Source organism: Colwellia maritima (assembly GCF_022669015.1).
In the GTDB taxonomy this organism is placed as follows: domain Bacteria; phylum Pseudomonadota; class Gammaproteobacteria; order Enterobacterales; family Alteromonadaceae; genus Colwellia; species Colwellia maritima.
The window spans coordinates 230,687-288,357 of record NZ_JAKKSL010000006.1 but is presented as its reverse complement, the minus strand read 5'-3'; the positions used below and the strand labels follow the sequence as shown (position 1 = coordinate 288,357).

The 57,671-nt window shown below is 38.1% G+C and carries 58 protein-coding genes and 7 pseudogenes (2 of these 65 running past the window's edge); 57 read left to right on the top strand and 8 right to left on the bottom strand.

All coding sequences use genetic code 11. From position 1 onward, the window contains the following. The 29 genes and pseudogenes from L3081_RS24000 to L3081_RS23860 form a co-directional block, all read left to right on the top strand. Window positions 1–166: part of a thiolase C-terminal domain-containing protein coding region (locus L3081_RS24000; RefSeq protein ID WP_420839784.1), annotated on the top strand (this coding region is incomplete at its 5' end). The annotated region extends 239 nt beyond the left edge of the window; the window shows 166 of its 405 annotated nt. 39 nt (window positions 167–205) lie between these two features. Next, window positions 206–469: an acyl-CoA dehydrogenase family protein gene (locus L3081_RS23995; RefSeq protein ID WP_242288862.1), complete on the top strand. Its 264-nt coding sequence runs from the start codon at window positions 206–208 to the stop codon at window positions 467–469. A 148-nt stretch (window positions 470–617) separates the two neighbouring features. Then, entirely contained in the window at window positions 618–692 is a 75-nt protein-coding gene (locus L3081_RS28770; protein ID WP_242288893.1) for a hypothetical protein, read from the top strand. Then, a pseudogene (locus L3081_RS28765) lies at window positions 661–1,340 on the top strand (acyl-CoA dehydrogenase family protein). The gene L3081_RS28770 and the pseudogene L3081_RS28765 overlap by 32 nt, the downstream one beginning before the upstream one ends. 70 nt (window positions 1,341–1,410) lie before the next feature. Beyond that, the gene (locus tag L3081_RS23980) at window positions 1,411–1,644 is read left to right on the top strand and encodes an SDR family NAD(P)-dependent oxidoreductase (RefSeq protein WP_242288860.1); all 234 of its coding nucleotides are present in this window, start codon (window positions 1,411–1,413) and stop codon (window positions 1,642–1,644) included. After that, entirely contained in the window at window positions 1,571–2,188 is a 618-nt protein-coding gene (locus L3081_RS23975; RefSeq protein ID WP_242288858.1) for an SDR family NAD(P)-dependent oxidoreductase, read from the top strand. The genes L3081_RS23980 and L3081_RS23975 overlap by 74 nt, the downstream gene beginning before the upstream one ends. Before the next feature lie 103 nt (window positions 2,189–2,291). Continuing rightward, complete coding sequence (locus L3081_RS23970; RefSeq protein WP_242288856.1) at window positions 2,292–2,978, top strand: enoyl-CoA hydratase/isomerase family protein; 687 nt, start codon at window positions 2,292–2,294, stop codon at window positions 2,976–2,978. Between the two features lie 69 nt (window positions 2,979–3,047). Beyond that, window positions 3,048–4,193, top strand: coding sequence for a CaiB/BaiF CoA transferase family protein (locus L3081_RS23965; protein ID WP_242288854.1), 1,146 nt, complete (start codon window positions 3,048–3,050; stop codon window positions 4,191–4,193). Between the two features lie 159 nt (window positions 4,194–4,352). Then, window positions 4,353–5,095, top strand: a pseudogene (locus tag L3081_RS29285) (aldehyde dehydrogenase family protein). Next, window positions 5,037–5,246, top strand: a complete 210-nt coding sequence (locus L3081_RS23955) for an aldehyde dehydrogenase family protein (protein WP_242288851.1) — start codon at window positions 5,037–5,039, stop codon at window positions 5,244–5,246. Before L3081_RS29285 ends, L3081_RS23955 begins: the two are co-directional and overlap by 59 nt. A 19-nt stretch (window positions 5,247–5,265) precedes the next feature. Then, window positions 5,266–5,762, top strand: a pseudogene (locus L3081_RS23945) (aldehyde dehydrogenase family protein). A gap of 23 nt (window positions 5,763–5,785) precedes the next feature. Then, window positions 5,786–6,979 (top strand): iron-containing alcohol dehydrogenase, encoded by a 1,194-nt coding sequence (locus L3081_RS23940; protein WP_242288845.1) that lies wholly within the window; start codon window positions 5,786–5,788, stop codon window positions 6,977–6,979. 24 nt (window positions 6,980–7,003) lie between these two features. Beyond that, the gene (locus tag L3081_RS23935) at window positions 7,004–8,230 is read left to right on the top strand and encodes an AMP-binding protein (protein ID WP_242288843.1); all 1,227 of its coding nucleotides are present in this window, start codon (window positions 7,004–7,006) and stop codon (window positions 8,228–8,230) included. Between the two features lie 5 nt (window positions 8,231–8,235). Then, on the top strand, window positions 8,236–8,556 hold the full coding sequence (locus tag L3081_RS23930; RefSeq protein WP_242288841.1) for an AMP-binding enzyme: 321 nt from the start codon (window positions 8,236–8,238) through the stop codon (window positions 8,554–8,556). An 87-nt stretch (window positions 8,557–8,643) separates the two neighbouring features. Beyond that, complete coding sequence (locus L3081_RS23925; RefSeq protein WP_242288839.1) at window positions 8,644–10,206, top strand: arylsulfatase; 1,563 nt, start codon at window positions 8,644–8,646, stop codon at window positions 10,204–10,206. A 139-nt stretch (window positions 10,207–10,345) separates the two neighbouring features. Then, window positions 10,346–11,383, top strand: coding sequence for an MBL fold metallo-hydrolase (locus L3081_RS23920; protein WP_242282662.1), 1,038 nt, complete (start codon window positions 10,346–10,348; stop codon window positions 11,381–11,383). A 171-nt stretch (window positions 11,384–11,554) separates the two neighbouring features. Then, window positions 11,555–11,671, top strand: a pseudogene (locus tag L3081_RS29280) (hypothetical protein); the annotation flags it as partial. Between the two features lie 200 nt (window positions 11,672–11,871). Further along, complete coding sequence (locus tag L3081_RS23915; RefSeq protein ID WP_242288837.1) at window positions 11,872–13,785, top strand: tetratricopeptide repeat protein; 1,914 nt, start codon at window positions 11,872–11,874, stop codon at window positions 13,783–13,785. Between the two features lie 15 nt (window positions 13,786–13,800). Beyond that, window positions 13,801–14,768, top strand: a pseudogene (locus L3081_RS23910) (AAA family ATPase). Window positions 14,769–14,780: 12 nt separating this feature from the next. Further along, window positions 14,781–15,710 (top strand): DUF58 domain-containing protein, encoded by a 930-nt coding sequence (locus L3081_RS23905; protein ID WP_242288835.1) that lies wholly within the window; start codon window positions 14,781–14,783, stop codon window positions 15,708–15,710. Beyond that, entirely contained in the window at window positions 15,707–16,213 is a 507-nt protein-coding gene (locus L3081_RS23900; RefSeq protein WP_242288833.1) for a DUF4381 domain-containing protein, read from the top strand. Before L3081_RS23905 ends, L3081_RS23900 begins: the two co-directional genes overlap by 4 nt. Further along, window positions 16,206–17,201, top strand: a complete 996-nt coding sequence (locus tag L3081_RS23895; RefSeq protein ID WP_242288832.1) for a VWA domain-containing protein — start codon at window positions 16,206–16,208, stop codon at window positions 17,199–17,201. The genes L3081_RS23900 and L3081_RS23895 overlap by 8 nt, the downstream gene beginning before the upstream one ends. Next, window positions 17,194–17,904 carry a VWA domain-containing protein gene (locus tag L3081_RS23890; protein ID WP_242288829.1) on the top strand — a complete coding sequence of 237 codons (711 nt, stop codon included), beginning with the start codon at window positions 17,194–17,196 and terminating at the stop codon, window positions 17,902–17,904. The genes L3081_RS23895 and L3081_RS23890 overlap by 8 nt, the downstream gene beginning before the upstream one ends. Beyond that, window positions 17,874–18,164: a hypothetical protein gene (locus L3081_RS23885; protein WP_242288828.1), complete on the top strand. Its 291-nt coding sequence runs from the start codon at window positions 17,874–17,876 to the stop codon at window positions 18,162–18,164. The genes L3081_RS23890 and L3081_RS23885 overlap by 31 nt, the downstream gene beginning before the upstream one ends. Next, a complete protein-coding gene (locus L3081_RS23880; RefSeq protein ID WP_242288826.1) occupies window positions 18,158–18,880 on the top strand; it encodes a hypothetical protein in 723 nt (240 codons plus the stop codon). Before L3081_RS23885 ends, L3081_RS23880 begins: the two co-directional genes overlap by 7 nt. Next, the gene (locus L3081_RS23875) at window positions 18,873–19,163 is read left to right on the top strand and encodes a hypothetical protein (protein WP_242288824.1); all 291 of its coding nucleotides are present in this window, start codon (window positions 18,873–18,875) and stop codon (window positions 19,161–19,163) included. Before L3081_RS23880 ends, L3081_RS23875 begins: the two co-directional genes overlap by 8 nt. Window positions 19,164–19,168: 5 nt before the next feature. Next, window positions 19,169–19,351: a hypothetical protein gene (locus tag L3081_RS23870; RefSeq protein WP_242288822.1), complete on the top strand. Its 183-nt coding sequence runs from the start codon at window positions 19,169–19,171 to the stop codon at window positions 19,349–19,351. A 125-nt stretch (window positions 19,352–19,476) separates the two neighbouring features. Next, the gene (locus L3081_RS23865) at window positions 19,477–20,187 is read left to right on the top strand and encodes a hypothetical protein (RefSeq protein WP_242288821.1); all 711 of its coding nucleotides are present in this window, start codon (window positions 19,477–19,479) and stop codon (window positions 20,185–20,187) included. Window positions 20,188–20,485: 298 nt separating this feature from the next. Then, window positions 20,486–20,722 (top strand): Clp protease/crotonase-like domain-containing protein, encoded by a 237-nt coding sequence (locus L3081_RS23860; protein WP_242288820.1) that lies wholly within the window; start codon window positions 20,486–20,488, stop codon window positions 20,720–20,722. 173 nt (window positions 20,723–20,895) lie between these two features. On the opposite strand, the gene L3081_RS23855 is transcribed toward L3081_RS23860, so the two are convergent. Beyond that, window positions 20,896–21,720 (bottom strand): TIGR04219 family outer membrane beta-barrel protein, encoded by an 825-nt coding sequence (locus L3081_RS23855; RefSeq protein WP_182253899.1) that lies wholly within the window; start codon window positions 21,718–21,720, stop codon window positions 20,896–20,898. Between the two features lie 534 nt (window positions 21,721–22,254). On the opposite strand from L3081_RS23855, the gene L3081_RS23850 reads away from it, so the two are divergent. Further along, a complete protein-coding gene (locus tag L3081_RS23850; protein ID WP_242288819.1) occupies window positions 22,255–22,887 on the top strand; it encodes a hypothetical protein in 633 nt (210 codons plus the stop codon). 252 nt (window positions 22,888–23,139) lie between these two features. Here the strand turns inward: L3081_RS23850 and L3081_RS23845 are convergent, their stop codons facing one another. The 3 genes from L3081_RS23845 to L3081_RS23835 all read right to left on the bottom strand — a co-directional run bounded on the left by L3081_RS23845 (window position 23,140) and on the right by L3081_RS23835 (window position 24,248). Then, window positions 23,140–23,469 carry a hypothetical protein gene (locus L3081_RS23845; protein WP_182253895.1) on the bottom strand — a complete coding sequence of 110 codons (330 nt, stop codon included), beginning with the start codon at window positions 23,467–23,469 and terminating at the stop codon, window positions 23,140–23,142. An 81-nt stretch (window positions 23,470–23,550) separates the two neighbouring features. Further along, window positions 23,551–23,907 (bottom strand): HVO_A0114 family putative DNA-binding protein, encoded by a 357-nt coding sequence (locus tag L3081_RS23840; protein WP_182253893.1) that lies wholly within the window; start codon window positions 23,905–23,907, stop codon window positions 23,551–23,553. Beyond that, window positions 23,904–24,248, bottom strand: a complete 345-nt coding sequence (locus tag L3081_RS23835; RefSeq protein ID WP_242282666.1) for a toxin-antitoxin system TumE family protein — start codon at window positions 24,246–24,248, stop codon at window positions 23,904–23,906. The genes L3081_RS23840 and L3081_RS23835 overlap by 4 nt, the downstream gene beginning before the upstream one ends. A gap of 285 nt (window positions 24,249–24,533) precedes the next feature. On the opposite strand from L3081_RS23835, the gene L3081_RS23830 reads away from it, so the two are divergent. From L3081_RS23830 to L3081_RS23805, 6 genes are read left to right on the top strand one after another with little or no spacing between them, the layout of a single operon-like run. Beyond that, a complete protein-coding gene (locus L3081_RS23830) occupies window positions 24,534–25,097 on the top strand; it encodes a recombinase family protein (protein WP_338027485.1) in 564 nt (187 codons plus the stop codon). 13 nt (window positions 25,098–25,110) lie between these two features. Beyond that, window positions 25,111–25,899 carry a DUF4158 domain-containing protein gene (locus L3081_RS23825; RefSeq protein WP_242288818.1) on the top strand — a complete coding sequence of 263 codons (789 nt, stop codon included), beginning with the start codon at window positions 25,111–25,113 and terminating at the stop codon, window positions 25,897–25,899. A 37-nt stretch (window positions 25,900–25,936) separates the two neighbouring features. Next, entirely contained in the window at window positions 25,937–27,757 is a 1,821-nt protein-coding gene (locus tag L3081_RS28760; RefSeq protein WP_242288817.1) for a Tn3 family transposase, read from the top strand. Then, on the top strand, window positions 27,693–28,196 hold the full coding sequence (locus L3081_RS23815) for a Tn3 family transposase (RefSeq protein WP_338027490.1): 504 nt from the start codon (window positions 27,693–27,695) through the stop codon (window positions 28,194–28,196). The genes L3081_RS28760 and L3081_RS23815 overlap by 65 nt, the downstream gene beginning before the upstream one ends. A gap of 34 nt (window positions 28,197–28,230) precedes the next feature. Beyond that, entirely contained in the window at window positions 28,231–31,836 is a 3,606-nt protein-coding gene (locus L3081_RS23810; protein ID WP_242288815.1) for an OmpA family protein, read from the top strand. Further along, window positions 31,836–32,048 (top strand): hypothetical protein, encoded by a 213-nt coding sequence (locus tag L3081_RS23805; protein WP_242288813.1) that lies wholly within the window; start codon window positions 31,836–31,838, stop codon window positions 32,046–32,048. The genes L3081_RS23810 and L3081_RS23805 overlap by 1 nt, the downstream gene beginning before the upstream one ends. A gap of 244 nt (window positions 32,049–32,292) precedes the next feature. Here the strand turns inward: L3081_RS23805 and L3081_RS23800 are convergent, their stop codons facing one another. Both L3081_RS23800 and L3081_RS23795 read right to left on the bottom strand, forming a co-directional pair. Then, window positions 32,293–33,849, bottom strand: coding sequence for a methyl-accepting chemotaxis protein (locus tag L3081_RS23800; protein ID WP_242288811.1), 1,557 nt, complete (start codon window positions 33,847–33,849; stop codon window positions 32,293–32,295). A 205-nt stretch (window positions 33,850–34,054) separates the two neighbouring features. Continuing rightward, a complete protein-coding gene (locus L3081_RS23795) occupies window positions 34,055–35,068 on the bottom strand; it encodes a cache domain-containing protein (protein WP_242288810.1) in 1,014 nt (337 codons plus the stop codon). A 426-nt stretch (window positions 35,069–35,494) separates the two neighbouring features. On the opposite strand from L3081_RS23795, the gene L3081_RS23790 reads away from it, so the two are divergent. Next, window positions 35,495–36,202: a response regulator transcription factor gene (locus L3081_RS23790; protein ID WP_242288808.1), complete on the top strand. Its 708-nt coding sequence runs from the start codon at window positions 35,495–35,497 to the stop codon at window positions 36,200–36,202. A 135-nt stretch (window positions 36,203–36,337) separates the two neighbouring features. On the opposite strand, the gene L3081_RS23785 is transcribed toward L3081_RS23790, so the two are convergent. Beyond that, on the bottom strand, window positions 36,338–36,925 hold the full coding sequence (locus tag L3081_RS23785; RefSeq protein ID WP_242288806.1) for a response regulator: 588 nt from the start codon (window positions 36,923–36,925) through the stop codon (window positions 36,338–36,340). Window position 36,926: 1 nt separating this feature from the next. Then, window positions 36,927–38,111, bottom strand: coding sequence for an ATP-binding protein (locus L3081_RS23780; protein ID WP_242288804.1), 1,185 nt, complete (start codon window positions 38,109–38,111; stop codon window positions 36,927–36,929). Window positions 38,112–38,273: 162 nt separating this feature from the next. Between L3081_RS23780 and L3081_RS23775 the strand changes: the two genes are divergently transcribed. The 20 genes and pseudogenes from L3081_RS23775 to L3081_RS23670 all read left to right on the top strand — a co-directional run. Next, window positions 38,274–38,435, top strand: a complete 162-nt coding sequence (locus L3081_RS23775; protein ID WP_242288803.1) for a hypothetical protein — start codon at window positions 38,274–38,276, stop codon at window positions 38,433–38,435. A gap of 214 nt (window positions 38,436–38,649) precedes the next feature. Then, window positions 38,650–41,220 carry a hypothetical protein gene (locus tag L3081_RS23770; protein WP_242288801.1) on the top strand — a complete coding sequence of 857 codons (2,571 nt, stop codon included), beginning with the start codon at window positions 38,650–38,652 and terminating at the stop codon, window positions 41,218–41,220. After that, window positions 41,181–42,038, top strand: coding sequence for a hypothetical protein (locus tag L3081_RS23765; RefSeq protein ID WP_242288799.1), 858 nt, complete (start codon window positions 41,181–41,183; stop codon window positions 42,036–42,038). The genes L3081_RS23770 and L3081_RS23765 overlap by 40 nt, the downstream gene beginning before the upstream one ends. A 104-nt stretch (window positions 42,039–42,142) precedes the next feature. Further along, window positions 42,143–42,988 carry a cadherin repeat domain-containing protein gene (locus L3081_RS23760; protein ID WP_242288798.1) on the top strand — a complete coding sequence of 282 codons (846 nt, stop codon included), beginning with the start codon at window positions 42,143–42,145 and terminating at the stop codon, window positions 42,986–42,988. Beyond that, entirely contained in the window at window positions 42,966–44,822 is a 1,857-nt protein-coding gene (locus L3081_RS23755) for an Ig-like domain-containing protein (RefSeq protein ID WP_242288797.1), read from the top strand. The genes L3081_RS23760 and L3081_RS23755 overlap by 23 nt, the downstream gene beginning before the upstream one ends. Window positions 44,823–44,874: 52 nt before the next feature. Beyond that, window positions 44,875–46,314: an Ig-like domain-containing protein gene (locus tag L3081_RS23750; RefSeq protein ID WP_242288795.1), complete on the top strand. Its 1,440-nt coding sequence runs from the start codon at window positions 44,875–44,877 to the stop codon at window positions 46,312–46,314. 361 nt (window positions 46,315–46,675) lie between these two features. Next, window positions 46,676–47,625, top strand: a pseudogene (locus tag L3081_RS23745) (GGDEF domain-containing protein). Window positions 47,626–48,069: 444 nt separating this feature from the next. Further along, window positions 48,070–48,468: a DUF2878 domain-containing protein gene (locus tag L3081_RS23735; protein ID WP_242288789.1), complete on the top strand. Its 399-nt coding sequence runs from the start codon at window positions 48,070–48,072 to the stop codon at window positions 48,466–48,468. 90 nt (window positions 48,469–48,558) lie between these two features. After that, on the top strand, window positions 48,559–49,119 hold the full coding sequence (locus L3081_RS23730) for a chalcone isomerase family protein (protein WP_242288787.1): 561 nt from the start codon (window positions 48,559–48,561) through the stop codon (window positions 49,117–49,119). Next, window positions 49,116–49,685 carry a DUF3833 domain-containing protein gene (locus tag L3081_RS23725; RefSeq protein ID WP_242288785.1) on the top strand — a complete coding sequence of 190 codons (570 nt, stop codon included), beginning with the start codon at window positions 49,116–49,118 and terminating at the stop codon, window positions 49,683–49,685. The genes L3081_RS23730 and L3081_RS23725 overlap by 4 nt, the downstream gene beginning before the upstream one ends. Before the next feature lie 2 nt (window positions 49,686–49,687). Beyond that, on the top strand, window positions 49,688–50,257 hold the full coding sequence (locus L3081_RS23720; protein WP_242288784.1) for an LON peptidase substrate-binding domain-containing protein: 570 nt from the start codon (window positions 49,688–49,690) through the stop codon (window positions 50,255–50,257). A 96-nt stretch (window positions 50,258–50,353) separates the two neighbouring features. Beyond that, the gene (locus tag L3081_RS23715) at window positions 50,354–50,908 is read left to right on the top strand and encodes a sigma-70 family RNA polymerase sigma factor (RefSeq protein WP_242288783.1); all 555 of its coding nucleotides are present in this window, start codon (window positions 50,354–50,356) and stop codon (window positions 50,906–50,908) included. 54 nt (window positions 50,909–50,962) lie between these two features. After that, window positions 50,963–51,634 (top strand): ChrR family anti-sigma-E factor, encoded by a 672-nt coding sequence (locus tag L3081_RS23710; RefSeq protein WP_242288782.1) that lies wholly within the window; start codon window positions 50,963–50,965, stop codon window positions 51,632–51,634. Between the two features lie 28 nt (window positions 51,635–51,662). Then, window positions 51,663–52,622 carry a YbgA family protein gene (locus L3081_RS23705; RefSeq protein ID WP_242288780.1) on the top strand — a complete coding sequence of 320 codons (960 nt, stop codon included), beginning with the start codon at window positions 51,663–51,665 and terminating at the stop codon, window positions 52,620–52,622. 46 nt (window positions 52,623–52,668) lie between these two features. Then, a pseudogene (locus L3081_RS29275) lies at window positions 52,669–54,043 on the top strand (cryptochrome/photolyase family protein). Between the two features lie 61 nt (window positions 54,044–54,104). After that, a complete protein-coding gene (locus L3081_RS23690) occupies window positions 54,105–54,566 on the top strand; it encodes a nuclear transport factor 2 family protein (RefSeq protein ID WP_242288774.1) in 462 nt (153 codons plus the stop codon). Continuing rightward, a complete protein-coding gene (locus L3081_RS23685) occupies window positions 54,566–55,312 on the top strand; it encodes an SDR family NAD(P)-dependent oxidoreductase (RefSeq protein WP_242288772.1) in 747 nt (248 codons plus the stop codon). The genes L3081_RS23690 and L3081_RS23685 overlap by 1 nt, the downstream gene beginning before the upstream one ends. Further along, complete coding sequence (locus tag L3081_RS23680) at window positions 55,309–56,574, top strand: NAD(P)/FAD-dependent oxidoreductase (RefSeq protein WP_242288770.1); 1,266 nt, start codon at window positions 55,309–55,311, stop codon at window positions 56,572–56,574. The genes L3081_RS23685 and L3081_RS23680 overlap by 4 nt, the downstream gene beginning before the upstream one ends. A gap of 37 nt (window positions 56,575–56,611) precedes the next feature. Further along, window positions 56,612–57,391, top strand: coding sequence for a DUF1365 domain-containing protein (locus L3081_RS23675; RefSeq protein WP_242288768.1), 780 nt, complete (start codon window positions 56,612–56,614; stop codon window positions 57,389–57,391). Between the two features lie 34 nt (window positions 57,392–57,425). Then, window positions 57,426–57,671 carry the beginning of an SAM-dependent methyltransferase gene (locus L3081_RS23670; RefSeq protein ID WP_242288766.1) on the top strand. It continues 981 nt past the right edge of the window, so the window shows 246 of its 1,227 coding nt (coding positions 1–246); the start codon lies at window positions 57,426–57,428; its stop codon lies beyond the right edge, outside the window.

Below are 57,671 nucleotides of genomic sequence, written 5' to 3'. Positions count from 1 at the left end.
TCCGTTAGGTGCTACCGGTTTAGGTCAACACGAGTTGGTCACTCAATTACGCGGTGAAGGCGGTGTCCGTCAAGTTGAAGGAGCAAGACACGCTGTTCATGAAAACAGTGGTGGTCTAGTTGGTATAGAAGAAGGTGCCGTAGCAGTCAATATACTCGCAAAATAAGTACGGAACTAAATAAAAAATAAAATTGAGGAGAAGACAGTGAGCTTTTTAATGACAGAAGAACAAAAAATGGCTACCGAAGGCCTGCGTAAATTTCTTAACAAAGAAATCAAGCCACAGCTTGAAGCACATGGTGAAGGTCATTTCAGCAAAGAACAGCTGCAAAAATTTGCACCAAAGTTTAGCCGAATTCGGTTTGGTTTGTGCGCCACACCTGAAGAGTTTGGCGGCCTAGGCATGGATTGGGTAACACATTTATTGTTATGGGAAGAAGTTGCTGTCGTTTCCTTAGGTGGCTATTGACCCTCATTAATGTAGTCGGTGCCGATTTGTTGATTAATAACGCTCCCGAACATATTCGTGATGAATATGTTCCTGGATTATTGAGTGGCGAAAAATTTATCGCCCGTTGATATATCTGAAACCAGATGTTGGCTCCGACGTTGCAACTGTGAAAACACGTGCGGTACGAGACGGCAATGATTGGGTACTTAATGGTGAGAAAACCTGGATTTCCAATGGGTGAACACATGGATCTATTCGTTTGTACCTGTAAAACAGGTGAAGGGGAATTGACCCATATAGCGATCCCTGCAGGAACACCGGGAATGGAGGTACGTGGCATTCCTAAAATGGCGCTCAACAGCCAGTCTACTTCGCAAATTTTTCTGGCAGATGTGCGTGTGCCTATCGCTAACACCGTGGGAAGTATTGGCGATGGTTTAAAAAACACACTGGTAACTTTTGAACGCGCTCGTTGTCATATGGCAGCGTGGGGTTACTCATTGGGTCGTCGAGCATTAGAAGAGTCAATTAAATATTCACAAGAGCGTACTCAACACGGTAAACAAATAGTGGACATCAATTAATTGCTGAAAAAATTGCCACTATGGCAACCCAAATCGATGCAGCAAGGCTATTAACATTGCGTGCCGGCGATATGATCGATAAAGGTATTCGTTGTGACGTAGAGTGTTCAATGGCCAAATGGTACGGCACGGAAATTGGTGTTAACACCACACGTCAAGCAGTGCAAATACATGGCGGTAACGGTGTTACTAAAGAGTTTGTTGTGGAACGTTTAGCTCGTGAAGCCATTATTGGCCCTATTCCTGATGGCACGACTAATTCAGAAGCTGATTGCACGTATGCTGACAGGGGTTCAAGCCTTTAGATAATTGATTAACATTAAAAAAGGCTAGAGTTTTACTCTTACTTTAACAAATATCGAAGAGAATATATAAATGAATTTACAAAATAAAGTTGTCGTGATCACAGGTGGTGCATCTGGTTTTGACCGTGCAACGGCAGAATATATGGTGACTGAAAAAGGTGCGAAAGTAGCTTTATTAGATTTAAACGCTGAAGCCGGTGCCGAAGTTATAACATTGCTCGGTGAAAATAATGCAATATTTTGTCAAACCGATGTCACCCGCCGAAAAAAGTATCGATGCAGCCGTTGCCGATATCGTGGCTAAATTTGATGCTATCCATGTAAACATTAACGCCGCAGGTGTGCCATTGCCATGTAAAATTTTGGATAAGGAAGGCAAAGCAAGCAGCCTTAAAAAATACGCCATGGTACTTAACGTAAACCTTAATGGCGTATTTAATGTCATGGCAAAATGTGCCGAGCAAATGGCGAAAAACGAACCCGATGAAAAAGGTGAGCGAGGTGTTGTTATCAACATTTCTTCTGGTGCTGCCTTTGAAGGTCAAATTGGCCAATCAGCTTATTCTAGTTCTAAAGCAGGAGTAAATGGCATGAATATACCCGCTGCTCGTGAATTAGGTAAGTATGGTATTCGCGTCAATTCTATCGCTCCAGGCCTATTTGGCACACCTATGATTAAATCACTAGACGAGAAAGTACAAGTCGCACTCACTGCTATGTGCCAAGCCCCACAACGTATGGGTGACATGGCAGAATTTGCCCACACATGTGCTTATCTTGCGGAAAATGCCTATGTAAATGGTCGTTGTTTACGTCTTGATGCTGCAACAGTCATGCAGGCACGCTAAGAGGAGAATAACATGTCAGAATTATTAGTAGAAACAAGAGGTCAATCAGGTTGGGTTAATACTTAATCGACCAAAGGCGTTTAACTCACTCACACGCACTATTTTGGACGATTTAGCAATCGCTTTAACCGATTTTGAACAAGACGATAACATTCGCGTTGTAGTACTCGCCGCCACCGACTGCCCTGCTTTTTGTGCAGGAGCTGATTTAAAGCAAGTACTTGAAAAAGCAGAGCCAGGTGAAAAAGATTTTTTAATGCAATGCCGTACTAGTTTTGGGGCCCTACGCAACTGCTCGAAACCCGTAATAGCCGCAATAAACGGCATGACCATGGTCGGCGGTTTAGAACTTACTATGTGTTGTGACATTGTCATTGCATCAAACAAGGCAACATTGGGTGACGCCCACTCAAATTTTGGTGTATTCCCCGGTCTTGGTGGCGCGGCAATATTGCCTAAATTAGTACCTGTCAACGTCGCTAAATATTTATTATTTACAGGCAAATCATTACCGGCAAGCGAAATGAAGCAATACGGACTGGTTAACGAAATTGTAGAGCATGAGCAACTGTACTCTCGTGTTCAAGAACTTTGTGACGACCTAGCAGAAAAAAGCCCATTAGTGCTGCAACGTATGAAAAAAATAGCGAATCAAGCGCAGGATCAAACTCGACAATCAGCGCTAGATTCTGAACTCCTCGAATTACGTGAACATTTCTTATCTGCTGACATTCAAGAAGGGTTAGCGGCATTTTCAGAAAAACGCAAACCTGTATTTATTGGTAATTAGTAGCAATGTTTAAGCTGAATTTAAAAAAAGTAAATTTCGGACTTTTAAAAAAATAATAGGTTAAAGATTATGAGTGCATTGCAAGGTATTAAAGTAATAGAAATAGCCGGCATAGGTCCAGGACCTATCGCTAGCATGATGCTAGCAGACTTGGGTGCTGAAGTGATTTTAATTGAACGTAAAACCGATAACCCAAATGCTGCCGGCCTTTTTAACTCAAACAAAACAGAGTTTTTTAAACGAGGAAAACAATCAATTGCTCTTGATTTAAAACAACCAGAAGCAATCCAACTAGTGTTATCACTCGTTGAACAAGCCGATATGTTTATTGAAGGTTTTCGTCCTGGCGTAATAGAGCGCTTAGGTTTGGGACCAGAAGTGTGTTTAGCACGTAATAAAAAAATGATCTATGGTCGAATGACTGGTTGGGGACAGCATGGCCCCTTAGCTCAAGCCGCAGGCCACGACATAAATTATGCCTCCATTTCTGGTGTATTAGCTTACAGCGGTTTTGCTAACGATAAACCATTCCCTCCTGCCACTATTATTGGTGATGTTGGCGGCGGTTCGTTGCATTTAGTCATGGGCATGCTAGCTGCCTATATTCATGTACTTAGCACCGGTGAAGGACAAGTGATAGACGCTGCAATTTGCGATGGCAATGTGTACATGCAGACTTTACTAACCAGTTTGTATGCCAATGGCTTAGTCGGAGAACAACGTGGCGGTGATTTTTTAACTGGTGCCTCTCCTTGGGCTAATACCTACCAATGTGCTGATGATAAATATATAACGGTTCAGGCTCTAGAGCCTAATTTTTACAAAGAATTTATTACGCTTGCCGGATTTGCTGACGATCTTAATTTTTCAATGCAATACGATAAATCATTATGGCCTTTAGCAATAACCAAATTAACGAAATACTTTAAATCTCAACCACAAGTGCATTGGAATAATATTTTTGAAGGTACTGATGCATGTTATGCCCCAGTAATGTCGCTCAAAGAAGCGGTTGAACATCCACATAATGTGGCTCGACATAATTTTGTCGTCGAGAATGATTTAATTCAACCTGCACCAAGACCGAAATTGAATAAGACGCCATCACAAGTAGGGAAAATACCAAAATTTGGTGAACATACAGAGCAGATTTTAGCTCAGTTGAACTTATCTGATGAACAATACGCTAAACTTAAGGCTATGGCGGTTGTTTAAATTACATACAAATATTAATTACTAAAACAGAGGTGGAAGCTATGTCTTTACAACAAGAACTCCATTATGGCCATTTTATCGATGGGCAAGATTATTTAGGGCATACGCCTGAATCAATTGACGTAATCAACCCAAAGAAATGGTGAAGTTTATGCAACCATGTCTATGGGGGACAAGGGTGATGTCGATGCTGCAGTAGCTGCAGCAAAGCGGGCATTTAATCAACCTTCATGGCGTGAAATGAGTAACAATGACCGTGGAGACTTGTTATTCAAATGTGGTCAGGTGATTGGGGCTCATGCTGAAGAGTTAATGTTTATCGAATCACGAGATTCTGGCGGTACCATCCGCCGTGCAGCCGGTATGGACATCCCTATTGTAATCGATTTAATCGGCTACTATGCTGATTTAATAAAAACGACTAATAATATAGTTGATTTACCCACTAAGCCTCTACCTGAAGCGGGTCACGCACAAGTTTGGCAAGAACCCATCGGTGTCTGTGCATTAATTACGCCTTGGAACTTTCCTATTTTTATTGCTGTAGCAAAAATAATACCACCCTTGCCGCAGGAAACACCGTTGTAATTAAACCTTCTGAATATACACCGGCAAGCACAACTCATTTGGTGCAACTACTGTCAGACGTTTTACCTAAAGGTGTTCTAAATGTAGTAAATGGTGACGGTGCTAGTGTAGGTGAAGCGCTTACTACTCACCCAGACGTTGGAAAAGTATCTTTTACTGGCTCTACCTGTGTTGGCAAACATATTCAAAAAATGGCTACTGAAAGTTGCAAACTTGTGGGTTTGGAGTTGGGTGGCAAAGGCCCAAAGAATAGTTATGAAAGATGCAGATCTCGACCTTGCAGCATATGGTATAACCTTTGGCGGCTTATTTAATTCAGGCCAAGCGTGTGAATCTGGTACACGCATTTTAGTTCACGAAGCCATTCATGATCAATTAATGGAAAAACTTGCAGCAGTATGTGACACCTTAGTGGTAGGTAACCCGTTAGATCCAAAGAACATCTTATGGCCCGATTGCCAATAAAAATCAATACGACCGCATCATGGGGTATATTGACGGAGCCAAGCAACAAGGTTTAACTTTTGTTTGTGGTGGTGAGCCGATTAAGCCCAAGGGATTTGAGGGGGGTATTATGTTCAACCAACCATAATCACAGATGTTAAAAATGATATGGACATTGCTCAGCAAGAAATATTTGGCCCAGTGCTTAGTGTAATTAAATTTAGTGATGAACAACAGGCGATTGAAATTGCCAATGAAACCTCATATGGCTTATCGGCAGGAGTATGGAGTGATGATTTAGTTCATGCTCAAAAAATTGCCAAGCAATTACAAGCAGGATCAATCTGGATAAACGACTGGCACATGCTGCGCTCAGATGCACCTTTTGGTGGTTACAAGAATAGTGGTATAGGTCGTGAATTTGGTATCGCCGGCTTACAAGCTTTTATGCAAACCAAGACGATTGGCGTATCACTTGAACGTGATCCACGTAATAAAATGATGTGGTCTTTACTACATACTTCACCGCAACAGTAATCATAAAATAAGAGAGACTCATCATGTCAACTTCAGGATATTTTACTTATAACATGCGTACCGTTGTTCATAGCGGTGCAGACAGTATCATCAAAGTGCCAAGTCTATTTCGCGGGTTAGGCGGAAAAAGAGTATTACTTGTTAGCGATGAAGGCTTGGAAAAAGGCGGATTAGTTAATCGAGTGAAAGACGTCTTTACTTTAAATAATGGGCCAGATATGCAATTAGTGGGAGTATATGCCAAAGTCACTCCCGACGCCGGCTCAGAATCAATCAACGACTTAGTTGCCTATGCTCGCTCTGTAGCCGCCGATAGTATTTTAGCATTAGGTGGGGGTAGTGTTTTAGATGCTGCTAAAGGGTTAAAATATTGCTTACACCATCACTTAACTGACATTTGTGATATTTTAAAATTAGGCCTAAAATTGGAAACTTGGCCAGAGGCAAAGCCGAGCATGATCCCGCACATTGCCATCCCAACCACTGCAGGTACAGGTGCTGAAGTAACAAACGGAGCGGTAATCCACAACCAAGTACTTAATATAAAGTCATTAGTACTAGCCCCCTATTTAGATGCTGACATGGCAGTACTAGATGCTAAGTTGACCCTTGGCTTACCTAAGTCAATTACCGTTGCCACTGCGTTTGATGCTTTAACTCATGCAATAGAAAGCATTGCATCACCAAAAGCGAACCTATTTTCAGATGCTCATGCCATAACAGCAGCAAAAGTCATAAATGAAAATATGCCCAAGGTGGCAAAAGAACCAACAAATGTCGATTGTCGGTCAAAGTTACTACAAGCAAGTACTATGGCTTGTAACGCAGTGGTTAACGCTTTCTCCGCATTTCCTGTACACAACTTTTCTCATGCCTTAGGTGCCACTTTTCATATACCACACGGTGATGCTAACGGAATAATGCTACCCGTTGTAATTGAAACGTCGGCGGATTTTTACCTACCTAATGCACAGCGAATGGCAGATGCTCTGTCACTTGATAGCAAAGGACTAAATGCAGAGCAAACACTCGCTAAAGTAGTAGCCCATATAAGAGGGATTCAACGAGCCTGTGACTTCGATGGCTCTTTAAAACGATTTGGTGTAACCGAAATTAATCTAAAGGAAGCTATTGCCAGTGTAAAACACGACGTACTCTATATTTTATATCCAGTACCTGAGCCTGTAATAGAAATGATCCTACGAAAAGCCCTATAAACTAGAAGTGGAGGAGTAATTACCATGAGATTTTCAGACTATTTTGATGCTGCAGCATCACGTTGTCCTAATAACCTTGTCTTAATTGATGACAACGACAGCTATACCTATAAAGAGGCTAAGCCTTATGTCCATAAAATTGCAAACACACTACGAACAAAATGTGGTTTACTAGTCGGGCAAAAAGTTGCAGTGTATAGCCCTAATAAAGCAAAAGCTTTTTTATCAGTATTAGGCACAAACAGGGCTGACTTAGTTTGGTTTCCAGTAAACGCCGGTAATGCCATAGAAACCAACATCGAACTATTTAATTTTTTTGAAATTGACTGCTTAATATTTGATAGCAGCTTAGATGAAAATGTGGCTAAAGTTCGTCAACAATGCCCGACAATCAAACACTTTATATGCCTTGATAGGAGCACTGAAGAATCAGCTTTTATGGACGACTTAGTTGTAGATGCTGCAGATGAGTACGTTTCAGAAAAAGTTGACCCTATGGCGATGGCTATTGTTATGGCTACAGGTGGAACTACCGGCCCTTCTAAAGGGGTTGTACATAACCATAAAAGCTTTGAATGTTTCATATCAAACATTATGCTGTCGTTACCCGTTGATGAAAATGACACAAACTTAGTTGTTGCTCCCATGACACACGCGGCAGGCATGTTTGGTTTGGGCTGTATTGCAGCCGGCGGTTGTTTACGCATGTTACCAGGCTTTATTCCAGACAGTGTAATAGAAGCGATTGATATTCATAAAATACAATCCATATTTTTACCGCCGCTGGCACTTTATGGGCTGTTAGCTCACCCTCGTATTAAAGACATTGATACTTCTTCTTTAAAGGCAATAGTCATAGGCGCATCCCCTGTCTCACCTGAGCGTTATTCAGAAGCAACAGCAGTGTTTGGGCCTGTAATGTACGAAGTATATGGCCAAACAGAAAATCTTTTCCCTGTTATTGTTAAAAGTCCAAAAGACTACATTAACGAAGACGGCAGTTTAAACATGGATGTATTGCGTTCAGCAGGCCGTGCAACTAAGCATGCCCATATAGAGATAATGGATCCACAAGGAAATATTTTACCTTCTGGTGAAAAAGGTGAAATTGTTGTTCGCTGTGGTTCAGTAATGAACTGCTATTACAATAACCCAGAAGCTACTGCAGAAGTTTCTAAATTTGGCGGCACCATACTACTGACGTTGGAATTAAAGACGAACGTGGTTTTATCACTATCGTTGATAGACTAAAAGACATGATTATATCAGGTGGTTTTAATGTTTATCCGGTCGAAATTGAAAATTTAATCAATGGTATTGACGAAGTGATGGTGTCAACGGTAATTGGTACTCCACATGAAAAATGGGGTGAGCAAATTACTGCAGTCATTGAATTAAAACCTGGCAAAACCATTGAACCGGAAAAAATAAAAGTGCTATGTAAAGAAACTTTAGGGAGCATAAAAGCACCTAAAGAAGTGATATTCTGGGATAAAATACCCTTATCTTCCGTTGGAAAAGTGCTTAAAAGAGAAGTGCGTGAAACATTTTGGAAGGATCAGGATCGTCAGGTTTAATCCAATTAAAATAAACGCATAATTTAATATGCCTGTAGCTCAGTACAATTAATTTGCTGAGCTTTTTACCCTAAATATGGAGACGCTATGGACATTTTACCTAAAAGCGTATTTAAATGCTGCTTATCAACAGCAATAATACTTACCTTCCTTATAACCTCATCTGTTTATGGCGCCGACAAACCAAATATATTGGTACTATGGGGTGATGATATCGGCATGTCTAATGTCAGTGCCTATAGTCACGGCATGATGGGTTATAAAACACCTAACATTGACCGAATAGCAAAAGAAGGCGGCATGTTCACCGACTATTATGGTGAAAATTCATGTACTGCCGGGCGCTCAGCTTTTATTACCGGTCAACATCCCGTGCGTACAGGCTTGACCAAAGTTGGCTTACCAGGTGTAGATAAAGGTCTTCGAAAAGAGGATCCTACCATTGCCGAGCTCCTTAAACCACTGGGCTATATGACGGGTCAATTTGGTAAAAATCATTTAGGCGATAAAGATGAGTTTTTGCCAACAGAGCATGGCTTCGACGAATTTTTCGGTAATCTTTATCATTTAAATGCAGAGGAAGAACCAGAACTTGCTGATTATCCCAAAAACCCACAAGTTAAGAAGTTATTTGGCCCCCGAGGTGTTATCCATTCATATGCCGATGGAAAAATTGAAGATACAGGCCCTCTAACTAAAAAACGTATGGAAACAGTTGACGACGAAATAACGGCAGCTGCGATTAAGTTTATGGACAAAGCCGTTAAACAAGACAAACCCTTTTTTGTCTGGTGGACGGCAACCCGTATGCATGTTTGGACTCACTTGAAAGAAGAAAGTCAGGGGTTATCAAAACGAGGTGGGCTATATGGCGATGGTTTGTTAGAGCACGATGGTCACGTTGGTCAATTACTTGACTTCTTAGATGAGAAAAAAATAGCCGGTAATACCATTGTTTTATACTCAACTGATAATGGCGCAGAAATGTTTACTTGGCCTGACGGTGGTATGATCCCCTTTCGTGGTGAGAAAAACACCACATGGGAAGGAGGCTTTCGAGTTCCTTCAATGGTTCGTTGGCCTAGTACGGTTAAGCCAGGCTCTATATTTAATGAATTAGCCGCTCACAACGATTGGCTTCCTACATTGCTTGCTGCTGCCGGCGAGCCTAACATTAAAAATAAGTTGCTAGATGGCCATCAGATTAACGGTACCAAATTTAATGTTCATTTAGATGGTTTTGACTTAACTGAATACCTGTCTGGAAAATCAGTTACCTCACCTAGAGAGAACTTTTTCTACTTTACTGATGACGGAGAATATTCAGCGATACGCATGGGTGATTGGAAAGTCATGTACTCAATACAAGAAGCCACTGGCGTCGACGTATGGCATAAACCATATACTCAACTCCGATTACCACTTATTTTTAATTTGCGTCAAGATCCTTTCGAACGTGCACAACTTGAAGCAGGTGCCTATAGTCGATGGATGTTTGAGCGTTTACCTTATCTGTATCAATCAATATTGGTCTCTCAGCAATTCTTAAAAACGTTTATTAAGTACCCTCCCCGACAAGATCCGGCCAGTTTTAATGTTGAGGCTATAACTGAAAAGGTAATGAAATTAAAACCTCGTCAATATGACTAAAATGTAAAATTACAAAATAAACCTACTATTGAGTATTCTAAATCAATAGTGGGCGCAGTCCAATGCGCCAACGCTAAACGCGACGGTATAGCATTTATATTGAAACGAATAACAAAGCCCTTTATGGCAGGATCATAAGATGACAGATATCACTTACCCTTTTTCTAAACAGCCTGAATTCAATGTGATACAGGAAATATCACCTCGTATTTATTGGCTGCGTCTGGCAATGCCCTTCAGTTTAGATCACATCAATTTATGGCTTATCGAAGAAGATAGCGATTGGACATTAATTGATACAGGACCAAACACTCCATCATCAAAAAACAGTTGGTTGGAAATAATTTCGAGCCAACTAAAGAACAAACCTATTGGTCGGGTTATTTGCACCCATGCTCACCCCGATCATATCGGTCTTGTCGGTCGGATATCTAAGCAGCAAAGCGCGCAATTACTGATGTCAAAAGGTGAATTTGAATTTTATCATCAATTATTTGCCAAAAAGGTACAAGCACCGTTTAGCCAAATAGAGCAATTTTATCAACTCGGCGGCGCAGGTGATAAAGAAGCTCAACGTTATTTAAAGCATATTAAAATTTTCAGCGACCTTATTTACCCAGTACCAAGTATTTATCAGCAATTGAAGCATGAAGACTGCGTTACATTGGGAAAATATTTGTGGCAAGTGCATGTAGGTACCGGTCATTCTCCAGAGCATATCTGTTTATTCTGTGAAAAATTAAACCTATTTATTTCCGGCGATCAATTACTTCCCACTATCTCATCAAATGTAAGCGTTTGGCCAACAAGGCCAGATGTCAATCCAATGGCTGATTTTTTATCTTCCTGTCATTATCTTAATAAAACAATTAATAACAAAACCTTAGTGCTGCCTTCTCATGGACTCCCTTTTAACGGTGGAAATGTTCGCTTGAATAAGTTGATTGAAGAGATGGAAAAAAACATCAATAACTTATATGATTTTTGTCAACAACCAAGAACCGTTACAGACGTTTTACCTATACTCTTTAAAGGTAAGTTAAATGACAGCAATTTGATGTTTGCTTATGGAGAAGCTTTGGCAAGTCTTAATTATTTATGTGCTCAAGGTAAAGTAGAAGTGATTCAGGGAACAAATAATATTCATTTTTACCAAAAAAATAATATTCAATGCTGATAATAAATTTATTTTATTCATTCCTAATTGAGCGAAAAATAGTTTTGTCGATTTGGGTTTATACTTTACTAAAGGGTTCACAATTAGAATCAAGGTACACATTTGATTGAATTACCATTTAATACAATAAAATACCGAACCTTGGGATTCTGGACTGTTCATATTATTTGCATGCTTGTATGTATCTCAGCAACGAATGCAACGTCAATGAGCAGTTTAAATAACTACCTTGGCTCTGAGCAATGTCAAAGCTGCCATGAAAAACAATTCCAAGCTTGGCAAGGCTCGCATCATGATATGGCGATGCGGCACGCAAAACCAGACGCAGTACTAGCTGATTTTAACAATGCTGAACTAGAATTCAACAGCAAACAAAATAGTTTCTTCAAAAAAGACGAACAATATTGGGTCAATATTGAAGGGCCGGACGGTCAGTTTCACGACTACCAAATAAAATATACTTTTGGCTACCGCCATTACAGCAATACATGGTTGAATTTGATGACGGACGTGTTCAGCTTATTCCTTTTGCTTGGGATTCTCGTGCTAAGGCTGATGGCGGCCAACGATGGTTTCACCTATATCCACAGTTCACCCAAAAGCATCAGGAATTTTTTTGGACCAATACTGGACAGAATTGGAATTATATGTGTGCCTATTGTCATTCTACTAATGTCAAAAAGAATTTTGATCTTAAATCGAATAGCTATAACACTACATTTAGTGAAGTAAATGTAGGTTGTGAGTCTTGTCACGGGCCCGCGAGCAACCATATCAATTGGCTTAAAAAACCGGATAACACAATAAAATTTTCCGGCTTTGAGCGAGACTTAACTAAGTCAGTCACTAACTGGGTAAGCAAGCCTGATCGAACCACCCTGACTCCGGAAAAAATCAAGCATAGTCAACAAACACTTACGTGTGCCCAGTGCCATAGCCGACATACACAAATCAGTGATGAAGATCCTGTTAAAAGCAATGAGTTTGGCGATCGTTATATGCTCAGTTTACTGACTCCACAACTTTATTACCCAGATGGCCAAATATACGATGAAAACTTTGTCTATGGCTCATTTTTACAAAGTGAAATGCATAAAAATGGCGTGGTATGCAGTAATTGTCATGATCCGCATTCGGCAAAATTAACCCTGCCAAAAGAGCAGGTTTGCTTGCAATGTCATCAAGCAGAAACATACCAGAATTCAGAGCATCATCACCATCAGGAAAACTCTCCCGGTGCACAATGTATCAATTGTCATATGCCCGAAACCATTTTTATGCAGATAGACGGGCGTCGGGATCATCGCCGGCATATTCCTCGCCCTGCCCAGTCTCAACAGTTAGGTAGTCCGGATGTTTGTTTGAGTTGCCATCAAGACAAAAACAGTCAGTGGAGTGAAAAAATAACCAAGCAGTGGCATCCACAAACTGAAGAGTCCAATGTCAAACCCTTTGCCCCAGTGTTTGCTGCTATCGAACAAGGCTATAGCCAAGCATCAACCGCTTTATCTCAAATAGCGCAAAGTAATGATTATGCGCCAATCGTTCGGGCATCAGCGCTGCTACGCATGAACACATTATTAGACACCAACAGCTTGATTGCCATTGCTCGGGCGGTAAAAAGTGCCAACACCAATATTCGATTGGGTGCTATAAATGGTGCAGAAAATATTGCAGGCGCCGAGCGATGGCGCATCATATCCCCTTTGTTAGTAGATAAAGCGCTTGTAGTCAGAACCGAAGCTACTCGCGTGTTAATGCCGTTATGGCAACGATTGTCGCTTAAGCAGAAACAAACATTACAGCCTGCCCTCGATGAATATTTGGAGGTGCAGGCCTTTAATGAAGATCGAGGCTTTTCACATAATAATAAAGCTTACGTATTCATGAGTCAGGGAAAATTAGATTACGCAGAAACTGCCTTTAAAGAAGGTATTCGCATAGAGCCTTTTTTTGCAAATACGTACCTGAACTTGTCCGAGTTATATCGCCGACAGCAAAAAGAAACGGCGGCTATTTCTGAATTAAAGCAAGGGCTAAAGGCAATACCAGATAACGGCCAACTGCACTATAACTTAGCATTAGCCTATATCAGGGCAAAACAAACCGATAAAGCCATTGAATTTTTCAAACGGGCCACAGAAGCCTCACCCGAAAATGCAAACTTTCATTATGTTTACGGCTTAAGTTTAGAAAAAATACAGCCCGAAAAAGCCCAACTTGCTATTGATAAAGCCTTTCAAATAAGCGATAGCCCGCAATACTTGTACACTTTATGTGAAATGCAAATTAAGCAGAAATCATTCAAAGCAAAACAATGTCTGCAAAAATTACGACAAATTGCACCAGAAAATATTATTAAACAGCCGGAGCAACAACTTAATAATAAGAATAAAAATTAAGCCAAAGGATAACTTATGAGTCCGAGTTATGAACAGATAATAATACTAAAAGAGCAGCTGCAAACATCCGTTATTGGTCAGGACCATGTTGTTGACTCTCTGATTTTAGCACTATTAACCAATGGTAATGTGTTGCTTGAAGGGCTACCTGGTACCGCCAAAACACGCTCGATAAAAGCGCCGCTCAAATGTTGTCTGTTAAACTAGGCCGAATACAATTTACCCCAGACTTATTACCTTCTGACGTTACCGGAACCGAAGTTTACCAAGAAGTAGACGGCAAGCCTGTATTAACATTTCAGCCTGGCCCGATATTTAACAATTTAGTATTGGCTGACGAGGTTAATCGCTCCCCTGCCAAGGTACAAGCTGCCTTGCTCGAAGCCATGGAAGAGAGGCAAATTACGGTTGCCGGCAAAACCCATCAATTACCAGAGCTTTTTATGGTCTTGGCAACACAAAACCCGATTGAACAAGAAGGTACCTATCCACTGCCTGAAGCACAGATTGATCGCTTTATCATGAAAATCAATCTAACCTATCCAGATGATGTCTCGGAAGCTGAAATTATTAAGCCGGCCAGAAGCGAAGAAATTTCTTCAAATCAGCCCGTTGTATCCATCGATCCTAAGCATATTTTTACTGCCAGAAATGAAGTAAATGCGCTTTATATGAGTGATGCCATCATTGACTATATTGTTGCTATTGTCATGGCCACTCGCCACCCGGAACGTTATCCAAACTCTCACTTATCTCTTTGGATTAATACAGGCTCAAGTCCCCGAGCCGGCATTGCCTTAGACAAATGCGCCCGTGCCCATGCCTGGTTAAACAATAAAGACTATGTCGACCCAGATGATGTTCGCAGTATTGTCCATGAGGTGTTACGCCATAGATTAATGCTAAGTTATGATGCTATGGCCGATGGCATCACCGCAGATCAAGTCATTGATGAAATACTTCATCAGGTAGCGGTGGCCTAAAAGAGGCAATTTATGACTGACAAAACCCATAACATTTACGCTGATATAGCAGCATTAACACGTTTACAATATCAGGCTAAAGAGTTTAGTTTTAAGCCTAAACAGCCTGTAAACAGTGTGCTGTCCGGCAAACAAATATCTAAACTGCGTGGACGAGGCCTTAACTTTGAAGAACTGCGACACTACCGCCCAGGTGATGATATTCGGAGTATGGACTGGAAAGTTACCCGTCGTACCGGTAAACCCCATGTAAAAGTATATACCGAAGAGCGCGAGCGCAATGTATATCTGGCCATAGATCAAAGAGCAAGTATGTTCTTTGGTAGTAGCAAAAAAATGAAATCCGTTGTAGGGGCAGAAGTAGCAGCGCTGATCGCTTGGCGAGTAATTGCAACGGGTGATCGTGTTGGCGCACTGGTTTTTAATGATCATAATCTAAAAGTCATAAACGCCAAGCGTAGCAAACAGCACGTTGTGAGTTTACTTAATGAAGTCATTAAACAAAATCACCGGCTAAAAAGTGGTCATGTTGAACAAAACCCGAGTACATCATTTAATAGCATGTTAGCTAAACTAGGCAATATTTGCCGGCATGATGCCTTAATCATCTATGTTGGTGATGGCAATGGTCGGAATGATAAATCAACGGATTTACTGAAGCATTTACGACAACATAATGAAATAATAGCGGTCAAAGTATTTGATCCGCTAGAGCGAAAACTCCCTGAAATGTCTCAAATGTTAGTGAGTGACGGGCGCTATCAAATTCAATTTTCTTCCGACAATAGCAAAACACAAACTGAGTATGAGTTAAATTTAGCAGCACAGCTCAGCGAATATACCAAAGCAGCTAATAAGCTTCGTATCCCCTTATTAGCAATTGATACAATTTCTCCCGCCGCGCAACAGTTACGTAAAGCTATGGGTCAGGCGAACCGATGATGGCTTTTCAATCCACTTGGGGGAATTATCTGCTCAAAGCGTTTGTTGAAACAACCGCACCACCTGCTATTAGTTGGTGGCCGCAAACCATTGGTTGGAAATTTTTACTCCTAGGTTTATTTTTGTTTACCATTAAAAAAATGTATGGGCTGTGGCAAGCTTATCAACGTAATGCCTACCGAAGAGAAGCATTAGTTTGGATAAACGCATTACCGACTTTTTACGACCTCGAACAGCAAGCTATTTACCGACAATTACCCGCATTATTACGTAAAACCGCACTGGTGGCATTTGACCGTAGCCAGATTTGTCAATTACAAAGTGACGAATGGGACGCTTGGCTAGATCAACATTGTCAAAGCACAGCATTCACCAAGCGGTGTGCCAGACAACTACATTTATTATCTTTTGCACCTGCATCTCAGATCAGCCCACAACAAATTCAAACTCTACTCAATGAAATCAGGTTATGGATAAAGTTCCACAGGAGGCCAAATGATTGAGTTTGTTCATCCCTGGTGCTTTATTTTGCTTTTTGCCCCTGTATTGGTCAGGTGGTCGGCTCCACCCTATAAGGAAAACAAGAGCGCCCTTCAGGTGCCTTATTTTACCCGTTTAGTGGCGGTTACTGGGGAAAAGCCTGAAAGCGGCGCTGTCATTATGAACAGAAAAGTCATTCAACGGGTTTTGCTGATATTTTCCTGGCTATGCTTAGTCACGGCAATGGCCAAGCCAGAAAAAATAGGTGAGCCGATTATCCAACAAAAATCTGCGAGAGATTTAATGATCGCAGTTGATTTATCTGGTTCGATGGCTGCTGAAGACTTCACCAATTTAAAAGGTGAAAAACTTGATCGTTTAACCTCCGTTAAACTAATATTAACTGATTTTGTTAAAGCACGTAAGCACGACCGCTTGGGCTTGATATTATTTGGCGATGCTCCCTATATACAGGCCCCTTTTACCGACGACCTGACAACTTGGTTAACACTTCTTAACGAGTCAAGCATAGGCATGGCCGGACAAAGTACCGCTATAGGTGATGCTATTGGGCTTGCCATTAGTGCATTTAACAAGGCTAAAACCAAGAACAAAGTACTTATTTTATTGACCGACGGCAATGATACCGGCTCTAAAGTTCCACCCATTGAAGCCGCTATTATTGCTGCAGCATCAAAGATAAAAATCTACACCATTGCCATTGGCGATCCTCAAACATTGGGTGAAGAAAAGGTTAATGAAGAAGCACTTAAGAAAATTTCAAAAATAACAGCAGGCGCTTATTTTCAGGCCATGAACCGTAAAGAATTGCATAAAATTTACCAACAAATAAATGCTCTAGAGCCACAACAATTCGACATTCAGTCTTTTCGCCCCAGAACAAGTATCCATCATTTCTCGGTGATCCTACTTACTGTGCTCTATGTGAGTATTTTATTGGTGGTTGTTTTTCGTTTCAGATTCAAATCAAGAGCGAAATACCATGTCTGATTTAATGATGTTACAGAGTTTTCACTTTCTGCGCCCCTATTGGCTATTGCTCATTTTTCCACTGTTGGTGATCATAAAATCTTTTTATCAAAGAAATAACAACTTAAGGGTTTGGCGAAAAGTAATGTCAGCCGAAATATTGCAGCACCTTACGGTCAATGCAGGTAAAAACAATAAACTCACACCAAAAAATGTCACGGTGATTTTTGTATTGTTAGCCTGCATAGTTGCAGCCGGACCTAGCCGGAAACAACAGCCATCGCCTTTTTCCGAAGATAAATCACCACTGATTATCGCCCTTGATGTCTCAGAATCTATGAATCAGAGCGATATTCAGCCTTCGCGCCTGTTAAGGGCAAAGCAAAAAATCATTGAGTTACTTGCACTTAGGGGGGATGCAAACACAGCACTTATTGCCTATGCAGGATCGGCTCATACGGTAATACCAATAACAAGTGACAGTGACATGATCCGCCACTTCCTAAATCCGTTAAATAACAAGTTGATGCCAAAATCAGGTAAATTACCCCAAGCCACTCTCCCGTTAGCACAAGCGTTATTACAAACAACACAAGTGCCGGGTACTTTGCTTATTCTGGGAGATGGAGCAACACCTGAAACAGCAAGGCAATTTAATCGTTTTTTTAAAAACCACCCGCACCAACTGATTGTTTGGGCGATAGGAAAGCCACCTCTGCAATAGTCAATATCGATGAGACATCGTTAATTATCCCGCTACAATTATCACAATTAGAAACTCTGGCAGACAGTAGTAATGGCCAACTGGTATTAATGAGTCATGACAAACAAGATGTCGTACAAGTAAGTAAATATTTAGACAATAAATTGGGCATTGTTGATGATGAAAGCCTGCCACGGTATGACTCAGGTTATCCATTAGTTTTTATAATGGCCGCATGCTTTCTGTTGTGGTTTCGCCGTGGTCGGACCTTGCAATGGTAATTAGAGCCATGAAGAAATCAATCAATATATTTTGGCAATTTTACCGCGCCAGAAAACTTCAGCTCAATGTTATTTTACTTGTGCTAGTCATGCTCTTTAGCTATGTAAAACCGCAGGTCATGGCGGATTTGTGGCTAACACGAAACCAACAAGGGCAAATGTTATTCAACTTTGATTATTATCGTCAGGCTGCGAGTACTTTTAACGAACCTTTTTGGCAGGCTTATAGTTATTATGCCGCAGAAGATTTTGATCAGGCGGCCAGTATTTATAATCAGTTTGATCGCCTTAAAATCAAATTTTTTCGCGCAAATGCAATGGCTCACGCTCGCCATTATGTTAACGCAAGAGAAGTTTATCAAGCCATATTAATAGAAAATGAAAATCACCATGGAGCACAAAAAAACCTGAAAATTGTTCAGGCAATTATTAACGAAATAAACTTAACTTCGCAAAATCAGGCAGAAGAGTTAGGAGAATCGAGTGAAGCTTTGGGGGATGAACCACAAACTGCTGATGGTGCAGAAAGAAAAGACATCATTCCTCAAAAAAGGCCCCAGTTAACAGCTGAACAAATCTTACAAGACTCTAAATTAAATGAACTGTGGTTACGTCAGGTACAGAAAAACCCGTCTCGCTTTCTTTCTTATAAATTTCAAAAGCAACTTGAACAACAAGCATCGGCTATAAAACAAGATGATAACAACAATGAATAAGCCGTTTAGTTCTATTTCATTATATTGTTTTATCATTGCATGTTTTGTGGTGTTCCCCTTAAAGGCGACTTCAATTACAGAGCTATTAGCCAATGAGCAGTTCAATATATCGATACGCTTACAAACACCTAATAACATTCTTGTTAAACAAGCCGTGGTTTTGGAAATAGAAACATCAACTCAGCACTGGTTTGCCAAAGGCACTCAGTTGGACAACCCACAAATAGCGAACACGGTCATACTCCCCGGAATCAATTCGCGATTAACAGCACTAAAAGAGTAAAAGGCATGACTTGGGCTAGTCAAATAAGAGAGCTGACCCTATACCCGCTTAAAGAGGGAAAATATCAAATACCGTCCATCGGTGTATTTGTTTCAATAAAAATTGGCGCATCAAATGTTGTTGAAGGTAAAGTTTATACTCCACCGTTAAGCTTCACCGCCAAATTGCCGCTGAACTTACACAAATAGACAGCTATACGGTCAGCTCCGATTTTAAAATAAGCATCAAAGATGGGATTATCGAAGATCGAACATACAATATTGGTGACGCCGTCACTCAGGTTATCACCTTCAGCGGGGATGATGTTCCGGCAATGATGTTACCCGCCTACACCAAGCCGGAGCTCAATGGTGTGAGTACTTATCATAACCCCTTACAGCTGCAAGACAGAATATCCAGAGGGTCACTTAAGGGGGAACGTACAGAATCCTTCACTTATTTTTTTGAGCAGGCCGGTGAATATTATATTCCCGAGCAAAGCTTTTACTGGTGGAACCTAACCACTAACACACTTTCAAGTACACGAGTACCAAGTCAACATTGGATAGTAACAGAAATAAAAGAACAAGGTAGTCATCTGGCTGATGAAAATCAGTGGAGCAAAACAAAGCTTCTTTCAATTATTGCTCTAAGTGCTTTATTTTTACTCTGCTTGTTTTTCCTTTTATACATAAAAAATTCAGTCAAGTTTAAAGCCATTAAAAACTCACATACAAACAAGAATTATAAAACCTATTACCAAGCTTACATTAAGGCAATAAAACAAAAGCAATACCGACTAGCCTGCACGTATTTGTATAAAATTTATGATATTAACGCCAACCAATATCAAACATTACGCCATTGCTTTAACCAACAGGTGAAAAAACAAAATCTATTGGAAAAATTGCTGCAACTTGCTTACCAAAACAGCCAAAACGATAGTGTTTTCACACTCGATGACGCTAAATCTTTGCTGCCAAGTAAAGGCAGTAAAACAATTCATTTAAAAAAAGATATTAAAAAAATAAGGCTTAATACTTAATATAACGTAGCAGGGCATCACTCTTGTCGGTCTGCTTTAATTAAACAGGACAATTTAATAATGGAATATACCCAATTAGTGAGGTGCAAAAAGACATAATACTTGGTGCTTTGTTGACTATTGAAGAGCACCAAATAATACGACTTACGAGCTTACATGAGTTAATGAAAACCACGTCGGCGTTGACGGGTAGTTAACAGTTTTTAGTGAGTGCAACATTACTTGCTTGGAACAGGTTAATATCAAATAAACGTTGGCATCCCATAAATTAATAAAATTACAACGAGAACTTTTACTAATGACAACAATGAACCTAACCTTCGATGAAGGTATTCATATATTAAACTTAACGAATGGTGATAATGATAACACGTTAACTTTAGATGTTTTGCAGGAGTACAATACTGTACTTGACCAAGTTGAGGCGTTTGAGGGTAATACAGCATTTTTGATTACCAGTGATCATGTTAAAACGTTTAGTGCAGGGGTTAACCTTGAATGGTTTAATGAACAAGATCAAGCAACTAGGGGTTAATTCCACATAGCACTGGTTTGTATTCAAGAAACCCTACACCCCCTAAGTTACAATGCCTACAGCGCTTTCGTGCTCATAATTTCTTTAACTAAAACCCACTTAACTCATTGAACAATAATAATATTAATTACATACCTAAATTCAAAACTTCCTAGTAGATTATTTGATCAGCTTTAAAAGTGTGCAATCACGCCAACAAAAGCACCTTTAAATTCAAGATCTGTATATAAATTGTCTAAATTTTCAAATTCCATTTTCACGGCACGATATCCTAAGGTCAGATTAAAATGTCCCACCCTACTCTTAACGAGGTCGTAACTTAAACCAACATGATAGTCAAAAAGTGTATGGTCATTTATTAATGAAAAATCACCTTGAGCAAATACACTTAAGTTAGTTAACGGCAAGATAATGTTGGTAGCAACATACAACATAGGCTCAATTTCGTCGGTTTTTATTTTACCTGTAGGAGTAACAGAACTTGATGTTGGTGTTGATGTACAAGGATTACCTTGCGATGTTTGAGGACAATCATCATCATCATCAATAATTTTTGGCCCTGTAACAGTAACGGCACCACTAAAGTCTCTAGCGGTTAAACCCAAATCAAATGAAAATAAACCATTATCAAATAATTCATAATATAAGGTGTAGTCGATATAACTGACGTTAAAACTGACATTAACATCGTCATCAATAGGAAAGGTTTCACTGCCGAAGCTAAATGCTTGCGTTAAGGTAGCTTTACCTGTGGTATCAAGCGTTGTACTTGAAATGCGTACATTAGGGAGCAAAGGAAAAGGATGTTCAACGGCAACAAAGTAGTTAATTTGTTGCTCTTTTTTTAAATTAAAATCAATTAGTCTGTTTTCTTCACCAAAAATACCACTTGCTTCACTCTGCCAAATTTGGCTGCCAAGGTATAGACCAACTGTATCTGCTTGTACGTTAGCTGTAAAAAGTGCAACAAGCGTTGCTGAAAAAGCTGTTTTTTTCATCTAATTAATATCCTTATTTACGAATGACCATGTTCCATTTTTAAATACTCACTATCACCTTTATAACCACAAGAGGCCGTAAAAAGCGCTATTAACACAATAATCAATCGTAACTCATACATCGATTCAAGTTAAGATAAATCTAACAATTAAGCATTTACCTCGTACGGCTAGCGCATTTTAACAGGGTTAAGTGGTAATCATCGTCTAGCTCTGCCACTTACTTTTTCCTCGCCATAAGCCGACTTGGTTATATCCTGTTTAAATAGTGCCATTACTACCTTTCGCATCATATTGTTCTATAAGTTCAATTTATAATGAATATATCGTAAGTATTCAATAAAAAAAGAATTATTTATTGTTGACAATAAATTTATCCTATGTTTTTTATTTGTTTTGCAGGGATCATTCAGTTATTACATTGAGCGTAATTAATCATTATCTAGTCATTGTTGTAATTAACTTATTCTAAATAACCCTATTTAGAATTTTTGTATCCTTGTTATTTTTAATATTAACAAAGGATTATTAATAATGAAAAAGATATATACATTGATTCCATTAATCTTCACGGCGTTTGTTTCTACGTCTACTTTAGCCGCAACAGGTATTTGCACTTTAAACCTTGTGAAGGAGGATGGAAATTTTGCGCCTAGTGATTATGGACCTGGTGGCATGGTTACATACGATGTAGTAATGCCATTTACAGATGGATATTACCCTAATTGGACCACTAGCCGGCCTAAGCCTAGACTACCCTTTAGTAATTGTATTACTTATCAGGGTGCTCCGTATACAGCGAAAATAACTTCAGTAACTTACAATTATACATTTCAAGAAGCCGTATTAGTTGCTGACTATGAAGTAATGATGGGTTTCTTTGGTGCACAACCGCAGAACCAATTTATTTACCCTAAAAAGCGAGACGGTGGCTATCCTAGAGGATCTGGCATTCCGGTGAATGGAGGTGGCGTTTATAATGGAGTAAATAATCAATTCTTAAATACAATAGATTTGGAGTTACGATCACGAGTGAATAACCCCGCAGTTAATGCTGATTGCCCTTCATACTATGATAGAGATGAGTGTAGAACTAAAAACTCTCGATTAACACTATTTACTGTAGATATTGGTGGACAAGCAATTAACAAAGACACCTACTGTTAATTGATAAGTCAGAGCCTCTCAACTAAGGTTAAACAACCTATATAATTGAGAGGTTTTTTATTATACCGATTCTAATAAACAGACAAATAAGTGTGCAAGATACTTCGTATTATCATAACGTGTGTGAATTTTTTATGTGATGAAGATAACCATACAGCTGTCTTTCCGCACCCACTAAAAGTTATTTATTTTTTATACTATGTCAGTTCGAAAAATACACAGTGAGCATTTTATAGGCAACGCTATTTAAAATTAGTCACCCTCGAATTCTTCAGCATAGAGTTTATTGCTCAATACTTCTTCTACTTTTGATAATACGCTCTCGATTTTTTCAAGTGCTTCTATTGCGCCAGTAACACCACCGACCATCTCTTCAACTTCTTCGAGAAATTTTTCCAATGATCCATGCGTTTCTTTATTATAACTATAATCGAGTGCTCGCTTTGAAAGAGCATGTAGACCGTCAAGCTCTGCGAGTAAATTTGAATTACTGGCTGCACCGGCTAAATCACCTAAGTTAAAAAATTCATGCGAATCCAATTCGTCTGTAATCTCACCGTATTGTTCTTCAGTAATTGCCATTATTCTCACCACTTAAAAAAGTATTGGTTTTCATTATCATAAAAAAATTTTGGTATTAAAACAAAACTTCAATTAAATGCATTACCCTATAGCATATTGGATATCGAATTCTGTCGCTTTAGTAATTACTTGCACTTTTTGGGCGTGCTTTTTCAACTCAACAATACCGTACTTTTCCATGGTTTTAAGTGTACGGCTCAAGTTACTGGTGTGTCGCCCACTTAAGCGAGCAAGTTCACCAAGAGTTTCTGGGTGATGCTCGTTGATTAGTTTTAATAATCGGATATTGTTATCACTTAATACTTCTCCAAGTGATTTCATAGAGCTAAACCATATTTTTGGATCCTCACGCTTGGGTGTGATTTTTCCTGCCGCAATATCAAGAATCCTGCGTTGAAATTCATCTCTGGGCATAATGCCAATTTTTAACTTACTCATTGTGCAACCTCGCTTAAAATTCGGTTAACCTCGGTGAAAAAATCATTTAACAATTGTTGTGCACTGGAAAATATATAAGGCGTACCTTTGTCGACCGCTGATTTATGTAGGTGATCGTATGCGATAATCCGCCCCTTAAATCTACCTTTCTTTCTTGATTTTACAGCATGCGCGTTATCGAACCCCATAATCCGCTTATTATGATTATTGTGTAGCGTCAGGTTATAGCGGATCCCGTGAGGAATTTCCTTACTAGGCTCAACCTCCCACGCTTCTATTTTGTACCAATAGCTATTATCTTCGGTATATTCTGTGCCATGAAGCTCCAACAATACATCCAAAATTGAGGATCTTTTTCCATATGTTATTTTTTCTCTGCTTTCTATTATCACCTGATGATAATAAGCTTATCAGGCTAATAGCAATTTGTCATCTCTATTACAGTAATTAAAACGGTCGTTTTCTTGGTTCATTATATTTTGACGATAATATGCCGAAAAACAACCAATAAACCCATTGTTTTAAACTATGCAAGATTGTAGTATGAATTTTATCTTTATTGGCTCAAGTTTGTCTTATGTTTATCGGTTATGCTCGCGTTTCAAAATCAGACGGCTCTCAAGTCTTTGGATTTACAGATAGATGCACTTATTCAAGCAGGAGTAGATAATAATAGGATTTATCACGATCATGCATCCAGTCGCAAGGATTCACGCCCTGGATTAGAAGCTTGTCTTAAAGCACTGCAACCAGGCAACACTCTTATTGTCTGGAAGTCGGATCGATTAGGGAGAGATATGAAAGATCTTGTCTCTTTAGTTGATGACTTGGAAAGCAAAAAAATAAATTTTAAAGTGCTTACGGGAACTGGTGCAGAAATTGACACTACAACGGCCAATGGACGACTAATTTTTGGTATTTTCGCTGCATTAGCAGAATATGAACGCGAATTAATACGTGAACGTACAAATGCAGGTTTAGCTGCGGCTCGTGCGAGAGGTCGTAAGGGAGGACGTCCGCCAAAAATGGATAAATCTACATTAAAGATGGCAATGACTGCAATGTCAGATAAAAATGCAGTCTCATTGGATATTGCCAAACGCCTAGGCATGACCACAACTACCTTATATAAATATGTTAACGGTGACGGAACATTAAAAGCTGAAGGTGAGCATTTAATGAATAAATAAAGGAGTATGTACTTTGGCCATCAACAACAGCCTTAACATTTTAACGAGTGAAGAAATTGATGAACTTTACGAAATTCCCAAAATAGATGCGGAAGATAGAGAGCTGCTCTTTGAGATCACAGTAGAAGATGAAGTTTATCTTGAGCAACAGAAGAGTATTTATAATAAAATTAACTATATTCTCCAATCAGGATATTTTCGAGCATCCCGACAATTTTATAACTTTGCATTTTCAGATGTTCGAGATGATACCTGGTTTATCATTAATCGTTATTTCCCACACACTCACTTTCCAAAAAAGCTAACATCCAAAGGTAAGCATTACGCAGCCCAAAAAGCGATTTTAAGTATCTACAGTTATAAGCGTTACGAGGCATCATTTGGCATAGAGGTGAGCCGACAAGCTAAACGCTTATCAAAAAGAGATATATCCCCACGCTTTATATTTGATGAATTATTAAATTTTTTCGAAAAGCATCAAATTGTACGACCTAAATATTCGACTTTACAAGACCTGGTATCATTGGCTATACAGCGTGAAGAAAAACGTTTAGCGAAAAAACTTGGCACTTTACTAGATAAAACATCTCGGGATACATTAGATGGACTGTTGGCAGATGAACAAACAATCACTGGTTTGACGCTCTTAAAACAAGATCCTAAGAGTTTTGCCACAAATGAAATGCGTAAAGAACTCAAAAAGCAGCAAAAAATAGTTGAGATTTTTCAACAGTCAAAATCTATTATTTCCAAGTCGGGCAATATCCCGACAAAATATCCAGTATTATGCCGACATATGTGATTTTTATGATGTCTATCAACTCAAACGATTCGAACTCATGAAGTTCCGATTATGTATGATGTGTTTTGTTTGGCAGCGATTCATCAAATTGAATGATCATTTAACAACGTATTTGGTACATAAAATTCAAGGCTACGAAAAGCATGCCGAAGTTGATGCAGGAGAAAAAATACTTGAGGCAAAATTGGGTGTAGGTGAAGATCGAAAATTAGCAAGTCAAATGCTCAAAGTTGTTAATAATCAAAATATACACCAAGATCAAATTCGGCCAAAATGTTATGCGATCATCAAAAAAGACAACTTTGATGAATTCACTAATAAATTGGCTGAGCCTGAAGTTAATAACAAAAAATATGAGTGGGAATATTACAGCAAAGAGCATAATGCAATAAAAACCAATTTGCGTAGTACCTTTATGGCGATTGATTTTAGCTGTGGTAATAATCATCACCTTAACAATGCCATTAATTTTATTAAGAAATTAATGTTATCCAAAGATAAAATGGATGATAGGTTAGCTTCAGAAGTACCTACCGACTTCATTTCTACCGCGCAACTAAAGTATATTACCTATAAAGGCTCAGTAAAATTCACGCAGGGATCTAAAGATGATGACCACGATGTAAAGTTTGTTAATATCAAGCGATATGAAGTCATGTTATACCGCTCTCTTGCACAAACAATTAAATCAGGAAGCACTTTTATTTCAGACAGTGTCAATTATCGTCATTTGGAGGATGATTTGATTTCCCTTGAAAGATGGAATAAGGATAAAGCTAAAATATTAAATGAGCTTTCTGACTGCCTTAATCTCAAATCAATTGTGGAATTACTCCAGGAGAAAGAGATTGAATTAGAATCTCTATATAAGATGGTTAATGCACGTATAAAGTCAAAAGAAAATAAAGAAATAAAAATCAATGAAAACAACCTATCCTGGACACTGCCGTACAAAAGGGCAGAAGATAAAGCTAACAATCCTTTTTACCAGGATATTGAAACGAAAAGTATCTCAAAAGTTATCGATTACACAGCTAAACATACAGGTTTTTTTGATAGTTTCACCCACATACTCAATAAAGGATCTAAATCAAAAGCCCAACCTGATTACCTGAAAGCATATTTTGTTGCACAAGGCACATCAATAGGGAACAAGCGTATCGCTGAATCATCAGATGTAAGCTTGGAAAACTTAAAAAATATTGCGGGTAAATTTATCCGAATTGATTCTATGATTGATGCCAGTGATCAAATCATTAATAAAACAGCCCAACTTCCGATATTCAATAATTATAATTTGTCTGATTATGGCATTCATGCCAGTTTAGATGGACAAAAGCTCGAAACAAGATATCAAACAGTACAGTCAAGATACTCAACAAAATATTTTGGCTATGGTAAAGGTGTTGTATCTTATAGTTTAATTGCTAATCATTTGCCTGTTAATACCAAGATAATTGGTGCTAATGAACACGAGAGTCACTATGTATTAGATATCGTATATAATAATACTAGCGATCTTAATATCACGTCAGTTTCTGGAGACATGCATTCGATCAATCGCGTTAATTTTGCTTTGATGAATTTATTTGGCTATGACTTCATGCCAAGATTTACTCAATTAAATATGAAAGCTGAGAAAAATTTAGTTGCATTCAATAAACCAAGTGAATACTCAGAATTGTTGATTAAACCATCGAGCCAGGTTAATAAACAACTTATTATTGATGAATGGGACAACATATTACGAATCCTTGCCTCATTAGCGCTAAAAGAAACCAAACCAAAGTACCATCATCAGAAAATTATCATCATATTCAAAGAAAAACCCTACGTTAAAGGCACTTATCGAGTTTGATAAAATGACTATGAGCATATATATGCTTAACTACATTAATGATATCGATTTGAGAAGACGAGTAAGTAGAGCATTAAACAGAGGTGAGGCATTTCATCAATTACGAGCTGGAATTCTTCAAATTAGCGGCAAAAAACTATTAGGTAAAACTGACAAGGCGTATGAGATAAGCAATCAATGCAACAAAATATTAGCTTGCTGTATTATTTACTACAACACATCGATACTTTCCGAGTTATTAGCAAAGGCTGAAGCTGCTAATGATGAAGTGTTATGTAGTCAAATTAAGCGTTTTTCACCTGTAGCTTGGCAGCACATTAACTTACTCGGAAATTTTGAATTTAGGCATACAGATAATGTTATTGATATTCAAGATGTTACTAAATTTGCAGTTGAAAACAGTATAAACACAAAAACGACTGAAAGCCCTTTAAATTAAGGGCTGTAGACTTTCATGAATACAAACCAGTGCTATGTGGAATTACCCCCATAAGGTTATTGCACAATTAACGGGTAAGAAAAATGTGCGTTTACATTTTGTTGGCCATACTGATAATCAAAAATTAAGTAGCCGAGCGAAAGCCATATATCAATCAAATGTTGGTCTATCTGATTTTAGAGCCTCAATTGTTGCTAAGTATTTTCAGCAACAATTAGCGTTAGAGAGCAGCGCTATAACAACTGAAGGTAAAGGCAGTTCATTACCTATTGCCGCTAACGACACTTTGATAGGTATGGAGAAGAACCGTCGCGTTGAACTTTTCGCTTGGTACGATGAAGAAGTAGTGACGGCTATTACTGACCATTCAGATTTTATTCGCTATGATGTTTGCCAATTAACCAAAGCAACTCCTGCTCCTTTTGTTGTTACCGTTGACGGTAAGCCTATTGTTGCAGAGCAATCAGCAAATGATGCGGATCACCAACGCTGTACTGATATTGCGTTAGATAATGCCAATGTTCAGTTGCACTACGATAATTTAAAAATACAAGCGGCGCTTAACGTCACATCAGTTGTTCGTCATCATGATAATGGTGAAGAAGAAGATAGTATTACTGTCGATTTTCAAGGACACAGTAATTATTCTACCTTTTTTGATAAAGCAGAAGTGCGTATTTTCACCAACAATAAATCAGTACAAAGTGAGCCTGAATTTATCGTTGCTTTAGACAAAAACAATCGAGCTAAATGGCAAGATGAAGAAGTATTTTCAATACTTCGCCTCGGTGAGCCATTACATTATCGTTTACGTGTGTACAACGAGAATGGCCAATTTGATGAAACCCAAACTTTTGCACTAAATCTTAACCAACAAACTAATACTGATTTCCCCATAGAGCAGGCATTATTAGGCGGCTACGGAGAAAGCCATTTAAGCATACAAAACATAAAACTTAGTGGTGGCACCTTAACGGTTAATGGCGATAATGTGCCTAATGATCATTCGGTTTATTTTTTAGGTAAAAAATTACCCGTAAATGAACAGCAGCAATTTGTTGCTGAACAAATTATTCCATCAGGCGTTCACAATGTTGAGGTTGCCGTTCTGAATGAACAAGGCAATGGCCAGTTATTTCAGCGCCATCTTGAATTAAAAAGTAATGATTGGTTTTATGTCGGTATGGCAGACCTAACTGTTGGTAAAAACACCACTAATGGCGATATTGGGTTAGTGACAGGTGATCAACAGCATTTTAATGATGATATGTTTGTTGATGGTCGCATTGCCTTTTATGCGAAAGGAAAGTGGCAAGACACCTACACCATTACAACAAGTCTTGATAGCCAAGAAGAGCCTTTAGAAGATCTGTTTTCTAACTTGAATAAAAAAGATCCAAGCAGCCTACTACGCCGTCTTGAAGAAGAAAATCATTATGCTGTTTACGGTGATGATTCTACCGTGGTTGAAGACGCACCAACACAGGGGCGCTTTTATGCAAAAATCAACGATGATAAATCTCATTTAATGTGGGGTAACTTCATCGCGGATATTAAAGACACCGAATTTTCACGAATTGAACGCGGTTTATATGGTGCCAGTCTTGATTGGAATAGCGAAGCCTTAACCCAATTTGGTGAAAGAGTTAGTAATGTTAAAGTGTTCGCGGCAGAAGCAGGCACTAGTGCCGCTTACGAAGAGTTACGCGGCACAGGCGGCTCTTTGTATTATTTGCAAAATCAAGATATCACTCAAGGCTCAGAACGAGTCACCATTGAAGTAAGAGACAAAGACTCTAACCTGGTTATTAGTTCAACACCTTTAGCTCCAGGACAAGACTATGACGTAGATTCTTTACAAGGTCGCATATTATTAACCAAACCATTAGCTTCAATTAGTAGTGATAATTTAATTGTGCGTACGGGCGGCTTATCGGGTCATCCAACTTACTTAGTCGTTAATTATGAATATACGCCTGGCTTTGAAGAACTTGATGATTTAAGCGTTGGTGGTCGGGCAAGTTATTGGCTTAACGACAATATTAAAGTCGGTATAACCGCTAGTAAAGAAGATATGGGGATAGAAGATCACCAATTAGCAGGGCTTGATCTTACTTTTCGTTATTCTGCACAAAGTTATCTAAAACTAGAAACAGCACAAACACGCGGACAAGGTGTTGCAGGGGTAAATTCTAGTAACGGTGGTTTTAATTTTTCTGATATTACTTCCAGTAGTTCGTCAAATATTACAACCGATGATAAAGCAAAGGCTTATCGTATAGAGAGTGCCTTTATCTTCAGTGATTTAGGTTTTGATAGTGATTCAGATGGTGGCTTACAAAGTCGAGGTAACTTCTATTGGCAGCAGCGCCAACAAGGTTTCTCTGGTGTTGGTCAGTTTAGCCAATACGATACCGACCAAGCAGGGGTTCAATTCCAACTACCCGTAACTGACGACACTCAAACCAGTTTGCGTCTTGATAGCCGAGACGAAGATGGCGGTATTGACAAACTTAGTGCGGAGTTAAATGTTGCGCATCAGCTTAATGAACACTGGGAACTTAGCGCAGGTTTGCGTATTGAAGACACTGAAACAGCGACACAACAAAGTCAAAATGTAGGCGAAAGAACCGATCTTGCAGTACAACTTGATTATCAAGATTCATCACAATGGGGTGTATACGGTTTTGCCCAAGGCACACTTAAACATGATGAAACCAAACTCGCCAATAATCGTGTTGGTTTGGGCGGTAAATATCAAGTAAGCGATGCTGTTTCTTTGTTAGGTGAAGTGTCGGAAGGAAACCAAGGTTTTGGCGCTAGAATAGGCTCTGATTATCAATACAGTGATGCGAGTAACGTTTATTTAAACTATGAGCTTGATCCAGACAGAACCGATAATGGCTTGGTCGGACGTAACGGACAATTAGTCAGTGGTGTACGCCATCGCTTTACTGATGCCGTTAATGTTTATGGTGAAGAGCGATATCAACATGGTAGTAATCGCGTTGGCTTAACACATGCTTACGGTATTGAGTTTTTACCTAGCGAACAGTGGGTATTAGGATTAAGTTATGAAAATGGTGAGTTAGAAGACGCAGAACAAGCAACCATTAAGCGTAACGCTATTGCATTAAACGCAGGTTATGCAACTAAAAACTTTAAATATGGTACTGCATTAGAATTTAGGCAAGATGAGCAAGGCGAACAACAACGTGACTCTTATCTAGTTCGTAATAATCTATCGTATAAAGTGAACCCCGATTGGCGCGCGCAACTACGCATTGATTTTGCCATTAGTGATTCAAGTATTGAAGACCAACTTAACAGTGATTATACCGAAGGTTTGTTAGGCTTTGCTTATCGTCCTGTTGATAATGACAAGTTTAATGCCCTAGCAACTTATAACTACTTATACGATTTAGCACCTATCGATCAATATACGAATAATGGTCAACAGAACAATTATCAACAACGTAGCCATGTATTTGCTTTTGACGCTAATTACGACTTAACGACTCGTGGACAATTGGAGCAAAATACGCACATAAAGTGGGTGAAGTTCGTGAAGGCCGTGAAGAAGGTATTTGGTATGACAGCACTACCGATTTATATGTGGTTAGAGCGAATTGGCATGTAGTGCGTCATTGGGACTTTCTTATTGAAGGCAGAATGTTAGATGTAAAAGCAGCACAAGATAACAGAAAAGGTTTCTTAACTGCGATTCATCGTCATTTTGGTCAAAACCTGAAAGTGGGTATTGGTTACAATTTCACTGACTTTAACGATGATTTAACCGATCTTAATTATGATGCTAAAGGTTGGTTCCTCAATATTGTTGGCAAAATTTAGTCACAATAAAAGTAGTAATTAGACAGAGTAGTAATTAGACAGAGTGGAATACCCGTTGAGCAATAATTATGAAGGGTAATTCCATTGTGTGAGATTATCTGACAGGGATGTTTTTCTAAACAATATTAAAGTTTAGAATAGCAACGTTTGAAAACTTGCGATTATAGAGTTTAGAAAAAAGGCCAAACATTTTCATGTTCGGCCACAACTGATTTAACTGTTCATTATTTTAGGTTCTTTATTCTTAACCTTGATTGACCTTAAATGCCGAGGACTCTTGTTCTAACTCGGTTGCTAGTCTAGCTAGTTCAACACTTGACTCTGCAATATTATCCGTTGCATGACTCGTTTCGGTCACCCCTACATTAAGGGTTTCAACATTCTGCAACATTTCTTTAACGACAACCGATTGCTCTTCTGTTGCTGTAGCAATATGGGCGCTTAAATCTGTTATTTGATGGATTTCAACTTCAATTACTTTATTCAACTCCATAACTTCTTTCGCATGTTTTTGTACAGTAGCCGCATGAGTCACACTATTTGACATGACATCAACAGACGAGTCAGCCCCGTTAACTATCGTATTGATCATGTCATCTATTTGTTTGGTTGAATCTTGAGTGCGTTGCGCTAACTGTCTTACTTCATCAGCAACAACAGCAAACCCTCGGCCTTGTTCGCCGGCTCTTGCTGCTTCTATAGCGGCATTTAGTGCAAGTAAGTTGGTTTGATCTGCTATTCCTTTAATGACATCGAGTATGCTGATTACTTGGTCAAAATCACTTCTTACTTTTTTAACACTTTGCTCTGATTCTTGAATTTGAGCCGTCATATTCATAATTGATTGATAAGTTTCATCTAACTTATGTGAGCTATCGTGCACTTTATCCTGAATAGTATCTACAGCAGATGAGGTGGTTGATGTGCTTTCGGCAATTTCATTAACGGTTGTTCCCATTTCTTGCATTGCTGTTGCGAGTTGTTCAGCAATTGATTGTTGCTCTGAAACGGTATTATTAGTTTGTGTTGTTATCGCGGCGAGCTCTTCAGAGGTTGATGCTTGTTGAAGTGCAATGCCTGATATATTGCCAACCATTTTAGAAAGGTTAACAATCATATGATTGATGGCTTCTTGTAGTTGTCCTACCTCATCATTTGAATTTTGCTCAACAGACATGGTTAAATCACCACTTGCTACCTGTTTAGCTATTGCTGCCACCTCAATAATTGGAGTTGAGATGCGTTTAGCAAACCAAAAACCGGTCAAGGCTATGATGAGAGTAAAGCCCAACATTAGAATGATCATAAAGGTGGTATTACTTCGAATCGAAGCGAATGCTTCCGGCTCATCTATTTCAGATATAATAGCCCAATTGAAAGAGCCAAACTCAATGCGATCAAAGGATGATAGTACGGGTTGACCATTATAATCGGTAATAACACTAGTATTTTTTTCGCCTTGCAATGCGCGTTCAACGGCTTCAGTATTAACACCGTTTTGTTCAATTGTGCCGGCAAAGCTAGCTTTTACGGTATGCCCGATAGGATCAAGAAATGAATCACTGCGCATTCTCAGGTCGCTACCTACCAAGTAACTTTCACCTGTTTTACCCATGCCTTCTCGAGCGCTCATGATTGTTTGAATGCCTTCTAAAGGTAATTGTAAAGCAACATAGAGCGATGTTTCTCCCTGTGCGTTTAGCAAAGGTTGTGCAATAAAAGCGGCGGGTTCATCATTACTGGGAGCATAGGGAGCAAAATCGATAATGTCATAAGTTTTTGTCTTACTTATTTTTGTCACTAATTCGCCAAGGTTTGAGTGGCGTATTTACCGTTTAAGATGTTGGTATTTAAATCAGCTTCTTTCGTAACCGTATAGAAAATATGTCCGTCAGGATTAATGAGAAACAAATCATAATAACCATATTTTTCAATATAGGTTTTGTAAAAATCTTCATGTGCAGACGTTTTTGGATTAAAAGCCTCTTCAACATCAATTTCAGAAATTATTGCCCATCTGACGCCGCTATTAAGTTGAATATAATTCCGAAATTACTCACAACAGAATTATCGTTATAATCCATAATCACTTGAATACCTTTTTCACCTTTTAAGGCGCTGTTGACCGCTGTTGTTTTTACTGTATTACCTTGTGCAAAAGAAGCGGCTACCGAGTATTGTGTAGGATTGAGATAAGAATTCGAACGCATTAAATTGTCTTGTCCTACTAGATACGATTCGCCAGTATTTCCCATTCCTTCTCTATTACCTAAAATGTTATTTAGCTTATCTATGGGCTGTTGATAAGCAATAAAACCAATACGTTTCCCATTTACCAAAACAGGCTTCACTGCAAATGCAGCAGGATCGTTATTGCTAGGTGGATAAGGACGAAAATCACCAAAATGACTTTCGTTTGAATCAGATTTACTCGCTAGGCTAAATGCTTTCTCAAAAGAAGAACCTTTTAAATCACTTGATATTTTTTGACCTAAATCGCTTTCTCTCGTGACAGAGTAGATTATGGTGCCTCGTTCACTAATAATAAAGAAATCGTACCAACCAAAATTAGAGAGCAATGCTTTATATTCTGTATCGTATTGATCTAGTAGCGATCGCCATTTGGCTTTATTTGAAAATTCACTAGTTAACACGTTAATAGCATTTTGTAATTTACTATTATTGGCTAGCATTTCTAATTGAATATTGTTGTTTGTAAAGTAATCTTCAATTTGCTTCTTTTTCAGCGTGTTTATCGCATTTAATTGATTAAACGCCTGGTTTTGCATTGTGTCTGCAATGTTGACGAGCACGCCCATGTCGCCTTTACGTTCTTCAAAATACTTTGTAACTGTTTGTTTTTTTATTTGATTTATTGACGTTAATTGATTGTAGACCTTAGTAGAAATATCACTAGAGCTATTCATTGTTGATATTACGCTAATAATAATGGCGGGAATTAACCCTAAAAGGATAAACGCTGAAGTAAATTTATTTTTCAGCGTATTGAATTTAAACATAATGATAAGTGCCTTATTAAGTAATAAACCTATTGATTGTCTATCAAAGTAGTAAATCCAGTTTAAAAACTGGAGGTGTCTTTACTTAATTTTTCCGTGACTTCTTTTATACCAAGATCTCAATTATTTTTGACCCGTCGGTGGTTCTTGTCCCTGCGCTATTTTAATAATAGCTTGCTCTGCGAGTATTTGTTATATTTTTTTATAATTTTTTTATAGCATGTATAGCATGTATAGCATGTCGTAAAAGAGGGAGCGTTCATCATTATCAAAAAACACTTTTTGAAGGGGAATCATGGGGTTATAAGGGTAGATTGTTGATATTGAAGTTCCCAATAACTTTGATAAAGATTATAATTAACAGTAAACAGCGGTAGCATAGTTAAATTACTATGAGCTCAGTCGTATTTAAAAAGGGTGTATGCATTGAATTATAAAGGTCATATTGTTGTTGTTGAAGACGATATAATATTAAGAAAAGCCATTGTAAATTGTTATCAAAAAAATAATTACCTCACAACAGCTTTTGATTGTGCCCAAGGCGTTGTTGAATTTATTGGGCAATGTGAACGCAACCAACAAGCGCCTGTTGATATTGTTGTTACGGATATCTTCATGCCAGATAAAAATGGTTATGAATTGATCGAATCATTAAAGAATAAACCCAACCTAGGTAAAATATTTATTTCTGTTAATGGTGCCCTAGAAGATAAAATTAGAGGATTACGGCTAGGTGTAGATGATTACATTGTAAAGCCCATTGATTCAACTGAGTTACTATTACGTACTGAAAAACTGTTATCACGTGTAAAACCCTTATTAACTGAAGATGTAAGTATGAGTATTTCATTTTTACATTTTCGACTTAATCCAGAAACTAGAGTGTTATCGTATCAAAATGAAGGGGTAGAGCTTGGGAGTACAGAACATCAATTATTATTGTTATTAATTGGCCGACAGGGGAGTGTTTGCAGTAAACAAAAAATTATTAATTCGGTTTACCAGGCTTCTGATAACGCCTGTAGCCGAACTGTGGATAAACTAGTTAGCCGATTAAGAATCAAATTAAATAAAGTGGGTGGAAAAGCGGAATATATCATTACCCGGCCGAGGGCAAGGATATTTGTTGGCTAGCCAAGTCTGAATGTTATAGCAGTTATTTTAAGCATTTGTTATTTGAATACAAGACTAGAGCATTGGTACTCTCTGTAATTAACTCATTTAGCTCAAATTTTTCATTGGCATCAATAGATATTAAACATTGCTTTTTTACTTTTTTTCTAAAGTAATGGCTTGTTTTGATAACCGTTCTAAACCTAATTGGCCGCTATATCCTGCTAGTTTATGTAGCCAGGCAGCCTGGCTTTGATAATCCTTACTTTTATACGCGTTTTCTGCGTATAACTTACTATTGTCAGGTGCCTCATGTAAGGCTTGTGTGAATTGCTCTGAAGATAAATTATCTAATAAAAAAGTGAGTTGCTGCTCATTAAAAATAGGCTGTTTAGTTATTTCTTCAAATGTATTATTAGCCATTTCATTTTGGTTAAATATTTTTTTATATTCTCCTTGGCACTCGTAACAGTGTGAAATAGTTTCTCTTAATTTGGGCAACAAAATAGGTTTTTCAATTAAACCGAAAATATTCGCTTTTTCATATAAATTAAGATCGTAAGCAGTGATAGTGGCAGTTAACGCAATAACAGGCGTACTAATGTTTAAACTAGGTAACTGTTTTATCTTTTTTAGTACTTCTAAACCGTGATGATCTGGCAGCTGCATATCAAGAAAAATAATATCAAAAATCTGGGAGCTCGCCCTGTTAATTGCCTCGTTTCCTGTATTTGCAATACTCACTTTATGTCAGGTCTTTTTCAAGCATTGCTTTGGCAATATCTTGGTTGAGCTTAATGTCTTCTACCAAAAGCACATTTAATGGTGGGACAGGGTTGGTTGTTTCAATTTTGTTTGTTAACGATATTTTGCTTGTTGGTGACACTGGCGATATCTGTGATTTAATAGAAAAATAAAAGGTGCTACCTTCGTTTTTTGTACTGCTATAGTCAAGATGGCTGTCCATGCTTTTTAGTAGCTGTTCGCACAAGGAAAGCCCTAATCCGTAGCCTTTTTGATTATCATATTCGTGAATGTTTTGTTGGGTATTAGGTGTCTTAAGTAACGGTGACGGTTTTGACTTTTCCTGTGAAATTCCTATTCCTGTGTCTTTAATAATAAAGGTTAGGATAGCCGTGTTTTTTATCTCTTTCTCTACATGAATAGTTAAATTAACTTCGCCCTGATAGGTAAATTTAATAGCATTTCCCAGTAAATTTATCAGTACTTGTCTTATTTTGTTTGGCTCAATCAATACGTTAAAGTCAATATTGGCGGTTAAGGTCAGCTTAATGTTTTTCTGTATTGCTAACGGTTTTAATAATTCAATAATATTTTGTAAGTAAGGGGTTAATTCAGTATTTACCGGTGTAAGATTTTCTTGCTCCAGTAAGGTGAATTCTAAAACGTCATTGGTTAATTGTGACAGTGCTTGACCCGCGTCAATAATAACATCGCAATCTTGTTTTAATTGTTCAGACGTTAATTGCGGTCGCATTAATTGCGCTTTACCTATCATGCCATTTAATGGTGTTCTTAATTCATGACTTAACGTGGCTAGATAACGTTGTTTGACTTGAGCATCTTCGTTTGCTTTTCGTTCTAATGCTTTTATTGCTAGCAATTGTCTTTCATTACATAAGAGAAAAATACTGAGTGTTAACCCATATGGAATAATAAAACCAAATAATGGGTTGAGAAAGTTAGTTAATGCAACATCAAATAACCCATTCGCTTGTTCAAAAAACACAGCAGTAAATATTCTGAATAAATTAAACAGTAAAATTAACGTACAAATTGCACAGAAAAGTGTGCCACCTACGGTGCGTTGTTTTTTGTTAAGCGAAACAAAACTGTAAAGACAGGCAACCATAAATGCTGCACTAGTACAGTGAACTAAGAAAATTCGTACAATAATATTGGGCGACATATAGGTAAAGTAAGCGAAGATAGGACAAAATAATAAGAGTAAAATAACAATGCTTTTTGTGTTTTCAGACTTCAAATTTAAAAAAGTTCACCACCTAGTAAAAATAACAACATGGATAAAATTAATAAAACATTAGCTACAAAAATACTTAGATGAACTGAAATGTGTGATCTTAAAGAAAGTAATAACCATCCTAAAGGTTGCATCAGCATTGCGGCAAGCCATAAATTAATACCAGGCGATTTTTTATTTATAAACCAAGCAAATATGAAAAAAGCGGCACTGATTAGTGCAGCGAGTACAGAAGAAAAACTCAGTGTTTGAAGGTCTAACATAGTGCTTAATAAATAGTTAAAAAACGCAAGCCATTGTCACATAAGGTATTGAGGTAAATCAAACTAAATGAATTCAGGGTGTCACACAAGGTCACACTCAAAATAGTAAGTTTTTATATAATCTATTATTCTCAATTTAGATAAATCGTCCTTCTGTAAAGACATACAGAACAGAAGGGTTAAAAATATAATAAAGGGTTAATATGGTTAATATGAAAAACTTGAAAGGTAAAATTGAGCGTTATTCACCTATATTTTATACAAAAATATTAGTATCTATATTTACATCGCTTTTCACTGTAGCAGCTATAGCCGGAGCCCCAACTACTATTACTACTTTTAACGATTTAATTGCAGAGCATAATTTTTCATATGCCAATGGTAATCCTACTGTGAGTTTTAATAACATATTAGGCACTGGTTGGGATGTAACTGCTACTGGTGATGGCGAGTCTGATACAGCTATTCAATTATGGAATGATATTTATACAACAAATAATACAGATTCAATCGCATTTCAAGATAACGGTGCTACAAATCAAATAGTAAGCGTTGGAGTGTCTTCAAATGATGGCTCTGAGTTTTTCTTAAATTCAATTTATATTTATACCAATGAAAATGTTAATTTTGATGTTGTGGGGTATAAAAATGGTAACCCCGTAGCAGGAGCTGTCAAATCGTTTTCCCACTCAATCGGAGGAAGAGACCTCAACTTTATTGATATAGTAGAATTTAATTCGGTTGATGAGTTTAGAATAATTAATTTTTCAACTGATATTGTTAGTATTTTTATTGATGATATCAATTTAACTCCTGTTTTTTCCCCAACTATTACGCCAGTTTATAATGCTTCAACAGCCACCTTAACCGTTACAGGTACTAACTTTTTTGCTTTTGCAGGTGCAAATAACGACATTGACGCTTCTGCTTTTACCTTTACTGGCGAATCTGGAGGAAGCTATACATTAACGGATACAAGCGATGTAGAAATTAGCTCTGCTACCAGTTTTACACTCATATTGAGTGCAACCGATAAGGCTGCGGTGAATCTTTTATTAAACAGTAATGGCATAAACGCAAACGATAACACTACTTACAATGTTGCAGTGGCGGACAATTGGAATTTAGGTGCTGATAATGCCACCGATATTGCCATAACAACAACCGGGATAACCGTAAGTGGGTGGCCTAGAATAACTTATTCGCAAATAACACCTGTCGATGTGAGTAAGATGTCCTACACAGACGAAAGCTATGACTTTAGCGAGCTAACGACTTATGGATATGACTTGGATTGGAATAATGATGGGAGTAAGTTTTTTTTAGTTGATAGCCAATCAGAACGTATTCTGGAGTTTTCGCTAAGCACGCCTTATAAATTGTCTACTATTCATTATGCCGATAAATCACTTGATGTGAGTGATCAGGGTAATAGTATGGCATTGACATTCAACTCAGATGGCTCTCAGCTTTATTTATTAACGTATGAAAAAACAGTTTATCAATATAATTTGACCACGGCTTTTGATTTAAGTACGGCAAGTTACAGTAACAATAGCTTGGACGTTTCCAGTAAGAATGTTTATAAGTTTTTAGCGTTTAATAGTGATGGCAGTAAGCTTTTTGTTGGTGGGGGTACGAGTCTTCACTCCTTTACCTTAAGTACACCATTTGATATCACCACAGCGTCAGATGATAATCAATCATTAGATCTTTCAAATGAAGTCACTAAATTTTCAGGGGGATCTTTTAATACCGATGGCACCGTATTATTAGTGACTAATGATGATGAAGGTATAACCAATAGCTTTCAATATAGCTTATCTACCCCATTTGATTTAAGTACCGCAACGTATAGCAATAAAATGTTAAATCTCGCGGGTGAAGTTTTAGGTGCATATGATGTCGAGTTTGATAACCTTAATAATTTGTATTTTGTCGATAGACTAGGCAATACCATTAAAAAGTTTGCTCATAATGAAAGTATTAATTGGACAGAAACGGCTGCTAATAATGGTACTATTTCAACAAGTTCTGTCTCAATAAGTCTGACTGGTGATACCTTTGTCAATACCAATAGTACTTTAGTTGAAGGAACACACTATACACTTCCTAATAAACCCGCAGGATTAACCTCGTCTATTGCTGTTGCTTCAGATGGTTTAATTGCCACACTAACATTAGCGGGAGCTGCCACTACACATGAAGCGATTGATTCCGTTGCTGAATTAAAAATTACTTTTTTAGATGCTGCTTTTGCCACCTACACTGCTGCTAATGTGACGGACAGTGTTGCTGCTAATACAGGTGTAGCAATAAACTTTAATAATGAAACTACACCAAATACCGTTTCAGAAGGTACGCCAGTAACAGCATCAGGGCCTAACCCTATGCCAAGCTATACTTTTATATCAAATGAAGTAGGCACTTTTACAGTGGGAGGAGCATGCGGTACCAGTAGTGCTAATACTGTAATAGCAGGTAATAATACCATTACCTTAACTGCTGCAGATAATTCAACCGGATTAAGTTTAGGTACATATAGTGATTGTACTGTGACGGTAACAGACAGTGCGGGTAATGTTAGTACCGTCTTGACAATTAACCGTTTTGAAATAACACCTAACCAACAACCTGAATTAAATACTACTGATACATCTACTACTTCAGGTCAAGTTAATGTAGGTAATGCTTTGGTTTTACTAACACTTTACCAACAAATGAAAATGCAGCAATGGTGTTTGACATTGCACCTGATGGTACTAAATATGTAGCTTATAAAAATGCTGACAATAAGTTGAGTGTTGATGCCTTTATTAATGGTAGTTGGCAAGCCGTGGGTAATGTCAGCGCGGTATCTGATATTGAAGTGTCTGAACTGGCCATGGCAATTAACGACTCAGGCGGAGTACTTGTCGGTTATAGTGATAGTTCACAAGCAGACAAAGCAACGGTAATTGTTTTTGAAAACGATACTTGGTTTATGGTTGATGAAGGCTTTTCTGATGGTGCAGTTTCATCATTGTCATTAGGTTTTAATAGTAACGACATACCTTATATTGCTTTTCGTGACGAGCACAATGGTGAAAATAAAGCGACCGTTATGAAGATGGGAGAAGGCGAGTTTGAGGAAATGAATTCAACTCGATTCACTGATGACCCTATCTCAGCTATCAATCTTGATTTTGGTAGCCTTGATGATCCATTTGTCGGTTATTACCAGTCTTTTGATTCTTGCGGAGCAGGACTTACTGATGATAGTGGTGTTCTTATCATAGCTGTTCCTTGTGCTAGTGCTCCTTCTGATGCGAAGTTAGCAATGGATTCTTATGATTATCTTTATTATGCCTACACTACCTATAATGGCTCAGCGCAAAATTTAAATGTTTTGTCTTACGATAGCGAGATTGACGTATGGACACATATTGGTGGCGAAGAGTTCACTAATTATTCAAGCTATGGTATCAGCAGTTTTGATCTGAAACTTGATGAGAATAATAAGCCATATGTTGCCTTTTCTGCCAACGAAGGAGGTGATGGTAGTGATACAATTACGGTTATGTCGTTTGAAAACGGAAGTCGAATACAGTAAGTCAGGCAGACTTTGTAGCAGGCGAGCAGGTCAGCTTATCGTTTGATGCTGATAACAAGCCGAATGTTGCCTACCTTGATACGAATCAAAACAATAAAGCGAGTGTGAGTCAGCTTGGGACAACCTACACCTTTACTACGATTGAAAGTACGGATAATAGTTCGTTATTCTTTGATTTTACTGCCACCGATATTGATGGTGATGATAGCTTAGTCACTTTTACCGTAGCCGGTATCGATTCAGGTTTATTCACCCTAGATAATGCCACTGGTGAGTTGACCTTTATAGACAATAAATTTGCAGATTATGCAAACCCGTTAGATAGTGATGAAGATAACCGTTATCAACTCATCGTCACAGTAACCGATACATTGAATGCAGCACAAACTTACCAAGTAGAAATACAAGTACTTGAAGCTAATCAGGCGCCAGTGATTAGTGGTAATCCTGCAAAAACAGTGGCAGAAGACGCAAATTATAGCTTCACACCAAACGTATTTGATGCTGATGAAGGCGATACTAAAACCTTTAGCATATTAAATAAACCGAGTTGGGCAACGTTTAGCACAACGACAGGTAAGTTGTCTGGTACGCCGAAAAATAGCGATGTTGGTATAAGCTCTGGTATTATCATTCGTGTAAGAGACAGCGCTAATGCTACAACAAGTTTACCGTCGTTTAGTATAACCGTTTCAAACACCAACGATGCCCCCGTGTTAAGTGGTGAACCAATCACAACCGTTGCTCAAGGGGGAAGCTATAAGTTTACCTTGACCGCAACAGATGAAGATGCAAATGACACTAAAACTTTTAGCATTACCAATAAACCCAGTTGGGCAACCTTTAATACGGCGACAGGCGAATTAACGGGTATACCAACATCAAGTGATGTAGGTACAACAACAGGTATAATTATTACGGTAACCGATGGCGCTCGGCGCAACACATAGTATTGCGAGCTTTGATATTACGGTATCGAATGTTAACGATGCACCAATAATTAGTGGTGAGCCAAGTATTACCGTTGATCAAGGAGAAAACTACGGCTTTACACCAACGGTTTTTGATATTGATGCAAATGATACTCAAACCTTTAGCATTATCAATAAACCTAGTCAAGCAACCTTTAATGCAGCAACAGGTTCATTAACGGGTATACCTGGTCATAGCAATGTAGGGGCAACCTCGGGTATTGTTATCAGTGTAAAAGACAGTGAAAATGCGAGCGCCAGTTTAGCGGCATTCACGATCACCGTTGTGAATGTGAATGATGCACCCATTGCAGTTGCTGACAGTATCACCTTACCAATAAGCACAAACAATACTTATCAATTACCTGTGCTTAACAACGACAGCGATGATGATGATGACACCTTAAGCATTACTGGCGCACAGGCTAGCATTGGTAACGTTACCACCGATGGTACAACCATCACCTTTACCTCTGCAGCAGGCTTTGTGGGTAGCTTACAACTTACTTATACCATTACGGATGGTAATCAAGCCTATGCAGATACAACAGTATCATTAACCATCGAAGGTGATTCAGACGAAACAGCTCCTGTAATTACAGTGCCTGATACGGTAGAAGTAAATGCAACGGGTCTTTATACCAAAGTGGATTTAGGCACGGCTACTGCTGTTAATAGCCAAGGTAAGTCGTTACCTATTTCCTTAGTCGATGGTAAACCATTATTTAGACCTGGTAATAATGTTGCTTACTGGCAAGCCACTGATCCTGATTCAGGGTTAGTGAGCATTGCTAGCCAAAAAGTGATAGTGCACCCATTAGTTTCACTAAGTAAAGATCAAACGGTAATTGAAGGTGAAACCGCGTCAGTACAAGTCATTTTAAATGGTGAAGCACCAAGTTATCCCGTTGCTGTGTCACTGAGTTTAAGTGGTGATGCAACGAGCACAGATTACAGCATTAGTACTACTGAGGTTATCATTAGCTCAGGCACACAAACCTCGTTCACCATTGATATTCTTAAAGATGATATAGCGGAAGAAGATGAAACGTTAACGCTTACCTTAACCGCGAATAATGTTAGTAGTAATGATAAACATCATATTATTATTACAGAGCAAAACTTTGCTCCGGCAATAGCATTAAGTGCAAGTCAAAATGGTGAAAACCGTCAAGTAATCATTCCTGGTGATGGTGATGTAAACATTACTTCGAAGGTTAACGACATTAATGGTGATAATGTCACCTTACAATGGACATATGATGCACAACTTAATATCACCGAAAACAGTGATAACAGCGTAACATTAGCACCACAAAACTTAGCCTCAGGAATATACGGTATAAGTTTAACGGCTACAGATGATGGTGTAGGGAGTTTAAGCAATACTCAAACACTTTATTTAGAAGTATTAACTACACTAGCTGTGTTAACCGACGATGATACTGATGGCGACATGATCCCTGACAGCGAAGAGGGTTACGGTGATAGTGATCAAGATGGTATTCCTGATTATCTAGATGCTATTGCAGAATGTAACGTAATGCCTGAACAGCTTTCAGTACAAAATGGCTTTTTAATTGAGGGGGAACCGGGTGTTTGTTTACGTAAAGGCAATACTTTAGTCGGTGGAGAAACAGGAGGTCTGCAGTTAACTAATGACGATATTGCGCGCAGTGTTGGTAGCGACGAGCAAGCGGTGATAATTGGCGGTATTTTTGATTTTATTGTGACAGGTCTACCGGAAGTAGGGCAAAACTATAAAGTGGTACTTCCTCAAAGACAGCCAATTCGGAGAAGCGGTTTATCGTAAATATAGCGACAATTTAGGGTGGAGTACGTTTGTTGAAGATGTTAATAACCAATTGCATTCAACAGCAGGTGAGCAAGGCTATTGTCCTCCTCCAACAAGTACACAATGGACGCCAGGACTAACTGAAGGACATTGGTGTGTACAATTAACCATTGAAGATGGCGGTGCTAATGATAATGATAATCTTGCTAATGGCACTATTGTTGACCCAGGAGGTGTTTCTGTAATAGTCACAGATAATACTATGCCAGTAGCAATGACAGATGACGCGCGTGTTAAACGTGATGATACTTTATTGATCGATGTGCTGATAAACGACACCGATGCCGATGGAGACAGCCTTAGTATTGGCGTGGCAACAGCCACCTTTGGTACGGTCACTATTGAGAGTGATAATCAATTAAGTTACATCACGAAAGCTGATTTTGTTGGCGAAGATACCATTATATATAGTGTTTCAGATGGTAAAGGCGGTACAAGTAGTGCGCAAGTTAATATTACTGTGTATGCAAACGAAGCACCTCAAGCAGTTGATGATATTGCTAATACTGATGACCGAAGGGCAATCACTATTGATGTATTAGCTAATGATAGCGATACAGATGAAGATGAGCTTAGTGTCACCGCAACGGTGGATAATGGTACTGTTAACATCAATGACGATAGCACCTTGACTTATACGCCAACGGTCGGTTTTTCTGGTACGGCTATCATCAGCTATACAGTTGACGATGGCGAAGGAGACGAAGCAACCGCTCAAGTTGAAGTAACCGTAGTCGCCTATCAAGCGGCTACCGTGACTAATAAATCTAGCGGTGGTGGAAGCATGGGAATGTTGTTCTTTGGCTTATTAGGATTAGTTGTGTCGTATCGTACATATAAAAAACATGCACGCAACTCGTCGTTATTATTGGCTGCGCTTATTGCTATGGTTAGCAGTGCTAACGTGAATGCGACAGAATTTGATTGGTTTGTAACTGCGAGTGCAGGGCAAAGTAGTGCGAAGGCTAATCAACCTAATATTACTGAAGTAGAGGCACTATCTTGGGACGATAAAGACACCAGTTATAGTCTTGGTGGTGGCCTGGAGTATGGTGATTTCGCGTTTATCTTAAGCTATGAAAATTTAGGTGAAGCTTCTGCTAGTTATACTGGTAAGGTATTGGATCCCGCTTCATTTCATCAAGGGTTAGCTGAAAGTGCCCCTAAATTAGTTGATGGTTTTAGTTTGCAAAGTCAGTATAACTTATGGCAAAAAGAGGCGATTAATATCTCGTTTGGCCTAGGCTTACTTGCTTGGGATCTAGATTACACTAGTGATAGAAGCGAGAGCGTTATTGAGTTAAACGACAGCGATGTTGATGTGTTTTATTTACTGCAACTAGGATATAAATTAAGCGAACACACGCAATTAAGTATCAAAGCGACGCGGTATAACTTATCAATTAATGATGTTAATAATATTGCTGTTGCCTTGAGCTATCACTTTTAAGCGGATTGCTGAAATAGGTTATAGATTAAGTAAATACACCCTGTAACATGGTTATAGGGTGTATTTTTAGTTATGTTTAATGGCTAGCCGATAAGCACTAATGAACACAGGAGAGCTTTATGTTAGGCTCGTATCAGGTAATACCAACTTGTTTGCTTTATAATCATATAATTAAAGCTGAGTGATACAATCTTATTGAAAAATCTGATATGCTAAATGCATTGAATATATTTTACATCCTTCCCATAAGGTAGATTTTTTGGACGTACAACCTAATAAAAACACCCTAGAAAATGAAGAGTATCAACCACCACAAGTAGTGTCTTTTTTTGCCCTAGTCGGCTTTGTTATTACAGGTTTGATGGGGGGGATTGCCCTTGTAAATCAAACTTATATTTTGGCAACTACTTTGCTTTTCGTTAGTTGTGTTTTTTTTATTGCTTTTTATGTCTTTAATAAATATCACAATATTGCTTTAAGTTCGGCAATTAGCTTGTATTCGCTATCTTTTTTAATGCTTTATTTAGTGTTTACAGGTGGTGTTGAAAATACAGGGCCGTTATGGATCTATGTTGTACCGCCTGTTTCTCTATTTTTTCACGGTCTAAAGCGTGGTCTCGTTGAAACCATCTTATTTATCGCGGCTTGTGCAGTTATCATGTTTGTACCAACCGATTTTGTTCCTCATGCACAATACAGCCTTGAGTTCAAATTACGACTAATTTACTCCTTTCTAACGGTCACATTTTTGTCTGCATTGTATGAGTATTCGAGGGACAGAGCATATCATTATACGCTTGAATTAAGTCAAAAGTATCAACAGCTTGCTCATATGGATTCGTTAACTCAATTGTCGAATCGCCGTGATGCACTTTCCATTCTAAAACGTGAGCAATCGCGAGCAATACGCAGTAAGGAAGCGTTATCTGTTATCTTGTGTGATGTTGATTATTTCAAAAAAATTAATGACTTATATGGGCATAATGCAGGTGATGCTGTCTTAATAGAACTGGCAAAAATATTTACCCAGAATATAAGAGAACAAGATTGTGTTGCGCGGGGTGGGGAAGAATTTTTATTTATTTTGCCAGGAACACTTGCAGAAAATGCCTACCGCTAGCTGAAAAAATACAACGTAATGTACAAAATAACTTTGTAGATTTTGAAGGGGAAAGCATTAGTGTGACGGTGAGTATGGGGATAGAGCAATCTAATGGTAATCGTACTATAGATGAAATAGTCAATAGTGCGGATAAGTATCTATATCAAGCGAAAAATTCGGGTAGAAATAAAATTTATCCAAAATATTAGAGCCAAAATATTGAAGGAAAAAATCACGTTAATCAATGTGCCTTATAAATTAAATCAGCTTTTGTGATCTCATTTCTCACTTGATTAAGTGCATCCACAGAAAACCCATCGTTATACATAAATACTACGACTCCTTTTGTAAGTAAATAACCTCAGCTTGGCTTAATCAATGTTCTTCTAGCAGCTATTTTTACTAACTTCTTCGTTAAATTCACTTGCAATAGCTCCTTATTGACGCGTAAATTTGCCTTGCTTATTTTTTGCGGACTAAAGTAGTAAAACTATCAAGCTAGAAGTTAAAAATAATTTTAATGTTTGTTTTTCAGCAGGTTAATTATGTCTTGAATCAATCTCAGATTAAATATCATCAATGACTAATCTATTTTGAGTTTTCAAACGTATTGGCATAACAGTTATCAATTATTATCACTGTGTTGCTAAATTATGTTGCTTAATATTGTCGGTTTTAACATTGCTTGGTTTGGTCTCGTACTCATAGGGGATCGTTTTATTCCAGTGGTTTTGCTGTTGCTAGGATTACATCTGTTTTATTGCAAAAAACGCAGAGCTGAATTTAAACTCATTGTCATAGTGACTTTTATAGGCACCATGGTTGATTCAACCTTGTTTTTTTTCGATGTATTTTTGTTTAACGAATACCGATTTATCCCCTTTTGGTTGATTATGTTATGGGCTGCTTTTGCCGCAACTATAGCACACAGTTTGAAATTTTTAGCAGGGTCTAAGGTAATACAATTTTATGTTGGTTATATATTTCCGCCATTAAGCTATCTGGTCGGGGTGCCGCATTGTCACCTATTGAGTTGGGGCATAGCCAACTAATCACTTTTTTAATTCTTGCGCCTATTTGGTCGGCATTAATCATACTGTTTTTTTATTTACAAAAGTGGGTTTACTCTCAGGATGTTACTTATGATTAACGCTTTTTTACTGATTATTTTATTTCTAAATATCATCACTTTCTCAAGCAATGCAGCACAAGCAACAGATAAAAATAATTTAACGCTAACAGTTTTACCTGACGATTTTAAACAGCTCAACTTAAAAACGGTAGGTAAGGCCAAATTTTCAGTATTATTTTGGGATATTTATAACAGTACGCTTTATACCAAAACAGGGAACTATTTATACAATAATTCGCCAGAATCTCTGCTTTTTGAAATAGAGTACTTAAAAGATATTACCGCAGAGGATTTACTCGAAAGAACGATACAGCAATGGGAACATTTAAAGGTTCCTGAATTAGTTTACAGCAAGTTTCTCCCGGCATTAAAAACAATTTGGCCAGATATTTCATCGGGAGATAAGTTGACCTTGTTAGTGCAAAATCAACAATCAGTTTTCTATTTTAATCAAATGAAAGTAGGGCAGATTGAAGAGGTAAATTTTAGCAAATTATTTTTAGATATTTGGCTGTCTCCAAATACTAGCCAGACCAAACTGAGAAAAGAACTACTAGGAGAACTAAAATGAAGTTCAATATCGTCAAGTTAATATCGCTCAGCGTTGTAGCTATATTAATCACAAGTTGTAGCACTAAGCTGAGTGATTATGAAGAGAATAATCCTAAATTTGATATTAAACGCTACTTTGCAGGTGAGTTAATTGCGTGGGGAATGGTACAAGATTATACGAACCAAGTGACAAGACGTTTTTGTGTCGAATTAACGGGTACCTGGACAGGTGATCAGGGAGAGCTTGCCGAAGTTTTTTATTTTAAAGATGGTGAAGTAAGTTATAGAACTTGGCAATTAACTAAGTTAGAGAATGATGAGTATACTGGCACCGCAGCGGATGTGGTTGGTATAGCTCACGGAAAACAATCAGGCTTCGCCTTTCAATGGCAATATCAATTATTAGTACCAGTAGATGAAAACACGTATCAATTTACTATGGACGACTGGATGTACCAACTTGATGAACATCGTGTTTTTAATAAAACGACCATGAATAAACTTGGCGTAAAAGCAGCAGAAATCACCCTGTTTTTTGATAAAGCACACCCGAGTAAAACCTGTGATTTGAAAGAAGTGGTTTAGTCATGAAACATTTAAATTTAATGTTACCTATTTTTCCATTGCCAGTGTTTTTGTTGCCGCAAGGAATAGCTCGGTTAAGAATTTTTGAACCGCGTTATATAAAAATGATAAAAAGGGCAATTCAAGGGCAAGGATTTGTGCTTTGGATGCAAACGAAAGAAGAACCGTTTCTTGAATTAAATTGGGGGAGTTGGGTAGAGATAGTTGACTTTGGGCAGGGTGATGATGGCATTTTAGAAGTTGATGTAAAATGCAAAGCGCTAGTAGAAATTTTATCATTAGATAAAGACAGCAATAACGCGTATTTTGGTCAGGTAATTGAGATCTCTCATTGGTCTCAGGTGTTGGTTAATATGCCAAGTCATGCCTTGTCTCAATCGATAGCAGACGTTTTTGAAAATACTCCCCAGTTAAATGCGCTTTATCCAGAAAAGCATACTGATAGTCTTAATTGGGTTATTGCTAGGTGGTTAGAGTTATTACCTATTAGCTTACTTGTGAAGAATAGCTTTGTAGAAACTCATAATTTTGAAGAAGCTAAAGACTTTGTTCAGTCAATCATTGATAAATAAAATAAATAAAATAAATAAAATAAATAAAAGTGATCTTTTTTAAACCGCGTGCGTATTGGCTTGTATGATTCAATGCAGTATTCGGTGATAAAAGTCATGCAAACAAACTTGCTAAGCAAAGTGGCAAATGCTAAACCTAGTAGCATGTCAGATAAAATAGATCATCCTCAGCTTTGTCAATGGCTTAATGAGGTTGCTACGTCGAGAGATAAAAAAGCATTTACCCATTTGTTTCAGTTCTTTGCGCCTAAAATTCAACATATTGCACGTAATAAATTTCCCAATGAAGCTCAAGCTAAGGAAGTGGTGCAAGAAACCATGAGTAATGTTTGGCGTAAAGCCCATCTTTTTAACGAAAACAAGGGTGCAGCCACTACTTGGGTATATACCGTCATGCGTAATGTCACCTTTGATATGCTACGTAAAATTAAAGGCAATAAAGAAGACAACCTCAGTGATGATATTTGGCCAATAGCTGAAAGTATGTCTCATGAGGATGAAGCGTTTGATGATCATCTTGAAAACAAACAATTATTAACGGTTATTGAATCGTTATCAGAAGTACAGCAGCAAGTAGTAAAAGGCTTTTACTTTATGGAGATGTCACAAGAGCAATTGGCTACCCATCTAGATTTACCGGCGGGACGATAAAATCTCGTTTGCGTTTGGCTTTGGCTAAACTCAAAGTGCAGTTAGGAGATAAACATGATTAAACATCACCCTAAATTTGAATTAATTCAATCCTTTGTTGATGGTGACTTACCCGCTTCGTTATCTGCAGGTATCGCCATTCATGCTGATATGTGTTCTAAATGCCAACAAACCATTGCCCAGTTAACAGAGCAAGTGGCTGAAGCAAGTTTTGAAGAAGCCTTTCTCGATAGGTTTATCGTTGCTGAGCAAGAAGAGGCAATGTGCTTTGAAGACATGATAGAACAAATCACCCAAACGGATGAGCTCAGTCACACCCAGGTTATTGCTGACAAAACAGTGGTGTTTAATAATAAGCCATATACATTGCCTCATGCTTTACACAATATGCCGTTGGGGAAAACTGCCAATATCGGTAAACTGGCCCGTGCTCGAATTCAGTTAAATGAAAACGAAATTCACACCAGTTTGCTTCAAATTCAACCTGGCGGTGGTGTACCTGAACATACCCACAAAGGCTTTGAATTGACCTTGTTATTAGAAGGTTCTTTTCATGATGAGCAAGGGGAGTATGTCAAAGGCGATTTCATTATGCTTGATGCAAGTCACCAACATCATCCTATTTCTGAAGAAGGGTGCTTATGCTATACCGTTGCTAATGACGCATTACGTTTCACTCAAGGTATCAATAAACTACTTAATCCCATCGCTGCGTTTATTTACTAAGTGGCGTGTTCGATATAAGGCAATAATCATGATTCATTCTGTTGATAAAAAAGATCTTTCTATTGGTATTAGTGCGTGTTTGGTTGGTGAAAAAGTAAGATTTGATGGCAGTAATAAGCCGTCTAATTTTTGTATTCATGAATTTGGGCAACACGTAACTTATAAAACGTTTTGTCCTGAAGTTGCGATTGGTTTACCCATACCCAGACCAACTATTCGTCAAATAAAAAAAGCAGATGTGATCAGCGTATCTCGTTCTGACGGCACAGGTGATGTAACTGATGCGTTGCAAGCTTATGGCAAAAAAATTGCAAAAATGACTAAGCACTTAAGTGGTTATGTTTTCTGTGCAAAAAGCCCTAGCTGCGGTATGGAACGGGTAAAAGTATATAGCCCAGAAGGTAATGCCTTAAAATCTGATGGGGTTGGGGTTTTTGCTCGTGAAATAATGGCGGAAAATCCGTTATTACCTTGTGAGGAAAATGGTCGCCTAAACGATCCGTTAATTAGAGAAAATTTTGTCGCGCGTGTTTATGCATACAAACACTGGCAGAATCTTGAGGCATCTGGGTTAACCAAGCATAAATTAACAACGTTTCATAGCCAATATAAGTATACGGTTATGAGTCATGATCTCATCGCTTATAAACAATTAGGGCAACTATTAGCAAGGGCAGACCTACCGTTAGAGGACATGGCTGAGCAATATATTACTGGCTTAATGAGTGCATTATCTATTAAAGCCACACGAAAAAAACATGCCAATACATTAGCGCATATACAAGGCTATTTTTCTAAACACTTGCAGCCTAATGAGCGGCAAGAACTATGCAACCAAATAGACGCTTACCGTAATGGTTTAATTCCGTTAATTGCGCCATTAACCTTGATTAAACATTACTTACTCCAATACCCCAAAGCATATTTGACTAAACAGGCCTATTTATCTCCCTATCCTGATGAACTGAAACTGAGATACGCCTACTAACACGCGTTCTTCATTAGGAAACGCATTTAAATAATAAGGATATGCTTTGATACTCTGGTTTCGTAATGATTTAAGAACACATGATAACCCTGCTTTACATTATTTTATTAATCATAGGTGTTCAGAAACACCTGGTAAGGCATTGTTTTTTATTTCAGAAAAACAGTGGCTTGAACATCACTGGTCGGCCATAAAAATTGACTTTATTAAGCGTCATGCCTATGCACTTGTTGATGAACTTGCTTGCTTCAATATTGAATTAGAGCTTGTTGTGGTGCCTGATTTTTCAGCCCAACAAGCTTATTTGAAACAATATTGTTTAGCGCACAACATTAAATGTGTGGTTGCTAATAGTGAACTTGAACTTAATGAGCAGCAACGGGATCAATCATGTATATCACAAGGCATTCCATTAACGCTGTTTGAAGCGGATGTTATTGTGTCTAAAGGTAAGGTGTTGAACCAATCAGGTGAGATGTTTAAAGTGTTTACGCCCTTTAAAAAGGCTTGGTTGAAGCAAGTAAAACAATTTGGGTTTGACTATTTAGGCAAGTCGGCCGGAGGTGATGCGCTTGCTGTAGAACATAAGGCAGACACGTGCAATTCACCGTCAAGTGCGTGGCCCTTAGCACAAGTGTATGAAGCGAGTGCATTGCCAAGGTTTTTCCAAGATAAACTCTCGGCTTACGCACAGCAACGAGACATTCCGTCAATCAAGGGAACGTCAGGTATTTCCCCTTATTTAGCCGGGGGTGATCAGCCCAAGATACGTGTTGTTTTCTTTATTAAATCGCCATCCTGATATATTGCTAGCTACCGACAGCGACGAATTTTCATGGTTAAACGAAATTATTTGGCGAGAATTTTATCGTCATCTACTCTTTCATGAACAACGTTTGTGTAAGCATCAAGCATTTAAAGAAAAATACCGAACAACGGTTTGGCATAATGACAAAGAAAAATTTATGGCATGGTGTAAAGGTAAAACAGGCTATCCGCTTGTTGATGCCGCTATGTTACAGCTTAATCAAACAGGCCGGATGCACAACCGTTTAAGAATGGTGGTGGCAAGTTTTTTAACCAAACATTTACTGATTGATTGGCGTTGGGGTGAAAAGTACTTCATGCAGCATTTAATTGATGGTGATTTAGCTTCAAACAACGGCGGTCGGCAATGGGCGGCAAGTACGGGGTGTGATGCCCAACCTTATTTCAGAATATTTAATCCCATAAGACAAAGCGAAAGATTTGATCCAAACGGCGAGTTCATACGTAAATATATACCAGAGTTAAACAGTATTCCTGATAAGCATATTCATTTTCCACATCAATATATTGCGAATCATCAATTGTCATTGTATTGGGAACCTATTGTTGACCATAAAGAGGCTAGGATTAATGCGTTAGCTTTTTATAAATAATCATGACCAAAGTCGGCGGGAATTTAGTCGCGCTGCTCGTTAAATATGTTGAGGTAACAAAATGAAAAACAAACGGTTCGACAATTTTCCCTCAGATTCACCTTTATGGTTGACCAAGTTTGTTCGTGTTTACCAAAAGCTTTCAACAACCAATTTAGCGCTTTTAGAAACCATTTATCACCCCCACATTATCTTTATTGATCCTATGCATCAAGTTGAAGGCTTTGAAGAACTGTATCAATATTTTGAAAACCTTTATGAAAACTTAACCTTGTGCGAATTTGTTATCGACAATGTTATTGCACAAGACAATGAAGCGGCTATCTACTGGACTATGTCGTACCAACATAACAAGTTGAATAATGGTGAGTTAGTTACTGTTTTAGGTACATCACACATTAAGGGAGAGCACGATAAAGTTATATATCATCGAGACTACCTTGATTTAGGCGCTATGTTATACGAGCAATTACCATTATTTGGTAAATTAACCAAGTGGATTAAAGCGAAGGCGGCACACTAATGACAGTAAAGACAGTCATATCAAGCAAAACTATTCTAATTACAGGAGCAACTTCCGGCATAGGTTTAGCCTTATTTAATCACTATAGTACTCAAGGGTATTATAAGGTTATAGCGTGTGGTCGAGATGCAAAAAAATTAGCCTTACTATCAAATCGAGCTTATAAAACGTGTTTATTTGATCTTAATGATGCTGACGATATTAAACAGCAACTGGCAGATATTGATGACATTGATATCGTTATTTTAAATGCAGGAGACTGTCGTTATATTGACGATGCCAAGCATTTTGATGGACAACTGTTCTCTGACATTATCAGCACCAACCTTTCATCATTAGGTTGGTTATTGCAATACACCTTACCTAAAATCAAAAAAGGAGGGCAGCTTGTATTTGTTAGCTCTAGCGCCACTATTTTACCTTTTCCTAGAAGTGAAGCTTATGGTGCATCCAAAGCGGGTATGGATTATTTAGCCAACAGCTTACGACTTGATTTACTCAAAGAAAATATCGACGTTACCTTAGTACACCCAGGTTTTGTTAAAACACCACTCACCGATAAAAACGACTTCACTATGCCATTTTTAATTACCAGTGATGAAGCAGCAAAGCGAATTATATCAGGAGTAGAAAAGCGTAAAAAATATCTACATTTTCCAAAACGCTTAACTTTATTACTCAAATTTTTCTCACTGCTGCCATCATCACTTTGGCAAGCAATCATCGCTAAAAGGGATAAGACATGAAGAATATTGCCATCATAGGGTCGGGAATATCAGGGTTAACAACCGCTTATTTATTGTCAAAAAAACACAAAGTTACTGTTTTTGAAAAAAACGACCGTATTGGCGGTCATACTGCTACCGTTGATATTGAAAAAGCAGGTCAAAAATATGCTATAGATACAGGGTTTATTGTGTTTAACGATAAAACCTACCCAAACTTTTTAGCGTTAATGGCTGATATTGGCATTGGAAAGCAAGCAACCGAAATGAGTTTTTCTGTTCACAATTGCCAAACAGGCATGGAATATAACGGCCACAATTTAAATACTTTATTTGCCCAAAGGCGGAATCTTTTTAGACCTAAATTTTGGGGCTTAGTAAAAGACATTTTACGCTTTAATAAACAATGTAAATTGATATTTGAACAACAAGCATACCAAAGTGGTTATACGTTAGGTGAGTTTTTAGCCGAAAATAATTTCAGCGATTTTTTTGCCGAACATTATATTTTACCCATGGGCGCGGCAATTTGGTCTAGCTCATTAGCACAAATGGAAACATTTGAGTTCCGATTTTTTGTGCAATTTTTTCATAATCATGGGCTATTGAATATTGCAGACAGACCACAGTGGTATGTTATCCCTCAAGGCTCGCGTAGTTATTTAAAGCCGCTATGTCAGTCGTTTGAAAATAATATTAGATTGAATGCTGACATCAGTGGCATTACTCGGATAGACGATAAAGTACAACTGGACTTTAACAAGGCTGACAGTGAATTTTTTGATGAAGTCGTTATTGCTTGTCATTCAGACGAGGCATTGGCTTTACTAAACGATGCCAGTGATGATGAAAAGACTATTTTATCAGCCATGCCTTATAGTGAGAATTCAGTAGTTTTGCACACAGACACACAATTATTACCGCAACGAGAAAAAGCGTGGGCCAGTTGGAATTATCAATTAAGCCAAGATCGAGAAAAAGCCGCTAGTGTCACCTATAATATGAATATATTACAGGGCATTGAAAGTGAGCATACTTTTTGTGTGACCTTAAATCAAAAAGAAGCGATAGATCCAAATAAAATTTTAAGGGAGTTCACCTACCATCATCCCATATTTTCGGCTGAGTCTGTTAAAGCACAGCAGCAAAGGCAGTTAATTTGTGGTGTTAATCATACACATTTTGCCGGTGCTTATTGGCATAACGGCTTTCATGAAGATGGTGTTCAAAGTGGTGTTGAGGTAGCAACGCGATTTAATTGTTTTTTACCAAACCAATCATAAAGTTGTTCATTGAACGCATTAATCGTTAGGAATACAAATGGGTAAACCATTCAGTCAAAGTTATCTTTATTTAGGAAAGATTAGTCATCGACGATTTAGCCCTAAAAAGCACAGCTTTAATTACTCACTTTTTATGTTGGCACTTGATGTGGATGACGTTGAAAATGCTGACTCTGGTATAGGCTTGTTTGGGTTTTCTTGGTATCACCCTTTACGTTTTGTTGAAAAAGATTATCTGCGCGGTGAACCTTTTTCGTTATCCACCCGTATTACTAATAAAGTGCAGCAACTTAACGGTTATGCAGAGATAGATAAAATAGTGATGTTGGTGCAAGTAAGAAGCTTCGGTGTTTATTTTAGTCCTGCTAATTTCTATTTTTGTTATGACCACGCCGGAAAATGTACGCAAATGCTAGCAGAAGTAAGTAATACGCCCTGGAACGAGCGTCATTATTATTTAGTCGATTTGCTTGCTGAGGGTGAAAAAAGTAATAAAAAAGACTTTCAAGTGTCACCATTTATGGATTTAGACATGTCCTATTTTTGGCAAGTAAAACCGCCAACAAATGACAGTGATCGCATGGTTGTTAATATTGAAAATAAACGGATAAATGAGCTAACTGGAAAAATGGATAAAGTGTTTGATGCTAATTTACAGATGAAAAAGCAAGCCTTTACACCAACAAGTTTGTTTAAGGTGTGGTGTCAATTACCTGTAATGAGCCTAAAAATAGTCACTACTATTTATTGGCAAGCAATAAAACTATTGATTAAGCGCATCCCGTTTATTGGTTACCAAACCAAACAGTCAAAGTAAACGCATACATAAAAAATTAAAGGTTGGATGAACTATGGAAAAAATTGAAGCATTAAGCATAGCAAAAAATATGAATTGGTTAGATAAACGCTGCCGTGCGATAGTTCATTCGACGTTTGCAAAAATAACTTATGGGCAGTTAGAGATTGTTGAGGGTTCTGATCATCTATTCTTTCCTGAACATACCAGTGATAACAGTATACAAGGTAAAATTCATATACATGATATGAGTCTTTATCGTGATTTTGTCAAAGGGGGCAGTATTGGTGTAGCCGAAGCC

Coding starts and splice junctions, on each gene's coding strand:
- L3081_RS23980 (WP_242288860.1), top strand. CDS start 1,411: ATGAATTTACAAAATAAAGTTGTCGTGATCACAGGTGGTGCATCTGGT.
- L3081_RS23975 (WP_242288858.1), top strand. CDS start 1,571: ATGCAATATTTTGTCAAACCGATGTCACCCGCCGAAAAAAGTATCGAT.
- L3081_RS23965 (WP_242288854.1), top strand. CDS start 3,048: ATGAGTGCATTGCAAGGTATTAAAGTAATAGAAATAGCCGGCATAGGT.
- L3081_RS23955 (WP_242288851.1), top strand. CDS start 5,037: ATGAAAGATGCAGATCTCGACCTTGCAGCATATGGTATAACCTTTGGC.
- L3081_RS23940 (WP_242288845.1), top strand. CDS start 5,786: ATGTCAACTTCAGGATATTTTACTTATAACATGCGTACCGTTGTTCAT.
- L3081_RS23935 (WP_242288843.1), top strand. CDS start 7,004: ATGAGATTTTCAGACTATTTTGATGCTGCAGCATCACGTTGTCCTAAT.
- L3081_RS23930 (WP_242288841.1), top strand. CDS start 8,236: ATGATTATATCAGGTGGTTTTAATGTTTATCCGGTCGAAATTGAAAAT.
- L3081_RS23925 (WP_242288839.1), top strand. CDS start 8,644: ATGGACATTTTACCTAAAAGCGTATTTAAATGCTGCTTATCAACAGCA.
- L3081_RS23920 (WP_242282662.1), top strand. CDS start 10,346: ATGACAGATATCACTTACCCTTTTTCTAAACAGCCTGAATTCAATGTG.
- L3081_RS23915 (WP_242288837.1), top strand. CDS start 11,872: ATGGTTGAATTTGATGACGGACGTGTTCAGCTTATTCCTTTTGCTTGG.
- L3081_RS23905 (WP_242288835.1), top strand. CDS start 14,781: ATGACTGACAAAACCCATAACATTTACGCTGATATAGCAGCATTAACA.
- L3081_RS23900 (WP_242288833.1), top strand. CDS start 15,707: ATGATGGCTTTTCAATCCACTTGGGGGAATTATCTGCTCAAAGCGTTT.
- L3081_RS23895 (WP_242288832.1), top strand. CDS start 16,206: ATGATTGAGTTTGTTCATCCCTGGTGCTTTATTTTGCTTTTTGCCCCT.
- L3081_RS23890 (WP_242288829.1), top strand. CDS start 17,194: ATGTCTGATTTAATGATGTTACAGAGTTTTCACTTTCTGCGCCCCTAT.
- L3081_RS23880 (WP_242288826.1), top strand. CDS start 18,158: ATGGTAATTAGAGCCATGAAGAAATCAATCAATATATTTTGGCAATTT.
- L3081_RS23875 (WP_242288824.1), top strand. CDS start 18,873: ATGAATAAGCCGTTTAGTTCTATTTCATTATATTGTTTTATCATTGCA.
- L3081_RS23870 (WP_242288822.1), top strand. CDS start 19,169: ATGACTTGGGCTAGTCAAATAAGAGAGCTGACCCTATACCCGCTTAAA.
- L3081_RS23865 (WP_242288821.1), top strand. CDS start 19,477: ATGATGTTACCCGCCTACACCAAGCCGGAGCTCAATGGTGTGAGTACT.
- L3081_RS23860 (WP_242288820.1), top strand. CDS start 20,486: ATGACAACAATGAACCTAACCTTCGATGAAGGTATTCATATATTAAAC.
- L3081_RS23855 (WP_182253899.1), bottom strand. CDS start 21,720: ATGAAAAAAACAGCTTTTTCAGCAACGCTTGTTGCACTTTTTACAGCT.
- L3081_RS23850 (WP_242288819.1), top strand. CDS start 22,255: ATGAAAAAGATATATACATTGATTCCATTAATCTTCACGGCGTTTGTT.
- L3081_RS23845 (WP_182253895.1), bottom strand. CDS start 23,469: ATGGCAATTACTGAAGAACAATACGGTGAGATTACAGACGAATTGGAT.
- L3081_RS23840 (WP_182253893.1), bottom strand. CDS start 23,907: ATGAGTAAGTTAAAAATTGGCATTATGCCCAGAGATGAATTTCAACGC.
- L3081_RS28760 (WP_242288817.1), top strand. CDS start 25,937: ATGAAGTTCCGATTATGTATGATGTGTTTTGTTTGGCAGCGATTCATC.
- L3081_RS23810 (WP_242288815.1), top strand. CDS start 28,231: ATGTGGAATTACCCCCATAAGGTTATTGCACAATTAACGGGTAAGAAA.
- L3081_RS23795 (WP_242288810.1), bottom strand. CDS start 35,068: ATGTTTAAATTCAATACGCTGAAAAATAAATTTACTTCAGCGTTTATC.
- L3081_RS23780 (WP_242288804.1), bottom strand. CDS start 38,111: ATGTCGCCCAATATTATTGTACGAATTTTCTTAGTTCACTGTACTAGT.
- L3081_RS23775 (WP_242288803.1), top strand. CDS start 38,274: ATGTGTGATCTTAAAGAAAGTAATAACCATCCTAAAGGTTGCATCAGC.
- L3081_RS23770 (WP_242288801.1), top strand. CDS start 38,650: ATGGTTAATATGAAAAACTTGAAAGGTAAAATTGAGCGTTATTCACCT.
- L3081_RS23765 (WP_242288799.1), top strand. CDS start 41,181: ATGGTGTTTGACATTGCACCTGATGGTACTAAATATGTAGCTTATAAA.
- L3081_RS23755 (WP_242288797.1), top strand. CDS start 42,966: ATGGCGCTCGGCGCAACACATAGTATTGCGAGCTTTGATATTACGGTA.
- L3081_RS23735 (WP_242288789.1), top strand. CDS start 48,070: ATGTTGCTTAATATTGTCGGTTTTAACATTGCTTGGTTTGGTCTCGTA.
- L3081_RS23730 (WP_242288787.1), top strand. CDS start 48,559: ATGATTAACGCTTTTTTACTGATTATTTTATTTCTAAATATCATCACT.
- L3081_RS23725 (WP_242288785.1), top strand. CDS start 49,116: ATGAAGTTCAATATCGTCAAGTTAATATCGCTCAGCGTTGTAGCTATA.
- L3081_RS23720 (WP_242288784.1), top strand. CDS start 49,688: ATGAAACATTTAAATTTAATGTTACCTATTTTTCCATTGCCAGTGTTT.
- L3081_RS23715 (WP_242288783.1), top strand. CDS start 50,354: ATGCAAACAAACTTGCTAAGCAAAGTGGCAAATGCTAAACCTAGTAGC.
- L3081_RS23710 (WP_242288782.1), top strand. CDS start 50,963: ATGATTAAACATCACCCTAAATTTGAATTAATTCAATCCTTTGTTGAT.
- L3081_RS23705 (WP_242288780.1), top strand. CDS start 51,663: ATGATTCATTCTGTTGATAAAAAAGATCTTTCTATTGGTATTAGTGCG.
- L3081_RS23690 (WP_242288774.1), top strand. CDS start 54,105: ATGAAAAACAAACGGTTCGACAATTTTCCCTCAGATTCACCTTTATGG.
- L3081_RS23685 (WP_242288772.1), top strand. CDS start 54,566: ATGACAGTAAAGACAGTCATATCAAGCAAAACTATTCTAATTACAGGA.
- L3081_RS23680 (WP_242288770.1), top strand. CDS start 55,309: ATGAAGAATATTGCCATCATAGGGTCGGGAATATCAGGGTTAACAACC.
- L3081_RS23675 (WP_242288768.1), top strand. CDS start 56,612: ATGGGTAAACCATTCAGTCAAAGTTATCTTTATTTAGGAAAGATTAGT.